At 65.6% G+C, this 57,671-nt stretch carries 45 protein-coding genes, 1 tRNA gene and 2 pseudogenes (1 of these 48 running past the window's edge); 14 read left to right on the top strand and 34 right to left on the bottom strand.

Features of this window, described 5'->3' with window-relative positions:
* Positions 1-78 precede the first annotated feature (78 nt).
* Together J7367_RS00005 and J7367_RS00010 are read right to left on the bottom strand one after the other, a co-directional pair.
* Positions 79-1,358, bottom strand: a pseudogene (locus tag J7367_RS00005) (TonB-dependent receptor plug domain-containing protein); the annotation flags it as partial.
* Between the two features lie 472 nt (positions 1,359-1,830).
* Positions 1,831-4,179, bottom strand: coding sequence for a Tat pathway signal protein (locus J7367_RS00010; RefSeq protein ID WP_150146486.1), 2,349 nt, complete (start codon positions 4,177-4,179; stop codon positions 1,831-1,833).
* A 455-nt stretch (positions 4,180-4,634) separates the two neighbouring features.
* Between J7367_RS00010 and J7367_RS00015 the strand changes: the two genes are divergently transcribed.
* From J7367_RS00015 to J7367_RS00025, 3 genes are all read left to right on the top strand, one after another.
* Positions 4,635-6,203: a S53 family peptidase gene (locus tag J7367_RS00015; protein ID WP_057661271.1), complete on the top strand. Its 1,569-nt coding sequence runs from the start codon at positions 4,635-4,637 to the stop codon at positions 6,201-6,203.
* 434 nt (positions 6,204-6,637) lie between these two features.
* On the top strand, positions 6,638-7,708 hold the full coding sequence (locus J7367_RS00020; RefSeq protein WP_057661268.1) for a DUF5694 domain-containing protein: 1,071 nt from the start codon (positions 6,638-6,640) through the stop codon (positions 7,706-7,708).
* Between the two features lie 24 nt (positions 7,709-7,732).
* Positions 7,733-8,212: a hypothetical protein gene (locus tag J7367_RS00025; RefSeq protein ID WP_176215023.1), complete on the top strand. Its 480-nt coding sequence runs from the start codon at positions 7,733-7,735 to the stop codon at positions 8,210-8,212.
* A 255-nt stretch (positions 8,213-8,467) separates the two neighbouring features.
* On the opposite strand, the gene J7367_RS00030 is transcribed toward J7367_RS00025, so the two are convergent.
* From J7367_RS00030 to J7367_RS00090, 13 genes are all read right to left on the bottom strand, one after another.
* Entirely contained in the window at positions 8,468-8,764 is a 297-nt protein-coding gene (locus tag J7367_RS00030) for a hypothetical protein (protein ID WP_057661267.1), read from the bottom strand.
* A 222-nt stretch (positions 8,765-8,986) separates the two neighbouring features.
* Complete coding sequence (locus J7367_RS00035) at positions 8,987-10,489, bottom strand: DUF5597 domain-containing protein (protein WP_057661265.1); 1,503 nt, start codon at positions 10,487-10,489, stop codon at positions 8,987-8,989.
* On the bottom strand, positions 10,489-12,825 hold the full coding sequence (locus J7367_RS00040) for a S9 family peptidase (RefSeq protein ID WP_057661263.1): 2,337 nt from the start codon (positions 12,823-12,825) through the stop codon (positions 10,489-10,491). Before J7367_RS00040 ends, J7367_RS00035 begins: the two co-directional genes overlap by 1 nt.
* On the bottom strand, positions 12,815-14,401 hold the full coding sequence (locus J7367_RS00045; protein ID WP_057661282.1) for an APC family permease: 1,587 nt from the start codon (positions 14,399-14,401) through the stop codon (positions 12,815-12,817). Before J7367_RS00045 ends, J7367_RS00040 begins: the two co-directional genes overlap by 11 nt.
* 63 nt (positions 14,402-14,464) lie before the next feature.
* Entirely contained in the window at positions 14,465-16,330 is a 1,866-nt protein-coding gene (locus J7367_RS00050; protein ID WP_057661279.1) for a DUF885 family protein, read from the bottom strand.
* Positions 16,327-18,144: a DUF885 family protein gene (locus J7367_RS00055; RefSeq protein ID WP_057661261.1), complete on the bottom strand. Its 1,818-nt coding sequence runs from the start codon at positions 18,142-18,144 to the stop codon at positions 16,327-16,329. Before J7367_RS00055 ends, J7367_RS00050 begins: the two co-directional genes overlap by 4 nt.
* A 117-nt stretch (positions 18,145-18,261) precedes the next feature.
* A complete protein-coding gene (locus J7367_RS00060; RefSeq protein WP_057661259.1) occupies positions 18,262-19,461 on the bottom strand; it encodes a Xaa-Pro peptidase family protein in 1,200 nt (399 codons plus the stop codon).
* Entirely contained in the window at positions 19,458-21,074 is a 1,617-nt protein-coding gene (locus J7367_RS00065) for an aldehyde dehydrogenase family protein (protein ID WP_057661257.1), read from the bottom strand. Before J7367_RS00065 ends, J7367_RS00060 begins: the two co-directional genes overlap by 4 nt.
* 210 nt (positions 21,075-21,284) lie before the next feature.
* Positions 21,285-22,193 (bottom strand): dihydrodipicolinate synthase family protein, encoded by a 909-nt coding sequence (locus J7367_RS00070; RefSeq protein ID WP_057661254.1) that lies wholly within the window; start codon positions 22,191-22,193, stop codon positions 21,285-21,287.
* Positions 22,190-23,503, bottom strand: coding sequence for an FAD/NAD(P)-binding oxidoreductase (locus J7367_RS00075; RefSeq protein WP_057661252.1), 1,314 nt, complete (start codon positions 23,501-23,503; stop codon positions 22,190-22,192). The genes J7367_RS00070 and J7367_RS00075 overlap by 4 nt, the downstream gene beginning before the upstream one ends.
* Complete coding sequence (locus tag J7367_RS00080; protein ID WP_057661250.1) at positions 23,496-23,741, bottom strand: 2Fe-2S iron-sulfur cluster-binding protein; 246 nt, start codon at positions 23,739-23,741, stop codon at positions 23,496-23,498. The genes J7367_RS00075 and J7367_RS00080 overlap by 8 nt, the downstream gene beginning before the upstream one ends.
* Complete coding sequence (locus tag J7367_RS00085) at positions 23,738-25,015, bottom strand: FAD-dependent oxidoreductase (RefSeq protein WP_057661248.1); 1,278 nt, start codon at positions 25,013-25,015, stop codon at positions 23,738-23,740. The genes J7367_RS00080 and J7367_RS00085 overlap by 4 nt, the downstream gene beginning before the upstream one ends.
* Positions 25,015-25,953: a proline racemase family protein gene (locus J7367_RS00090; RefSeq protein ID WP_057661246.1), complete on the bottom strand. Its 939-nt coding sequence runs from the start codon at positions 25,951-25,953 to the stop codon at positions 25,015-25,017. Before J7367_RS00090 ends, J7367_RS00085 begins: the two co-directional genes overlap by 1 nt.
* A 160-nt stretch (positions 25,954-26,113) precedes the next feature.
* Between J7367_RS00090 and J7367_RS00095 the strand changes: the two genes are divergently transcribed.
* From J7367_RS00095 to J7367_RS00110, 4 genes are all read left to right on the top strand, one after another.
* Positions 26,114-26,830 carry an AraC family transcriptional regulator gene (locus J7367_RS00095; RefSeq protein ID WP_007965956.1) on the top strand — a complete coding sequence of 239 codons (717 nt, stop codon included), beginning with the start codon at positions 26,114-26,116 and terminating at the stop codon, positions 26,828-26,830.
* A 205-nt stretch (positions 26,831-27,035) separates the two neighbouring features.
* Entirely contained in the window at positions 27,036-28,664 is a 1,629-nt protein-coding gene (gene ftsY, locus J7367_RS00100) for a signal recognition particle-docking protein FtsY (protein WP_057661244.1), read from the top strand.
* Positions 28,665-29,010: 346 nt separating this feature from the next.
* Positions 29,011-30,084, top strand: a complete 1,074-nt coding sequence (gene mutY / locus J7367_RS00105) for an A/G-specific adenine glycosylase (protein WP_057661242.1) — start codon at positions 29,011-29,013, stop codon at positions 30,082-30,084.
* Positions 30,085-30,107: 23 nt separating this feature from the next.
* A complete protein-coding gene (locus tag J7367_RS00110; protein ID WP_008571381.1) occupies positions 30,108-30,383 on the top strand; it encodes an oxidative damage protection protein in 276 nt (91 codons plus the stop codon).
* 375 nt (positions 30,384-30,758) lie between these two features.
* Here the strand turns inward: J7367_RS00110 and J7367_RS00115 are convergent, their stop codons facing one another.
* On the bottom strand, positions 30,759-32,381 hold the full coding sequence (locus tag J7367_RS00115; RefSeq protein WP_057661240.1) for a hybrid sensor histidine kinase/response regulator: 1,623 nt from the start codon (positions 32,379-32,381) through the stop codon (positions 30,759-30,761).
* Between the two features lie 331 nt (positions 32,382-32,712).
* Positions 32,713-33,296 (bottom strand): annotated as a pseudogene (locus J7367_RS00120) (hypothetical protein).
* Between the two features lie 307 nt (positions 33,297-33,603).
* Between J7367_RS00120 and J7367_RS00125 the strand changes: the two are divergent.
* Complete coding sequence (locus J7367_RS00125; RefSeq protein WP_005914053.1) at positions 33,604-33,804, top strand: KGG domain-containing protein; 201 nt, start codon at positions 33,604-33,606, stop codon at positions 33,802-33,804.
* A 237-nt stretch (positions 33,805-34,041) separates the two neighbouring features.
* Positions 34,042-34,896: an excinuclease Cho gene (gene cho / locus J7367_RS00130; protein WP_081027798.1), complete on the top strand. Its 855-nt coding sequence runs from the start codon at positions 34,042-34,044 to the stop codon at positions 34,894-34,896.
* A 154-nt stretch (positions 34,897-35,050) separates the two neighbouring features.
* On the opposite strand, the gene J7367_RS00135 is transcribed toward cho, so the two are convergent.
* Positions 35,051-35,326 (bottom strand): hypothetical protein, encoded by a 276-nt coding sequence (locus tag J7367_RS00135; protein WP_005914051.1) that lies wholly within the window; start codon positions 35,324-35,326, stop codon positions 35,051-35,053.
* A gap of 249 nt (positions 35,327-35,575) precedes the next feature.
* Positions 35,576-35,651 (bottom strand) — tRNA-Phe (locus tag J7367_RS00140).
* Between the two features lie 181 nt (positions 35,652-35,832).
* Here J7367_RS00140 and J7367_RS00145 point away from each other — a divergent pair.
* From J7367_RS00145 to dxs, 5 genes are all read left to right on the top strand, one after another.
* A complete protein-coding gene (locus J7367_RS00145) occupies positions 35,833-36,369 on the top strand; it encodes a lipocalin family protein (protein WP_039568800.1) in 537 nt (178 codons plus the stop codon).
* 113 nt (positions 36,370-36,482) lie between these two features.
* Positions 36,483-36,959 (top strand): LEA type 2 family protein, encoded by a 477-nt coding sequence (locus J7367_RS00150; RefSeq protein WP_007974695.1) that lies wholly within the window; start codon positions 36,483-36,485, stop codon positions 36,957-36,959.
* Positions 36,960-36,997: 38 nt separating this feature from the next.
* On the top strand, positions 36,998-38,791 hold the full coding sequence (locus tag J7367_RS00155; RefSeq protein WP_057661236.1) for an acyl-CoA dehydrogenase C-terminal domain-containing protein: 1,794 nt from the start codon (positions 36,998-37,000) through the stop codon (positions 38,789-38,791).
* Positions 38,792-39,332: 541 nt separating this feature from the next.
* Positions 39,333-39,989 (top strand): HNH endonuclease, encoded by a 657-nt coding sequence (locus J7367_RS00160; protein ID WP_007965971.1) that lies wholly within the window; start codon positions 39,333-39,335, stop codon positions 39,987-39,989.
* 433 nt (positions 39,990-40,422) lie between these two features.
* Complete coding sequence (gene dxs, locus J7367_RS00165; RefSeq protein ID WP_057661278.1) at positions 40,423-42,339, top strand: 1-deoxy-D-xylulose-5-phosphate synthase; 1,917 nt, start codon at positions 40,423-40,425, stop codon at positions 42,337-42,339.
* 35 nt (positions 42,340-42,374) lie between these two features.
* On the opposite strand, the gene J7367_RS00170 is transcribed toward dxs, so the two are convergent.
* The 15 genes from J7367_RS00170 to J7367_RS00240 form a co-directional block, all read right to left on the bottom strand.
* Positions 42,375-43,631, bottom strand: coding sequence for a glycosyltransferase (locus J7367_RS00170; RefSeq protein ID WP_057661234.1), 1,257 nt, complete (start codon positions 43,629-43,631; stop codon positions 42,375-42,377).
* Complete coding sequence (locus J7367_RS00175) at positions 43,621-44,232, bottom strand: hypothetical protein (protein WP_057661232.1); 612 nt, start codon at positions 44,230-44,232, stop codon at positions 43,621-43,623. Before J7367_RS00175 ends, J7367_RS00170 begins: the two co-directional genes overlap by 11 nt.
* On the bottom strand, positions 44,210-45,364 hold the full coding sequence (locus J7367_RS00180) for a glycosyltransferase (protein WP_042675674.1): 1,155 nt from the start codon (positions 45,362-45,364) through the stop codon (positions 44,210-44,212). The genes J7367_RS00175 and J7367_RS00180 overlap by 23 nt, the downstream gene beginning before the upstream one ends.
* Positions 45,355-46,314 (bottom strand): NAD(P)-dependent oxidoreductase, encoded by a 960-nt coding sequence (locus J7367_RS00185; RefSeq protein ID WP_057661230.1) that lies wholly within the window; start codon positions 46,312-46,314, stop codon positions 45,355-45,357. Before J7367_RS00185 ends, J7367_RS00180 begins: the two co-directional genes overlap by 10 nt.
* A complete protein-coding gene (locus tag J7367_RS00190) occupies positions 46,311-47,159 on the bottom strand; it encodes an MBL fold metallo-hydrolase (protein ID WP_022559455.1) in 849 nt (282 codons plus the stop codon). Before J7367_RS00190 ends, J7367_RS00185 begins: the two co-directional genes overlap by 4 nt.
* On the bottom strand, positions 47,159-48,157 hold the full coding sequence (locus tag J7367_RS00195) for a 3-oxoacyl-[acyl-carrier-protein] synthase III C-terminal domain-containing protein (RefSeq protein ID WP_042806212.1): 999 nt from the start codon (positions 48,155-48,157) through the stop codon (positions 47,159-47,161). Before J7367_RS00195 ends, J7367_RS00190 begins: the two co-directional genes overlap by 1 nt.
* Before the next feature lie 198 nt (positions 48,158-48,355).
* The gene (locus tag J7367_RS00200) at positions 48,356-49,372 is read right to left on the bottom strand and encodes a TraB/GumN family protein (protein WP_057661229.1); all 1,017 of its coding nucleotides are present in this window, start codon (positions 49,370-49,372) and stop codon (positions 48,356-48,358) included.
* Positions 49,373-49,463: 91 nt separating this feature from the next.
* Positions 49,464-49,925: a cupin domain-containing protein gene (locus tag J7367_RS00205; protein ID WP_057661227.1), complete on the bottom strand. Its 462-nt coding sequence runs from the start codon at positions 49,923-49,925 to the stop codon at positions 49,464-49,466.
* 34 nt (positions 49,926-49,959) lie between these two features.
* Positions 49,960-50,754: a WecB/TagA/CpsF family glycosyltransferase gene (locus J7367_RS00210; protein ID WP_057661225.1), complete on the bottom strand. Its 795-nt coding sequence runs from the start codon at positions 50,752-50,754 to the stop codon at positions 49,960-49,962.
* 4 nt (positions 50,755-50,758) lie between these two features.
* Entirely contained in the window at positions 50,759-51,553 is a 795-nt protein-coding gene (locus J7367_RS00215; protein ID WP_057661222.1) for a polysaccharide pyruvyl transferase family protein, read from the bottom strand.
* 37 nt (positions 51,554-51,590) lie between these two features.
* On the bottom strand, positions 51,591-52,787 hold the full coding sequence (locus tag J7367_RS00220) for a glycosyltransferase (protein WP_057661220.1): 1,197 nt from the start codon (positions 52,785-52,787) through the stop codon (positions 51,591-51,593).
* A 63-nt stretch (positions 52,788-52,850) separates the two neighbouring features.
* Positions 52,851-54,341, bottom strand: a complete 1,491-nt coding sequence (locus J7367_RS00225) for a lipopolysaccharide biosynthesis protein (protein WP_057661218.1) — start codon at positions 54,339-54,341, stop codon at positions 52,851-52,853.
* Positions 54,342-54,358: 17 nt separating this feature from the next.
* A complete protein-coding gene (locus J7367_RS00230) occupies positions 54,359-55,408 on the bottom strand; it encodes a glycosyltransferase (protein ID WP_057661216.1) in 1,050 nt (349 codons plus the stop codon).
* Positions 55,405-56,547: a GDP-mannose:cellobiosyl-diphosphopolyprenol alpha-mannosyltransferase gene (gene gumH / locus J7367_RS00235; RefSeq protein WP_005920309.1), complete on the bottom strand. Its 1,143-nt coding sequence runs from the start codon at positions 56,545-56,547 to the stop codon at positions 55,405-55,407. The genes J7367_RS00230 and gumH overlap by 4 nt, the downstream gene beginning before the upstream one ends.
* Positions 56,548-56,614: 67 nt before the next feature.
* Positions 56,615-57,671: the 3' portion of an acyltransferase family protein gene (locus J7367_RS00240; RefSeq protein WP_087942402.1), read on the bottom strand. 2 nt of this gene lie beyond the right edge of the window; the window shows 1,057 of its 1,059 coding nt (coding positions 3-1,059); its start codon straddles the right edge of the window (only 1 of its three bases is visible, at position 57,671); it ends in the stop codon at positions 56,615-56,617.

Raw genomic sequence — 57,671 nt, forward strand, 5'->3', positions numbered from 1 at the left:
CAGCGTCACCGAACGTCAGCTGCATGGATGAATCCTCTACATAAGGCGATAGTGTCGCGCATCTGCGGTGAGTTGATCAGACCTTCCCAAGGTGTCCTTGTAGCGTGCATGGCCGGCCGCCGCATCCCACTGCCAACTGGTGCCATCCACGCGCCCGCGCCAGCCAGCCAGCCAGCCACGATATTGGTCTGGAACATGGTGGAGGTGTAGACGCGCGTATTGGCCTGCGGAGAGCGCAGATAGTAGGCGTCCAGTTGATCGCCGAACGGGTTGTAGTAGTTGTCTACCGCGTCCGGCATTTCCAGCCCGTAGGCATCCAAGCGCGAGACCGTCTTGCTGCGCGTCCAGAACACGTCCATGTAGCCCTGCACGCTGGGGTTGAAGTCGAAACTGCCGTGCAGCGAGGCATTGGTGCGTTTGATCGGGGTGATCAGGTACTGCGCGTCGTAGACGTTGTAGCTGTCGGTGGCGCGATTGTAGGGGCGAAACGCCTCTTCGCCGACCGGCCCCGGCGCGACGCCATCCACCGGCGTCAGCACGCGCCCGTCGGTCAGGAAGGCGCGGGTGTTGGCTCCGCGAACCTCGCTGACCTGCCCATCGAGATATTCCACCTGCTTTGCCGCATAACTGCGGTCGCGATTGAACACCGGGTTCATCGAGTTTCGGCTGAGCCCTACGATCAGCCTACCGCGGTCCCAGGTCTTGCCCCATTCCAGCCCGTGCGTGCGTCGATTGGCATCGCCATGGGTGCTCTGCGCGTAGTCCGCGGTGGCAGCGAATCCGTCGTATTTGTCCTTGAGGATGACGTTGACCACCCCGCCGATCGCATCGGAGCCGTATACCGACGACGCACCGTCGGTGAGCACTTCCACGCGCTCCACCATCGCTGCGGGGATTGCATTGACGTCCACGCCGGGCGCCGACGCCACGCTGCTGGCAGGCCCTGCCATGCGATGGCCGTTGACCAACACCAAGGTGCGCTCGGGCCCGAGATTGCGTAGCGACACCAGCGCGCGGCCGTGACTGAAGTTGGAATTGAGCGCGGGCCCGGTCTGGAAGCCGGCCATCATCGGCAAGCGTTGCAGCAGCTGCCCCAGCGTGCTCTGCCCGCTGTCTTCGATACGCTGCCGGTCGATCACTACGACCGGGCTGGCGGTTTCGGCGTCGACGCGGCGCAGATGGGTGCCGGTGACGTTGATCTGATCCAAGGTCTGGGTGGCATCGTCTGCGCCATCGCCACGCTGTTGCGCGGCGGCCGGCACGGCGGCGACCGCCAGTGCAAACAACACAGCGTTGACGAGCCTGGTGGTCTGCAAGACGCGTCGTTGGGGAGCAACAGCAGTGCGGCTGGACGACATCGGAAATCCTCGTGCTGACGCAGGGTACGGGCCACCTTCCTGCACGACCGCGCACGGCCAAGCCGCACCGGCACAGCGCACAGATGGAGGGATCGATCACGACAGAAACTGCACCGGCCTGCCGTCTCAGCGGCAGGTCTCTACGCATGCAAGGACGGCACCTGCTACGGCACCGCTCTCCCCTGAGAGCACACGTTGTGACACACGCGTTACGTTAAAAAAAATCTTGCGACAACGGCACTGCGCCGTCTTGACGAATTTAGTCGGGGCGCATGCGGAAAATCGCGTGCTTGCGCCTGCTTTCGGGCATGCCTGGATTGCCCAAGCAGCGACATACCGACACGATCATCCGATGTGCCCTGGTCTCTACGATCGACCACAGCACCTGCATGCGATCAGCAAAGCGGCACTGTGGCACGCCATGTCCAGCAACACTGCAGCAAGGCGATGCTTGCGCATCGCGTCGCGGTTGTCAGACGTACCACGCCTGCACCTTCACCAGTGCAGCAGCACCGGGCAAGGCCACCCGATCCGCATGCGAGCCCTGCACTCGCGCCGGTTTTCCATCGACCAGCACGCGCTGCAGACGTGTGCCTGCGGGCGTGCGCAAGGTGAGCCAGGTGCGTGCAGGTGCGCGTTCCGGCAATTGCACATCGGCACTGATGCAACGCGCCGCAGTGTCGGTGCGCAGCGTCAAGGTGACCGTGCCCCAGCGCGTTGGCGCTGCGGTGATGCCAACAGGCGCACCGCTGCCCAGCCACGCGCGCGGTACCGCACGCGCGAGAAACAACTGCTCGCCGGCGCTGTCGTCGCTGACCAGCATCCAGCGCAGCAGCAAGGGAATGGTCATCTGCGCCGGGATGCAGAACAACGGCATGCCGCCGGTGATGCCGCTGACTTCCCCGGCGGTCCAACTACCGCGCGTGTGCACTTGATAGCGATGCGCGTAGACGAACAACAGGTATTCTTCGATGCGATCCAGCCGCAGCAGTTGTTGCGCGTAGCCGTAGGAAATGAAACCGAGCAGATCGCGGCTGCCCGGCTCCGGCGGTGCGATGTTGGCCACCACGCCAATGCTGGTGCCGCCGTGGCCACGCAGGCAATCGATCACCAGGTGGGCCAGATCGTCCGGCAACACATCGGCCTGCAGCAGTTCGGCATATGCACGATGCGGCCATTGCTGTTCGCTGGGCTTTTCCTGCAGCAGCGATTGGCGGAAGGTCAATGTGGTCCCGGGCAACGGACCCACGTACGGCGGCGAAAGGTCGCGACGCACGTTGGCACGCAGGCTGGCCTCCAGCCGCGTACGCAGCTGCTTGGCGCGGCGTTGCCATTGCGCGGCCTGGCCGGCATCGCCATCGAGCGTGCTCCACACCTGTGCGATGTCTTCCCAGCCGCGAATGGTCAGCGCGCTATTGGCGAAATACGGTTTCCACCATAGCGATGGATCGGGAAACAGGCAGGCATCGGATTCGTTCCAGCCGTGCAGCAACCCATGGCCATGCGCCGTGCGCGGCAGTGCCAGCGCCTGGTCGTGCAAGGCGCACAACAGCTGCGCGGTGGCGGCGATCTTGGTCAGCACGCGGCGCAGCCGTGGCGCATCGCCGGTGTAACGCAGGTACCGCGCCAGCAACGACAAGGTGAGCCCGAACTGCCCGACTTCCGGCCCGCGCATGTTCGGCAGGCCATCGTCCTGCACGAAGGCGTCGAAGTAGTTGTCGAGCACCGCCGCGGCTTGTGCAAAGCGTCCCCACTCCAGGTTGGCGTACAACGAGCTGGTAAAGGTGTCCTGAAAACCGTCGTATTCGTTGCCGTAGTAATCGCGTTCCACCGCGCCATACTTCGGGTAGTCGCCGCCAGGGCGCACCACCAGCTCGCGCGCGAACGCGAACTGCGCCATGTCGTTCCAGCTCGCATCGGGAAACTGCGCCTGCACGGTGCCCTGCAGCGCCTGCTGCCAATACGCAGCGAAATCGATCAGTGCGGCGTAGAACTGTTCGGCCGTGGCGGCGCTGCGCGAGGGGGCAAATTCGGGGTAGCTGTGCGTGTAGTGCACCGCGACGATGGCGCCGGCCTTGACCTTCATGGTGCGGTGCCAGGTCTGCACCACGAAGCGGTCGCTTGCCCGCACGTCGGCAAACACCAGCACGTCGTACCAGCTGTCGGGCTCGCCCTCACGGCGCATCACCTTGCGCACCGCCGGCATCCAGCCGCCGAGCATGCCTTCTTCGCGGCGCTTGATCAGCGCTTCCTCGCCCAGCTCGGCGAAGGCTTGTTCCGGACGCGAGGTGCGGCTGCGACCGTTGGGGAGGATGGGCATGGTGTCCAGGCTTTCGCGTGTGCCCACAAAGGTGGTCCACGGCCAGCGGCCGCCGTTGTCCTTGGGGTCGAGCAAGGAGGCAGGCGGCGGCGCGGCATCGCGCACCTGTGCCTCGTCCGGGTCGCCGTCGCGCAGCAGGCGGTCGGCCAGCAGGTCGGCTTCGGCCATTGCCACCTGCGCCAGCGGCAGCCCGAAATACGGCGTGCCCCCGGCCGGATAGGCCGGCTCGGTGCGTTTGTCCAGGCGCAACATGCCGCTGTCGGTGCACAACGTGAGCTGGCCTTGCGCGTCGTCCAGATGCTCGTAGACCGTCCAATGCCGCTGCAGGTGGGTGAAGCTGCACAGCGTGCTGCCGACATGCGCGGCCGAAGGCAGCGGTTCCAGACGGGGCAGCGTCGGCGCCGGCAGCGTGCTTGCAGCCGACGACGTGGCCAGCGTGGCACCTGCACCGACCGCCGCGGTGGCCGCCACGCCCCGACGCAGAAAAGTTCTACGGTCCATCGTTACTCCCTCGAATGATCGTGGCCCATCGTGCGCGCGTTGCTGCACGGCGTCTTGTGACGGCGGTCAGACACCGGTGCGGAAATCTGCACATCGCCCCGACGCGTGGACCGCTGACGGTTGGGCGCGCGGCGGCCCTGAGTGCGCCAGGACGCTGGCCTCGCAAACCACGCGGCATGCTGTCGCAGGATTTGAGGCGCACGCGGGCGATGCTGATCTTGCTGCAACCGCTTGCCATTGCGTGCCATTGGCCGGTGGCCCAGCGATCGATGCGTCCGTGCTTCGTATTGCAGTACATCGCACGCGGTACCCCGCTGCACGGACAACCCGCGCATGGCGTTGAATGCACACGCTGGCCGTCGTGCGCGCCGCGCTGGTCGCGCAGCACGCGGCGGCGACATTGGATCTGCACCAACCCACGTTGTCCCACCCACCTCGATGGAGTTCTCCCCCGCATGCACACGATCCTGGCCGGCAGTGAGCGCCGTACCGCCCCCTCCACCATCCAAGCCGGACAACCGCCGCAGGACGAACGCCTGCGCGTCCTGCTCGCGGTGCGGATGCCGGCATTGAATGCCGCTGCCGATGCGCTGCTGCAACTGCAGCCCGATACGCTACCGAGTGCGTGCACGCGCGCGGAGTTCAGCGAGCGCTTCGCTGCCAGTGCGACAGATCTGCAGGCCGTTGCCGACTTTGCCGCCAGCTATGGCTTGACGATCGAGCGCGCGCACGCAGACAGCGGCAATGTGATCGTGGAAGGCACCGTGCAGCAATGCGAGGCCGCATTCCAGGTCAGCTTGCGCGACTATATCGATGGTGCATTGCGCTATCGCGGACGCACCGGCCCGGTATCGATTCCACAGACCCTGGGCGGCATCGTCACCGCCGTGCTGGGGCTGGACGCACGCCCGCAGGCTCAGACGCTACCCAGCGTGCCCGAGGCGACTGCATCCTCGCCGCCCGCGGTGCGGCCCACAACGCTCGACAGTCAGGATGGTCCGATCATGCAATACACGCCACCGCAGCTGGCGCAGCTCTACGGCTTTCCCGAGCACGACGGGCACGGTCAATGCATCGGCATCATTGTATTGGGCGGCGGCTATGCACGCGAACAGGTGGCTGCCTATTTCGCGCAGCTGCGCGTGCCCATGCCGACACTGGTCGATGTGCTGTTGCCCGGGGCCACCAATACCGTCAGTCGCGGCAATGCTGATGCCGATGTCGAAGCGCAGATGGATATCCAGATCGCCGGGGCAATCGCGCCGGGCGCCAAACTGGTGGTGTATTTCGCGCCCAACACCGACAACGGTTTTCTGGAGGCGATCAACGCCGCCATCCACGATGCAGAGCATTCTCCTGGCGTCATCGGCATCAGCTGGGGCTTCACCGAATCGCAATGGACGCCGCAATCGCGGCAGGCGTACGACTGTGCGTTTCAGGCCGCTGCACTGATGGGCATCACCGTGTGCATTGCCGCTGGCGACGATGGCGCCAGCGACGGGCAGCCAGGATTGAATGTCTGCTTTCCGGCATCCAGCCCGTTCGTGCTTGCCTGCGGCGGCACTCGGCTCCAGGTAACGGCCGACAGCGCCAACGAACAAGCCTGGACGAACGGCGGCGGCGGAGAAAGCAGGTTCTTTGCCCGCCCTGCCTGGCAGATGGGTCTGCGCATCACCAATGCGCAGCATCAGTCACGCCAGTTGGGCATGCGTGGTGTCCCCGATGTGGCAGCCAATGCCGACGCGCAGACCGGTTACTACCTGTCGATCAACGGGCAGCCCGCCGTGATGGGCGGCACCAGCGCCGCTGCGCCATTATGGGCGGCCTTGCTGGCACGCATCTACGGCGCAAACCGCATGCAACCCCGCTTCGTGTTGCCGCGTCTGTACGGTCGGCCGGGTGCATTCCGCGACATCGTTGCCGGCGATAACGCCGGCTTCCGTGCATCCACCGGCTGGGACGCCAATACCGGGTTGGGCGTGCCCGACGGCGCACGCTTGGCCGAGGCGCTGCGACCGGACTGAGCGTGGCATGGGCGATGCTGCAAGCAGCCATCACCGCGCGCGGAATGCCCCGATATCAGCGTACAAGCGCGGTGGCTGCCGCTCGCCTCGCTGCGTCGCTCGAGCTCCCCTGCAGGTCTGCCGCCACGCACGCTCAGGCCATTTGCATGCGGCACGTGCAACCCACCGTGACCGACGTTTCACCACCAGGCAAAAACCTCGCAGGGTGGGCGCACTGCCGCCCCTGCCATTTGACCGCATGACTTTCCGGCCGGGCCCGCCGCCCGCTGCCTCGGCCACACTCGCCGCACGTCCACCGCCGCAGGGTGCGCTTGCGGTGGCGCGGACACGATCATTCCACAAGGAGCGTCATGCAGATCCCAGTCCCTTGCGAACCGAACGGCGTCAACGCTGCGGCATCCCGTTCGGCCGTGACCGCGCCATGGCGGCATCGCATGTTGTGCTCCGTCTTGCTGACGCTCATCACGCCCTGCGTAGCGCAGGCGCAAGTGGATCTGTCACAGCTGGATGCGGAGATGGCCGCGCCACGCACGCAGGTGCTGGTACTCGGCAGCGTGCATCTATCCCAGTTGCCCAAGGGCAGCGACATCAGTGCCGCGCGCCTGCAACCGCTGATAGACCGACTGGCTGTTTACCGCCCCACCATCATCACCGTCGAAAACCTGTCTGGCGAAAGCTGCGATCTGATGCGCCGGCATCCTGCGGTCTATCTGCCCGAAGACACCACTAACTATTGTCCGGACACCGCCGACGCTGCGCGTGCCACCGGACTGGATGTGCCAGCCGCCGTTGGCCAGGTACGCAGCGCATTGAAGACCTGGCCGCAGACGCCCATGCCGGCACAACGTCGCCATCTGGCAGCGCTGTTCCTGGCCTCCGGCGACCCGTCATCTGCGTTGGTGCAATGGCTACAGCTTGCACCCGCCGACCAACGTGCCGGCGACGGGCTGGATGCTGCGCTGGTGGCGCGCTTGCGCAAGGCACAGGAGCGCCCCAACGAGAGCAACCAGATCGCCGCGCGGCTGGCGGCACGGCTTGGTTTGCAGCGTGTGTATTCGGCCGACGATCACACCGGCGACAACATCGACATAGGCGATCCGGTGTCCTACGGCAAGGCGATTCAGGCGGCCTGGGACAAGGCCGCGCCGCGTGCACGTACCATGCGCGAACACGAAGACCAGTTGGCAAGCGAAGGCGAACTGCTGGAGTTGTACCGCGCGATCAATCTACCTGCCAGCCAGCAGCTGGCGATTGCAGTGGATTTTCGCGCTGCGTTGAGCGAGGACTCGCCGGAGCACTACGGCTATCGCTACGTGTCCGGGTGGGAAATCCGCAACCTGCGCATGGTGTCTAACGTGCGTGCCAGCTTTGCCGACCAACCCGGCGCACGGGTATTGGCGGTGGTCGGCGCGATGCACAAACCCTGGTTCGACAACTGGCTGGGACAGCTACAGGGCGTGGATATCATAAATGCGGCACAGGTGCTGGGCACTGACGGGCAATGAGGTTGTGAGTACAGCGATTTCAGTATGACGCTCCGGATCAACGCCTGTTTATTTGAATACGTGATGCCCTCACCGCGTCGGCGTTGCGAGGAGATCGACGCGTCGCGTGTGCGGTGCCCTCACCGCTCGCGGGACACGCCGTCAACCCGTCCATGGGGGCTCGATGGCGGCATCCATGCCGCCAACGGTCCCGCAATCGGCGGCGACACCGCACCAGACAGTTGGCGGGTGGTTTTGATGAAAGCGAAGGAAAAGGGCAAAGCCCTCTGCCGGTTGCTTTGCCGAACCATGCGCACCGACCATCTCGACTGGTCCTTGCCCGCCCACCGTCGCGGGACCCTTGGCGGCATGGATGCCGCCACGGAGCTTACATGGACGTACTTGCAGCGTGTCCGGCGATGGTGGGTGGGCAAGGGCCGTGCAGCAAAACGCGAAAACCTTGAGTGCGCGGTGCATTCACCGCACCAGAGAGTTGGCTGGTTATTTTCGACGGCGTCGCATTGATGGTTGCTTGTAGAAACGCTGCGCACCGACCAGGTTGGCCGGTCCTTGCCCGCTCACCGTCGCGGGACCCTTGGCGGCATGGATGCCGCCACGGAGCTTACAAGGACGTACTTGCAGCGTGTCCTGCGATGGTGGGCGGGCAAGCGCCCTGCAGAAAACACGAAGACCTTGAGTGCACGGCATCCTTGTCGTTCGCAGGACACGCCGTGCACACAATGCTACAGGTCGACGACCGTCGTCGTGTAGGCCAACCGATTAGGTCAACACATCCAACAAGCTACCCAGCATCTCGTCGGAGCGCCGCAACACGTTGGCATTTGCCTGGAAGTCATTGCGTGCCGATAGACCTTCCACCAGATCGGTGGCCGGTGCAGATGGATAGGCGCTGGCATCGACCACGCTGGCCGCCGCGCCGCCATTGGCCTGGGTGCTGGCGGCAACGGACTGACGCGGGCTGCCGTCCACGGGCTGACGGGCCACATTGCTGGCCGCGACCTGCTGACGCAGCGCGGCGACCTGCATTCCGGAACTGGCGATGCTGCTGATGCTCATGATGGCTCCGCTGTAGAAACTGAGAACTAACCGATGACGTTTGTTGACAACCCACCAACACACTCGCAGCTGGCAACCGCGTTCTACTGCTTTGGCACTCGCATCAACAAATATGTGTCAGTGGCACTGCTCGGAACACTAGAACCGGCGGACAGCAGCCGCAATGTCCTGCCCAGCTCGTCGATTCCCCCAACGCCCGCCTTACAGCCGCGTCACGCGCGCTCAGTAAGTACCCACCCGCACCCGCAACACCACGGGCACATTGCCAGCCGCATCCACACGCCCGAAGTTGAGGCCGTAGTCGGTCTGGTCGCCGTTGAGCTGCCTTTCCATCTGCCAGCGCCCATCGACATACCGCCCCTGCTCCACCCGCAACAGTTGTCCATGACGGGTATCGGCCGCGTCGCGGAAAAATTCAATGCGCGCCGCCATGCCCGTCACCAGAAATTCCTCCGGCCCCAGTTGCGCCACCAGTAGCCTGCCGGCGTGGTCGTCGTTGCCCGGCAGAATGGGCGGCGCATCGCCCCACATGGGCGCACCGAACGACACCTTGGCCTCCCAGTCGCCGAAGCGCAGCGTCCGCTGCGAGTTGCCATCCATGCCGAACACCGAAAAGCCAACCCCGCCCTGCCCCAGCACATGGAACAGATACGGCGCGGTGGCCGCTTCGAAGCCGGTTTCCGATACCCAGGCCGGGTTGTCGGGCCGCGCATACTGGCCGATGACCTTGGTGTATTCGTTGTAATCGTTGGTGTAGATGTCGGTGCCGATGAAATCGATCGACGGCGTGGCCGCGCGCCACAGCGCGAATACGTTCACCGTCGCACCGCCGGACGGATAGTCCATGCCCGGATAGCGCTTGCCCTTGTAGCGCAGCCAGGTGTTGACATAGAACGGCAGCGGATACACACGCTTGCCGGCGGCGGCCACCTGTTCGATATACGCGGCGGTGGCATACGCATTGAACGCTTCGGCTGCTTCGGCACCGAACAGTTGCTGCCAGCTGCCCTGCGGCTTGCCCAGCGCGCGCGCAATCTGGGCCGGCACCGGTTGTGCGAACGCGGCCTCCCCTGCGGGGCCGTGATCGCGCACGGTACCGATGGCGCCCGGCTCGTTTTCCACCTGCACCAGGATCACGGTATGGCGGTCGCCATCCACCTTGCGCAGGTGCCGCATCAACGCAGTGAACGCACGCGCATCGGCCTGCATATTGGCGGCCACATGCGGCGACAACACATCCACCGGCTCGCCATTGGCGTCGCGCATGCGCGGGTAGGTCGCTTCGTCGCGCTTGATCCATTCCGGCACGTAATGCATCTGGCCATTCTTCCAGCTGCCGAACCACAGCAGCGCGACACGCAAGCCGCGCTTGCGGGCGCCGGCAATCAGCGCGTCCACATTGCTCGTGTCGAAGCGGCCCTGTGCCGGCTCGAATTGCTCCCAGTACACCGGCGCTTCCACCGTGTTGGCATGCAGGGCAACCACCTCGTCCAACGCCTTGGGCAATACCGCCGGCCATGCGCTGGAGTTGTGCAATTGCGCGGCCAGGATCGTATACGGCGCACCATCGACAAACAGCGCATGGCGGCCATTCTGGGTGACCAAGCGCGGCAGTTCTTCGGCACTGGCCAGCAGCGGGGCGCTAGCGGCCAACATCACCAACGACCACAGCAGCGCCGCGAGGCGGCAGCGCCGCTGCGGCTTGAATCGAACAAACAAACCCATCATTGCGCCTCCGATGGCAGGGAATTCCAGTGCGGCGTGGATTCGTTGCGCAGATGGCGCACGAAGAAGTCGTACTGGCGACGTTGCACGTAATCGATCGGCCCGCTGGAGCGGCCAACCGAATGCTCGCCACCCGGTACGGTGAGCAGGTCGAATTCCTTGCCGGCCTTGATCAGTGCGTCGACGACTTGTGCGGTGGACGCCGGATCCACATTGCTGTCCTGCTCGCCGACGATCAGCAGCAGGTCGCCCTGCACCTTGCTTGCATTGGCCACGCCAGACGCCTGCGCATAGTGCGCATCCACCGGCCAGCCCATCCACTGCTCGTTCCAGCTGATCTTGTCCATGCGGTTGTCGTAGCACCCGGCAAACGCAACGCCCACCTTGTAGAACTCCGGATGACGCTCGAGCGCTCCCAGCGTGCTCTGCCCGCCGGCCGATGCACCGTAGATACCGACGCGGCTGATGTCGTAAGACGGGTCCTTGGCCGCCAGCGCACGATGCCAGGCAATGCGGTCGGCAAACCCGGAATCGCCCAGATTTTTCCACGCCACATCATGAAACGCCTTGGAGCGATTGGCGGTCCCCATGCCGTCGATCATCACCACGATGAAACCCAGATCGGCCTGCGCCTGCATGCCGATCTGCTTGTCGCCGCCGGAGTGATAACCGAACGGCCAGAACGTCTTGGGGACGAAGGAATCGTGTGGCCCGGCATAGATGTTCTCGATCACCGGATAGGTCTTGCGCGGATCGTAGTCGCGCGGACGCACCACCATGCCCCAGATATCGGTGGTGCCATCGCGGCCCTTGGCCACGAAGGTCTCCGGCGCGCGCCAGCCGGCGGCCTGCAGCTTGTCGATCGTGCCACGCTCCACGGTGTGCAGCAGCCGGCCATCGATGGCGTGCAGCTCCATCACCGGCGGCAGGTCCGGCCGCGAATAGACATCGACGTAATGCAGGCCGTCATCGGCTATCGCCACATCGTGGTCGGCCTCGGCGTGGGTCAAGCGGGTCAACCGGCGGCCGTCGAAATCCACGCTGTAGAGCTGGCGGTCGTACGGATCCTTGCCCGCATCCATCCCGCTGGCCGTGAACCAGATGCGGCGTTGCGCATCGTCCACGCGCAGCACATCGCGCACCACCCACGGCCCGCGGGTGAGCTGGCGTTTGACCTTGCCGCTGCGTCCATCGAACAGATACAGGTGCCGCCAGCCGTCACGTTCGGAAATCCACAGCACCTCAGCGCCACGCCCGTCTACGTCGTGGCGAAAGCTGCGGTCGGCATACACGAAGGTGCGCGCGTCTTCACCGACTGCCACGCGCGCGCGCCCACTGATTGCATCCACCGAAATCACGCGCATGCGTTGAAAACCACGCTGCACATACTCGAACGCCACGCTGCGCCCATCGCTGCGCCACTGCAGCGGCGACAACGAATACGGGTTGTCGAACAACGCGGTGTCCACGTCGCGGCGTGTGCCGTCCAGCGCAAATAGCACCGGCCGCTCCACATCCACCGCATCGCCCGGCTTGGGATACAACTGGGTATGCACCACCGGTTGCCCGCCGCCGGCAGGCGCGGCTTCGACGCGGGTGACACGGCGAGCCAGCCCCGGACGCACGCGGTACACCGCCAGCTGCCGCGAATCCGGCGACCAGGCAACACTCTCCAGATCGAAATAGTCATCGGCACGGCCGTCGCTGCTGAGCCGGGTGACCTGCCCGTCGGCGACATGGCGCAACACCAGGTTCCAACCATCGGCCAGCACCTCCCACGTGGCATCGGGCGAGCGACGCGGCGTGGTGTCGGCGGGCACCAGCGGGTCGCGCACCACGCCGAAACCGCGTGGGCGTGCCGACTGCAGCCGAGCATCGGGTGCGCAGTGGTAGGTGGTCAGCGTGCAACGCCAGGGCGCATCGTCCAGTGCGAAGACAATGGCGCCATTGCTGCGTTCGCCCTCGGTTGAAAACGAGAACTGCTCGAACGGCAGGCGCAGCGGCGCGTAGGCTTGTCCGGTTGCCGCACTCAAGCCCTGCGCCACGCGCGCCTGATCGAAGGCCGGCTGCTTCTGCAACGTGGCCACATCGGTACTGACGAACGCAAAACCACCCGGCACCGTCTTGCGGTAATGGAACCTGCCATTGTCCTGCCATTGCGCCGGCCAGGCGACATTCTCCGTCAGCGTGATCCACTGCTCGCGCAACCCCAGCGAGCGTTGGTAATCGGCAACGCTGGGCGCAGCCTGCACAGCACCGGACAACAGCATCACCGAGGCGGCCAGCGCACACCATCGACGCAAACCAAGTGCGCTGCGGCGCGCCTCACTCACCATCGTCCTCCTCCAGCGCAAGCTCGTCGCTGCGCAAACCGCTGCGCGCGCCCCAGTGATAAATGAAGAACGCAATGGCCGCCACAGCCAGCGTATCGAACGGATGCGCAATCCAGCCATGTCCGCCGAACGTCCCCGCCCACGACACCAGCATCACCAGCACGAAGAACACGATCAGCCACAACGATGCGTGCACCTGCCGCACCAGGCGCGCGCGGCCTTCGCGCGAAGGCAGGCGGTACGGCACATACAGCACGAACGCGAGCACCTGCAAGCCGAGCAACCACGACAAGGTCGGCCAGGTGGACCAGTACACGATCAACGCCGCCACCATGAACGAAAGCGGCCCCAGCACCGGCAGGCCACGCACGAAAAATGGGCGCGGTAAGTCCGGTGCTCTGCGGCGCAGGGCCGCCACCGTGATCGGCGCCACCGCATAGCTCAGCACCAAGGCGGCCGACACCACGCCGATCAGCGTTTCCCACGAGGGAAACGGCAGCGTCCAGAAGATCGACAAGCCCAGACTCAACCACAGTGCCGGACGCGGGATGCCCGACGCCGGATCCACCCGCGTCAGCACCGGCAAGAATCCACCGCTACGCGCCCAGCCATACACCACGCGCGGCGTGGCATTCATGTAGATATTGCCGGTGCCGCTGGGCGAGACCATCGCATCGCAGATCACCAGTGCCGCCAGCCACGCCATGCCCAGCGCTAAGGCGATGTCGTGGTACGGCAGCGAGAAGGCCTTGTCGATACCCGCCCAGCCGTGTGCGAGCTGCGCGGCCGGGATGCTGCCCAGGAACGCCAGCTGCAGCAGCACGTAAATCACCGTGGACAGCGCCACCGACAGGATCAGCGCAATCGGAATATTGCGCTGCGGGTCGCGCACTTCGCTGGCCACCGACACGATCGGGGTCAGTCCCAGGTACGCGAAGATGATGCCGCCGGCCGAGATCGCCGCTTCCACGCCTGCCATGCCCGATGGCGCGAACCCATGCACGCTCAGATTGCCGGCATCGAAGTGCTGCATCAGCAGCACGATCACCAGGATCGGCACCAGAAACTTGAAGATGCTGACGATGTTGTTGGCCAGCGCAAAGGTCTTGACGCTGAAATAGTTGAGCACGAAGAACAGCACCAGCAACGCCAGCTGCACCAGCCAACCCACGATGCTGGGATGGGTGCTGTTCGGCTGGCTCAACCACGGGAACCACGCCGCTGCGTATTGCCGCGCCGCCTCCACTTCGATCGCGATCAGGCTGGAGAACGCAATCAAGGTGATGAAGCCGGTCAGCGAGCCGAGCAAGGCGCCATGCGAATACTCCGGGTAGCGCACCACTCCGCCGGCGCGCGGCAATGCCGCACCGAGTTCGCAATACACCAGCCCAAGCAACAGCACCGCGATGCCGCCGAGGATCCACGACACGATGCCGGCCGGCCCCGCGATCGAAGAGACGTGGCTGGCCGAAAACAACCACCCGGAACCGAAGATCGAACCCAGCCCGATGAAGGTCAGGTCGGTCAGGCTCAACCGCTTGTGGAACTTGCCTTGCGTGGTCGCAGCGTGGGTGGTCATACGTCGCCCCGAAATGTGGAAAGCGCGGTTACTGCACTTAAGGCCTTCACGTGCGCGCACGTGTCAGTCGCTGGCGGAGGCCTTCGCCTCTGCCGATTCCCCTGCCTGGTCATCCTGTGGGTACGGCGACACGCCGCCATCGGTGATGAAGCGGTCGATGCGCGCTTCCAGCACCGGCAATGGCACCGAGCCGGTCTGCAGCACCGCATCGTGGAAGTTGCGCAGGTCGAACTTTTCGCCCAGCGCGGCTTCTGCCTTGTGGCGTAGCTCCAGTATTTTCAGCTCGCCCAGGTAGTACGACAGCGCCTGCCCCGGCCAGGCGATATAGCGGTCCACCTCGGTGGTGACCTCGTGCTCGCTTAGCGCAGTATTGTCGCGCAGGTAGGCCTGCGCCTGCTCGCGCGTCCAGCCCTTGTGGTGGATGCCGGTATCGATCACCAGGCGGCAGGCGCGCCACATCTGGTAGGTCAGGTAGCCGAAACGGTCATAGGGCGTGTCGTACATGCCCATCTCCTGACCCAGATACTCCGAATACAGCGCCCAACCTTCACCGTAGGCGGAGATGAAGCCGTAACGGCGGAACGCCGGCAAGCCTTGCGCCTCTGCCGCGAGCGGCATCTGCAGTGCGTGGCCGGGCGAGGATTCGTGCAAGGTCAGCGCGGTCAGGTTGTACAGCGGCCGCGACGGCAGGTTGTAGGTGTTGACCAGATAGATGCCCGGCCCACCGCGACCACCGGTGTAAAACGGCGCCAGCTCCGGCGGCACCGGTTCGATGGCGAAGCGACGGCGCGGCAGCCGGCCGATGTAATCGCCCACATTGGCGTCCACGCGCTTGGCGATCCACGCCGCCTGCTTGAGCAACTCTTCCGGCGTCCTGGCGTAGAACTGCGGGTCGGTACGCAGGAAATGCAGAAACGCCGGGAACACTGCCTGCCCGGCCGGCGGCTTGAAGCCGCTGGCCGCGATGGTCTGGTCCATCTGCGTGCGCAGCTTGGCCACCTCCTGCAAGCCGATCTGATGGATCTGATCCGGGCTCAAGTCCAGCGTGGTGAACTCACGAATCTGCGCACGGTAATACGCCTGCCCGTCCGGCAATGCCTCGCCGGCCAGCGTGGTGCGCGCGCGCGGCTGGTAGTCATTGCGGATGAAGTCCAGCAGCCTGGCGTACGCCGGCACCACCTGCGTATCGATGGCCTTGACTGCCTGCTGGCGCAGTTGCGCCTGCACATCGGCAGGCAGCGTCGCCGGCATTTGCTTGAACGGCGCGTAGAACGGGTTGGCCTCGCCTTTGGCCTGCGCCACGTCGGCGATGGATTGGTCGCGCCCGGTCATCGTGACCCGCGGCTGGGTGAAACCGCGCGCCAGCCCGGCGCGCATATTGTCGGTGTGCTCGGCGAAATAGCGCGGGATGTCAGCCAGCATCTTGAGATAACGCTGGTAATCCTCGCGCGTGCGCAGCGTGGCCTCGGCGCTGAAGCCCAGATCGCTCCAGAACGCCGAGTCGCTGTTGAACGGCATTTCCCAGGCGCGAAAGCGCTGCTGGTCCAGCAATACCTGCAACTGTTGCCGGTACACCTGGTAGCTCACCTGATCTTCGGCCGACAACTGCGCCTGCGGGATGGCATCCAGTTCCTTCAACACCTGTTGCCAATACGCCGTGCGCTGGTTCTGCGTCGCGACATCGACCTTGGGCAGATGGTCGGCCTGTTGCTCCTGCGTGGCCTGGTTGTCTTCATCCACCGCGCCCGACGCCTGCGCCTGGCGCCAGCGCCACTCGCGCGTGTACAAGGCCTTGAAGCGTGCGGCCGCGGTATTCTGCGTGGCCACAGCAGCGACCTCGGCTGCGTGCACGGGCAAGGCCAGGCCGCCCAGGCTGGCTGCAATCAACACGGTCAATGTGCTCGCGCGTAACGCGCTGATGGTGCTCATCGACGTGCCTCCGGCGCCGCCTTGGCCTGCGCGATCCACTGCCGCACGCGTCGCTGCAAGAGTGCCAGCGGCATCGCGCCGCCGCCCAGCACCGCATCGTGGAAGGCGCGCACATCGAAGCGATCACCGAGTTCTTTCTCGGCTTCCGCACGCAACGCCAGGATCTGCAGCTGGCCGAGCTTGTACCCCAGCGCCTGGCCCGGCCAGACGATGTAGCGATCGGTTTCGGACTGGATGCTGGGCTCGTCGTCGGATGGATGTGCGTGGAAGAAATCCACCATCTGCTGGCGATTCCAGTGCTTGTAGTGCACGCCGGTGTCGAGCACCAACCGGTTGGCGCGCAGCAATTCGCCGGACAGGCGCCCATAGTCGTTATACGGGTCCTTGAAGAAACCGATCTCCTTGCCCAGGCGCTCGGCATACAGCGCCCAACCTTCGATATAGGCGTTGTAGCCGGCCTGCTGGCGGAACGGCGGCAGCGGCAATGTCTGCGCGAGCGAAATCTGCAGGTGATGCCCGGGCACGCCTTCGTGATAGGCGGTGGTTTCGATATTGATCAACGTGCGGCTGGCGAAGTCGCTGGTGTTGACCTTCACGATCGCCGGCTTGGTGCCTTCCGGATTGCTCTGCCAGTATTCGGCGCCCGGTGCGGTCCGCCGGAACGCCGGCATCGCCTGCACTTCCAGCGGGGTCTTGGGCAGATGGCCGAACAACTTCGGCAGCTCCAGTTCCATCGCTGCGATGTACTGGCGGTACTGCTGCAAGATCTGCTCGCCCGAGGTGGCGAAGTGACGCTTGTCGGTCTCCACGGCCTTGCGGAAGCTCGCCAGATCGGCAAAACCCTGCGCCTTGGCGATCTGCGTCATCTCGCCTTCGATGCGCGCCACTTCCTTCAGGCCGATCTGGTGGATTTCTTCCGGCGCCATGTCGGTGGTGGTCTGGGTATGGATGGCATAGCGATAACGGCGCTCGCCATCGGGCAGCGACCAGACGCCTTCCTGCGTGCGTCCCTGCGCGGCATATTCGTCGCGGACGAACGCGGCCAGCTTTCCGTAAGCCGGGCGCACCTGTTGGTCGATCGCTGCGAACAGCTGTTTGCGCAGCACATCGCGTTGGTCGGCCGGTACGGCGGCGTCGAGCTTTTTCAATGGCGAGGCGAACGGGCTCTGCTCGCCGGTCAAGGCCGCAATCTTGTCGATCTGCTCGGGCAAGCGCTCCAGCAGATAACGCGGCTGTGTGAGGCCGTCCTTCGCGCCCTGACGCGACACCGCGATCACCTGGTCGATCACCGTCGGAATCGTCTGTAGCCGCTTGATGTAGTCCTGGTAATCCTTGGCGTTTTCGAACGGAAAGGCATCGCCGTACCCGGCCAACGCCAACTGTATGCCGCCGATCGGCTCCAGCGGCATTGCATAGGTCTTCAGGTCGATGCCTTCCAGTTTGTCGCGCAACTGGCCCAGCATCATCTGCAGGCTGAGCTGGCGTTGCTCGTCCAGCGTCCTGGCATCCACCGCTTCGAACTGCTTGAGCAGGTCGGCCGTTGCGGCGCGCTCTGCTTGCACGGCCGCCAGCGAGTAATCGCTCCAGCGGTCGTTGTAGCGCTTGTCGCCGATGATGCTGGCGAACTCCGGGTTGTGCTGCAGCTGGGACTGCCACTGCTTGTCCAGCAGCGCATCGAAGGCCTTGGCAGCCTGCGCGCCGGTCGAGGCGGAGCCAGGCGTTGCCGCCTGCTCGGCTGCGGGCGGCGCCGGCTTGCAGGCGGTGAACAAGGCGGCGGCGAGTAGACCGATGGCGACGGGACGCAGGTGTTTCATGCATTCACTCCAAGATGCAAGGACAGCGGTAGGAGCGCGCCTGAGCGCGAATGGCTTTACTCGGGAATGCCCGTCGCGCCCGGATGCGCTCCTACGCGCGCGTGAGCCTTCGCAGACTCACGCAAACGGTTGATCGATCGCCACCGACGGCGGCGTGAACCACTGCGCACCATCGTCGGTCACGTAGAAATGGTCTTCCAGGCGCACGCCGAACTGCTCCGGCACCACGATCATCGGCTCGTTGCTGGCACACATGCCCGGCTGCAGCGGCAGCGCATTGCCGCGCACCAGGTAAGGCGCCTCGTGAATGGCCAGGCCGCAACCGTGACCGGTGCGATGCGGCAACCCGGGCAGCCGATAGTCGGGCCCGAGCCCGGCTGCTTCCAGCACCTTGCGTGCAGCCTGATCCACCGCCTCGCATGCCACGCCCGGGCGGATCGCTGCGAATGCAGCCGCCTGCGCGGCCTGCTCCAGGTCCCAGATGCGCTGCTGCGCGTTGTTGGCCGCACCATAGATCCAGGTGCGGGTGATGTCGGAGTGGTAGCCCTGCACGGTGCAGCCGGTGTCGATCAACACCAGTTCGCCTTCGCGCAGGTGCTGCACACCCGGGATGCCATGCGGAAACGCAGTGGCGTGACCGTACTGCACGATACAGAAGGTCGATCCGTTGTCGGCGCCCAGCGCGCGATGCGCCTCGTCGATGAAGCGCACCAGTTCATCGGTCCCGATCCCTTCGTGCGCGATACCGGCCGCCAGCCGCTGTACCAGCAAGGTCATATCGCAAGCCTGCTGCATCAATGCCAGCTCGGCCTTCGACTTGCACATGCGGCAGCCATCGATGATCGCGCCGGCATCACGAATCGCCTTGCCCAGATGCGCACGCAGACCGGTGTGCACGGCGAACGCGATGCCGGGGTCCAGCGCCAGGGCATGCGCATGGCGCTCATCCATGGCCTGTACCACCAGTGCGTACGGGTCGTCGTGCTCTTCCCACAGGTATTTGGTCGCCGGGATCTTCAGCACCGCATCCAGCGATCCTTCTTCGAACACGGGGCAGATCAACACCGGGTCGCCATCCAGCGTCAGCAGCAGTGCCACCAGACGCTCGCTCGCCCCCCACGGCACGCCGGTGAAATAGCGCAGCGACGTGCCGGCGCCGATCAACAGCGCATCCACGCCATGCGTACGCATGAGGCTGCGTGCACGCTCGATGCGGCGCTCGTATTCGTCCGCGGCGATCGGCGCGGCGCGTTGTGTCCACGGCGCGAGTTGCGTACGCGTTTGCTCCAGCGACAGCCCGCCGATCTGGCGATTCATGCCCCGGCTCCAAGATCGGCCGTGCTCCATTGCCCGTCGACCAAACGTGCCACGCCGCCCGGATTGCACTGGCGCAGTTCGGCCGGCAGCAGTGCATCGGGCACCGCGTCGTAACTGTGCAAGGCGGCAAAACGGCGGATGGCGCCGGGCATGCCCACTGCCGTGAAGCCCGGATGCCCGGTGCTCGGGAACGGGCCACCGTGGTTTTGCGCGGCGCTCACGGCCACGCCGGTCGGCATCTTGCTGTTGATCAAGCGCCCGACCCGCGCGCGCAGCACCGGGGCGATGGTCTGCCACGCGGCATCGTCGCGGCCGTCGGCCGCGCGGTACAACGTGCCGGTCAGGTTGCCTTCGAACGCAGCAGCCACCTGTGCCATCTGCGCCACATCGGCTGCGCGCACCAGCAGGCTCACAGGCCCGAAGGCTTCGACCTGCAGGGCGTGCGGGTTGGCGAGGAAGGCTTGTGCATCCACACTCAACAAGGTCGGCGCATAGCGGTAGCCATCCTCGCCGGTGTGCCCGCCGGCCAGCATGCCGGCGCCGGCGGCACGCAGGCTCGCCACACCACGTTGCACGCCTTCTACACCAGAGGCGGAGAACAGCACCATCGGCATGGCCGCTTCGAAATGCGCCTTGGTGGCCGCAACGAACGCATCGCCAGCCGCGCCATGCGGCACCACCACCACACCGGGATTGGTGCAGAACTGCCCGCTACCCAGCGTGCAGGAGGCGAAGAAGTCCTGCGCAAGCGCATCGCCGCGCTCGGCCAGCGCGCCCGGCAACAGGAAGACCGGGTTGACGCTGGAAAGTTCGGCATAAAACGGTACGCCCGCCGCGTCTGCGGCGGCCTTCAGTGCCAGCCCACCGGCACGGCTGCCAGTGAATGCGATCGCGCCCAGCCGCGCGTCGCCCGCCAATCGCAGGCCGATGGCATTGTCGAAGTGATACAGCAGTTGCACCGCCGCCGCAGGCAGACCGGCCGCGACCAAGGCCCGATGCGCGAGCTGCGCCATGCGCTGGCTGGTGGCCGGATGCAACGGATGCGCCTTGGCGATGACCGGGTTGCGCGCGGCAATCGCCGAGGCGAAATCGCTGCCGGCAATTGCATTGAACGCGAACGGAAAGTTGTTCGGGCCGAACACCAGCACCGGCTTGCCCAGCGGCGCCAGGTGCGAACGCAGATCGGCCGCGCTGTCGATGATGGGCTGGGTCCAGCTGTAGCTGCGCACGGCCCGTGCGGCCTGCCGCAGTTGGCCGCTGGTGCGCGGCAGTTCGTTACCGCGCAAGCGTGTGGGCGCCGGTAACGCCGTCTCGGCATGCGCCAGCGCGACCAGGGTATCGGCATCGGCATCCAGCGCATCGGCATAGCCTTCCAGAAAGGCCGCGATCCGCTCCACCGGTGCGGCCGCCAACTCCGCCGCCACTGCCTGCGCCGCAACCACGGCCGCTTCCACATCGTCCGCGCCACTGACCGGAAAGTAGGGCCCGATCGGTTCGCCGGTGGCCGGGTCGGCAGCACGGAAGCTGCCGGTGGCGGCGCGGCTGGCTTGCCATCGGCCTGCCAGCAGGATCTCGGCTGCTGCCGCGGAAATGGAGTGGTTCGTATCGTTCATTGCGGCACCTTCGGTGACAGGGAGTCAGGGCCTGCGCTCGGTGCGCTGGCGGCCGACCAGAAAGACGATGAGGATGCGGCACTGGATGCCACATCCGCATCGGCCGACGCATCGCCCCGCGCGCAGGCACGGCGCATGGCACGAACCCGCACGACTCGCACCCTGCGCTCACCCGCAGGCGCAACAGACGATGGCAGCATCATGGCGCCATCAAGCCAACTTGGGCGCGGTGGCGATGGCATGGTAGATGACCTTCAACGCGGCATCGCGCTCGGCGCCGGCCACCACCAGGCGCGGCGCACGCACCTGCTCGCTGCCCATGCCTACCTTGGCCTGCACCAGTTTGATCAGCTGCACGAAGGTGGGCACCGTATCCAGGCGCAGCAGCGGCAGGAACCAGTGGTAAAGCTCCCTGGCGGCGGGGTAACCGCCATCGCGGGCGAGTTCGAACAGGCGTACCGATTCTTTCGGATATGCATTGACCAGGCCGGCGATCCAGCCCTTGGCGCCCATGCTCAGGCCCTCGACGATGGCATCGTCCATGCCCACCAGCAGCGCCAGGCGATCGCCCAGCAATTCCTGCAGCGCAGCGAAGCGGCGCACGTCGCCGGAGGATTCCTTCACTGCCTGCAGGTTCGGGAATTCGGCGGCCAGCTCGGCGATCTGCGCCGGGCCGAAATCGGTCTTGTAGGCGACCGGGTTGTTGTACAGGATTACCGGCAGATCGGTTGCGCCGATCACCGCGCGCACATGCGCGCCCATCTCGCGCCAGTCGGTGGAATACACGTACGGCGGCAGCACCATCAAGCCGCCGCAGCCGATGTCCTTGGCCGCCTTGGCCAGCGCGACCGCTTCGCCGGTGGCCAGGCTGGCGATGCCCGGCACCACCGGCACACGGCCGTTCAAGGCGGTGACCAGCGTGCGCAGGATCGCCAGCTTGTCTTCCACGCTCAAGGTCGCGGCCTCACCCAACGACCCCAGCGGCACGATCGCGGTGCAACCGGCATCCACCAGTTGATTGGCGTGCTTGCCGAGGAAGTCGTGGTCGATGTCGCCGTTGGCGGTGAACGGAGTGGTGATGGCCGGCAGCACGCCGTGCCAGAACGCAGCATTGCTCATGGATGTTTCCCTTGCGAGTCGGAAGTGAACGAGTCGGCCAGCGCCGCGAGGCGGACCGGGAACAACGGCGGCCGGCGGCCGGCGTCGGTGGAAAGATCGGGCGGGCAACGCCCCAGTTCGGCCAGCGCAGCGCCGCAGATGCGGCCCTGGCAGGCGCCCATGCCGCAGCGCGAGACGAGCTTGGCGTCGCGTGCATCGTTGAAGCTGTCCAGGGCGGCCAGCGGTACGTCTTCGCAGCGGCAGATCAACGTGTCCGCCTGCGCCAGCGTGCGGATACGCGGATCAAGCGCGAAGTGCTGCTGCAGCAGATCGGCAAACGCACGCGCGGCGTGACGGCGTGGCTGCAGACGCAGCGCCGCCTCCGGTGCATCGGCCGCCATGTGTCCGGCCATCGCCCCTTCGATCAATGCGCAGTCGCGCCCGCCGATGCCGCAGACTTCGCCGGCGGCAAAGATCTGGTTAACGCTGGTACGCAACAGCGCATCCACCTGCACCTGCTGGTGCGCGCCACAGGCTTGCAGCTGGCAACCCAGCAATTGCGCAAGCTCGGTGTTGGGCACCAGGCCATAGCCCACCGCCAGTTGATCGCAGGCAAGACGCGTGCGGCCGCCGGGCCCGGCGAGTTCCACTTCGCGCAGCTGCGTGTCGCCATGCGCGGCGATCACCATGCTGCCGGCGCGATATGCCACTGCACGCAACTGCAGGCGCAAGGCCACCGCCTGCGCGGCCTTGCCCGGCCAGCGCCACAACTGCAGTGCGAACTGGCGCAAGGCGGCCGGCGAGGTTTGTTCAAGAATGCCGAGCACGCACGCGCCATGTCGTTGCAACGTGGCTGCACTGGCCAGCAACAACGGGCCACTGCCGGCCACCAGCACGCGCTTGCCGGCCAGCGGCCAGCCCTGCTTGGCCAGCGCCTGCGCCGCGCCGGCACCGGTGACACCGGGCAGGGTCCAGCCCGGAAATGGCAGCAGCAATTCGCGCGCGCCGGTGGTCAGCACCAGGGCGGCGTAATGCAGTTGCAGCGTGCCATCGGGCCCGTCGGCCAGCAGCCAGCCCGGTTGCGCCAGCAGGATCTGCGTGCGCGTCAGCACGGTGATCGATGCATTGCCCGCCACCTGCTGCCGCAATGCGCGCGCATCGGCCGGCGCGCCGTGTTGCACATCGGCGCGCCACACCTGACCGCCGGTACGTGGCTGCATGTCGACCACGCCCACGCGCACGCCTTGGCTGGCCGCCGCCTGCGCCGCCGCCAGCCCGGCCGGGCCGGCGCCGATCACCAACACATCGAAATGCAGCACGCGCTCAGCCATCGGTGCGCACCTGCATGCCATCGCATGCGTCCACCAGGCAGGCGCGTTGCTGTCCCACGCCATCGATGCGCACGCGGCATTCGAAACACACGCCCATGCCGCACAGGGCCGCGCGCGCTTGCCCACTGCTCGATTGCCGAAACTGCAAGGTCGCCTGCGCCACTGCCGCCGCCACGCTGGCACCGGCCGGCACCTCGACCATGCGCCCGTCCACGTGCAGACGCACCGTCGCGCTCATGCGGGCGCTCCTTGCGCGGCACGCGCCGGTGCGTAGGGCGCCGGGTCGATGGCCGGGGTGCGCCCGAGCAGGCTGTCCACGATCACCCGTGCGCTCCCCAGCGCCGTGGTGACCCCAAGCCCCTCGTGACCGGCGGCAACCCACACATCGCGCCGGCCGGGCACCATCCCCAAATACGGGCGCCCGTCCGGCGTGGCCGGACGCAAACCGGTCCACACGCGGATCGCCTGCAGTTCGCGCAGCACCGGCAGGTACGCGAAGGCGCGCTGCAGCATCTGCTGCAGCACCGGCATCGACAATGCGCGGTCGTGCTCGCCGAACTGGCGCGAGGAGCCGATCAGAATCTGCCCGGTGGGCCGCGGCTGCACATTGAAGGCCACGCTGGTGTCGTCGGCCCCATGCGCCGAATCCGCATAGCCCAGTTCCAGCAGCTGATGCCGGATCAGCCCCGGGTGCCGGTCGGTAATCACCAAATGGCCCTTGCGCGGGCGCAGTGCCAGCTCGGGCAGCAACTGCGGCAAGGCCACACCGCTGGCCACCAGCACCGGCCCGGCGAGCGTCTGCCCATCGTCCAGACGCACCGCATGCTCCTGCAGCTGCACCACGCGGCGGCCGGCGAACAAGCGCGCACCGGACGTGCATGCGGCGCCCACCAAGTGCCGCGCGACCCGCGGCGGATACACCACGGCTTCATCGGGCACGCGCATACCGCCAGCCAGCCCGGGCACCAGCTGTGGCTCCAGCGCATACAGCTGCGCGGCATCGATCGCTTCGGCATGCAGGCCGGCCGTTGCCAGGCGCGCGATCTTGGCAGGCACCGCCGCCAGTTCGCGCGCATCGCGGGCCACCCACAGCGTGCCGCAGCGGCTGAATTCGGCTTCGCTGAGCGTGGCGAAGCGCTCCCACAGGCGCAGCGAATACGCCGACAACGCCAGCTCGGCCGGGTCGTCGTCCATCGCCACCAAGTGCCCCATCGCCGCCGCGGTGGAGCCGCCGCCGATCGGTCCCGGCTCGACGATCGCCACGCGAAGGCCCTCGCCCGCCACCGCTTCCGCGCACGCGGCGCCCACAATGCCGGCGCCGATCACGATCAGGTCGTAACTGCGTCGCGTGCCTGCGGCAGACGCGGCGGACCCGGATTCGGTCACCGCATCCAAGCCAGGCGCCGACACCGACGCAGGCGTTGCAGCGGCTGTCCCTGTCATCGCAGCAGACACTGCTGCGCCAGACGGCGTGACCGACGCAAGCACCGGCGCGGGCCGCTGGGGTTCCATCAGGCCACGATGCCCCAGGCGAACGGGTCCGCCGGGTCGATCACCAATTGCGAGCGCGCAGTGATGAAGGCCTGCCCGCTGATGCGCGGCGCAATGCCGCGCCCGCTCAGCCGATAATTGCCTTCGAAGGCGCTGCCCAGGATGCCTTGCTGCACCCAGCGCTCGCCTTCGGCCAACTTGCCGTCCGCCGCCAGACACGCCAGCTTGGCGCTGGTCCCGGTGCCGCACGGCGAGCGGTCATAGGCCAGTCCCGGGCACAGCACGAAATTGCGCGCCACGCCGCTACCGTCGGGCGCAGCGCCGTTGACTTCGATATGGTCGATCTCGCCACCGGCCTCGCCCGTGATCCCGGCCGCTTCCAGGGCCAGCCGAATCGCCTCGGTATACGCGGTCAGCTCGCGCTGGTGCGCCAGGTCCAGCGCGCACGGCGCATGCTCGGTGATGAAAAACCAGTTGCCGCCCCAGGCCACGTCGCCGCACACCCGGCCATGCCCCGGCACCTCCACCTCAACCCCGCTGGCAAGGCGATAGCTCTCGACATTGTCCACCGACACCGTGCCGTCGTCGGCCAGCTCCACGCCCACCGTGCCGACCGGGGTCTCGATCCGGTGCTGGCCCGGCGCGATGCGTCCCAGTTCGGCCAGCGTGCGCACCACGCCAATCGTGCCGTGCCCGCACATGCCCAGGTAGCCGACGTTGTTGAAGAAGATCACCCCGGTGCAGGCGCTCGGATCGCGCGGCGGCAGCAACAAGGCGCCCACCATGGTGTCCGACCCACGCGGCTCGCAGGCGATGGCGCTGCGCCAGTGGTCGAATTCGCTGCGAAAGCGTTCGCGGCACTGCGCCAGATCGTCATCGCCCAGATCTGGAAAACCGGAAAGGACCACGCGGGTAGGCTCGCCCGCCGTGTGGGAGTCGATGACGTCGATGGTGTGCATGGCTCATGCTCCCACTGCCAACCCGCAGGCGACTAGCGTTCAATGCCAAGTGAAAATGCGGAAATCCGCACAATCACCCACGCGAATCACAACGACGCGTTTGCGCTAGGATCATTGCTGGGCTGCACCGTCGTGCAACCGTCTAATCGTGACCGATACCATGACCCTGATGGACCTCAACCTGCCCGCCCTGGAAATGCAGACGCTGTTCGATGCACTGCCGGATGTGGTGTTCTTCATCAAGGACAGCGAGGGCCGCTACACCCATTGCAACCTGACCCTGGTGCGCCGGTTGGGACGCAAGCTGCGCAGCGAGATCATCGGCCGCTCGCCGCTGGAAGTGTTCCCGTTGCCGCTGGGCGGCAGCTACATGATGCAGGACCGCCGCGTGCTGTGTGGCGAGCTCATCGACAACCAGCTCGAAGTGCATCTATACCCCAACCGCCTGCCGGGCTGGTGCCTGACCTTCAAACGCCCGCTGTGCGAGGCCAATGAGGTGATCGGTGTGGTCGGCATCTCGCGCGATCTGGGACAGCCCGACAGCCGTCATTCCGCCTACGAACGCTTGAGCCAGGTGATGGAACACATGCAGGCCAACTTCGGAGACAACCTGCGCGTGCAAAGCCTGGCCGACCTGGCCGGGCTGTCGGTGGCGCAGCTGGAACGTCACTTCCGCCGCGTGTTTCAGGTCACCCCGCAGCAATTGCTGACCAAGTTGCGCATCGAATCGGCGATGCGGCTGCTGTACGGCGACGACAGCATCGCCAGCATCGGGCAACGCTGCGGCTTCGCCGACCAGAGTGCCTTCGCGCGTCAGTTCAAGGCCACCGTCGGCATGACGCCGCGTGATTACCGCGCGCTCAAAGGTCAGTTATAAAGACACAACTTCGCGTTGACACATCGCTGGCAAAAATGCCGAATTCGGCAGGATTTGCCACGCGCTAGCGCCCCCAGCTGAGTCGCCATGCCGACGGCAGTGCGATGCATGGGAGACGCCCGGGCGCGGAGCTGCGCTAAAGGCGGCGTCAAGGTGTCAGGAGGCCCGGATGATAGACTTTCGGGTTTCCCCTACTGCGTTGCCAATGGCCAGCTTTTTTCGCCGTAACAAGCCAACCACGCCCGACAGCTCGCGTACCTCGCGCTACAGCCTGGAAGAACTGGCAGCCGCATTCCCCACCGCGCCGTCTGCCGCCCCCCCGGCATCGCCGGTCGAGGCGATGCCGAATGCCGAGCCAGAACGCGAGGCGGCCGCAACGCCGGTTGTCGCGCCTGTCACTCCTGCGCCGGCAGACGGCGAACCTGCAGCACCCGCGGCGCCGACACCGCCGCAGACCGCCGCCGCGCCAGCCGACCAGCTGGCGCAGGAGATCGCTGCACGCACTGGCCAGGCGCAGAGTATTGCCGCCGTCCCGAGCGCGCCCGCAGCTCCTGCGACGCCCGCGCCGACCGCATTGCAGGCACTGCCAGACCCCATACCCGCCAGCGCACCCAGCGCGCCGGTCGTGGTGCCGCCGCCGGTCGTGGCGCAGCCGCAGCCCGTCCCGACGCCGCCTCCTGCCGTGCCTGCACAGCCGGTGTCACCATCGCAAAGCGCAGCCCCTGCCGTGGTCGCCCCCCCGGTCGCCGCTCCGCCGGCCTCGACGCCTGCACCGGCTGCTGCAGCTCCAGCCGGCGCGCCGCCCATCAGTGCCGCGCCGACGGTCACCGCGCCGGCGGTTGTCAGCGCACCGCTGTCGAGCCCGCAGGACGACAGCATCGTCGGCCAGCGCGACGCCCTCCCCGCCGCGTCGGCGGGAAAACCCGGCTGGCGCGAGCGGCTGCGCAACAGCACCTTCGCTCGCAGCTTCGGCGGCCTGTTCTCGCGCAATCCCAAGCTCGATGACGACCTGCTCGACGAGATCGAAACCGCGTTGATCACCGCCGACGTCGGCATCGGCGCCACCACGGCGCTGATCGACGGCCTGCGCAAGCGGATGAAGTCGCGCGAATTCGTCGACGCCCAGGCGATGTTCAAGGCCTTGCGTGCCGATCTCATCGCGCTGCTGCAACCGGTCTCCAAACCGCTGGTGATCGACCGCTCGCTCAAACCGTTCGTGGTGCTCACCGTTGGCGTCAACGGCGTCGGCAAGACCACCACCATCGGCAAGCTCGCCAAGCGCTTCAAGGACGAAGGCAACAGCCTGATGCTCGCAGCCGGCGATACCTTCCGTGCTGCCGCCGTGGCGCAATTGCAGGCCTGGGGCGATCGCAATGGCGTGGCCGTGATCGCGCAGGGGCAAAACGCCGATGCCGCGTCGGTGGCGTTCGACGCGCTGCAGGCCGCCAAGGCGCGCGGCACCGATGTGTTGATCGCCGACACCGCCGGCCGCCTGCATACCCAGACCGGGCTGATGAACGAGCTCGGCAAGATCCGCCGCGTGCTCGGCAAGATCGATGCCGCCGCGCCGCACGAAGTCTTGATGGTCATCGACGGCACCACCGGCCAGAACGCCATCTCGCAGCTGCGCCAGTTCCACGCTGCCGTGGGCGTCACCGGCCTGGTCGTGACCAAGCTCGATGGCACTGCCAAGGGCGGCGTGGTGTTCGCGCTGGCGCGCGAGTTCAATATTCCGATCCGCTTTGCCGGGATCGGCGAGCGCCCGGAGGATCTGCGCGTCTTCGACCCGGTTGCCTTCGTCGACGCACTGTTGCCAGACGCGTTGGGCGGTTGATCGGGAGATGCCTGCCCGCATCTGCAACCGCTGCGCGCGCAGGCGCGACAGGCAGGTTGCAGCGTGCGGCAGGTGTCACGCGATTGGTCCCAGGCAAGACGCATACCGGAGTTTGCCCAGCCCTCGCCCGCAGCACTCAGAAAGCAATGTCGCGCCGAGGCATCAGTGGCCGACGCCCATGCGCCGGCAACACCGCAGTGACCTGGCGATGAAGGATGGTTCTGCGAACGGTGCCTGGCCGGAATGACGTTTCCGCTGCGGTGAATGGACGCGCCGCACAACGTACGCAGCAGATCCGCTTCGCGTCCCGCCACCCTCGCCTCGCCCTCCATCGCCAGCAGAGCTCATGCCAGCCGACCACGCCACTCCCTCCGCTGATGCCTTTGTCGACCGCCTGTTGCACTGGTTCGACGGCCACGGTCGCCATGATCTGCCCTGGCAGCATCCACGCGCGCCCTATCGGGTGTGGCTGTCGGAAATCATGCTGCAGCAGACCCAGGTCGCGGTGGTCATTCCGTATTTCCACACGTTCATGGCGCGCTTCCCTGCGCTGGCCGATCTGGCTGCGGCCGACAACGACACGGTGATGGCGCAGTGGGCCGGACTGGGCTACTACGCCCGCGCGCGCAATCTGCATGCCGCCGCCAAGCAATGCGTCGCGCTGCACGGCGGGCAATTGCCGCGCGACTTCGATGCACTGCTTGCGTTGCCGGGCATCGGCCGCAGCACGGCAGGCGCGATCCTGAGCCAGGCCTGGAACGATCGCTTCGCGATCATGGACGGCAACGTCAAACGCGTGCTCACGCGCTTCCACGGCATCGCCGGGTATCCGGGCCTGCCGGCGATCGAAAAACAGTTATGGCAACTCGCCATCACCCATGTTGCGCACGTCCCCGCTGGCCGCCTGGCCGACTACACCCAGGCGCAGATGGATTTCGGCGCCACGCTGTGCACGCGCGCCAAGCCCGCCTGCGTGCTGTGCCCGCTGCAGACCGATTGCATCGCACGCCGCAATGGCCTGGTCGACGCGTTGCCCACCCCCAAACCCGGCAAGCAGCTACCCGAACGCGAGGCCACTGCGCTGCTGCTGCACAATGCCGAGGGCCACATCCTGCTGCAGCGACGCCCGCCAACCGGCATCTGGGCCTCGCTGTGGACGCTGCCGCAGGCCGATACCGAAAGCGGCATGCGCGCCTGGTTTGCGGCGCATATCGACGGCAACTACGAGCGCGCCGACGAGATGCCGCCGATCGTGCACACCTTCAGCCATTACCGCCTGCATTTGCAGCCATTGCGCCTGCGCAAGGTCGCGCTACGTCCGGCGGTGCGCGACAATGAAGACCTACGCTGGGTAGCACCTGCCGATCTTGCATCGCTAGGCCTGCCGGCGCCGATCCGCAAGTTGCTCGACGCGTTGTAAGCGCGTCTTCCAAAGGAATCCGCATGTCCCGCACCGTGTTCTGCCACTACCAGCAAAGCGACGCCGAAGGCCTGGATTTCGTGCCGTATCCGGGCGAGCTCGGCCAGCGCATTTTCGCGCAGATCGGCAAGACCGCCTGGCAAGCGTGGCTGGCGCACCAGACCATGCTGATCAACGAAAACCGGCTGTCGCCACGCGACCCCAAGCACCGCGCCTTTCTCGAAGCCGAGCTGCAGAAGTTCCTGTTCGAGCGCAATGCCGACAAACCCGAAGGCTATGTGGCGCCGGTGGGTGACTGAGCGCGCGGATGTGGGATTGCGGAGTTGTGAGTTGCACCAGTCGTGGCAGCCTTTGCTGCATCCAATGCGTCTGAGAAGTCATGGGGTGGCTGCATCTGCCGAAGAGAGCGAGTGCCGGAACGGCCAGGCCCTTCACCGACGTGGCGTGGTGTTCCTGTCGCAAAACAAGCTGGGCGATCTGGCCCATATCCGGCGCGCAGGACGTGGATGATCTGGCGGGCGCGCCATGCGCCGAGCTTCGCGGGCCTCATGGTTGCCAGCTGCGCCCGATGCCTGCTGCTCCGGGCGCTGCGCTAGCGGGCTGCCGCAATCTTGAAGCGCAACGGCGGTTGCACCGCGATGCCTCAGCGGCATCGCAGTGGCGATCTGTCGGCCTCAGCCAACCCCGGTCGGCCCATCCAGCAGCATGCGGATGCGCTTGAGCAGTTCCTTCTGCGTGTAGGGTTTGTTGACCACATCGAACTCGGCGCCACCCACATCGGTGCGCTGGATGCTGGCATCGGCGTAGCCGGTGGTGAGCAGGATCTTGACCTTTGGCAGCATACGGCGCGCCTCACGGGCGAGCATCACCCCATTCATACCGCCGGGCATGATCAGGTCGGTGAATAGCGCATCCACGTCCGGGTTCTTCCCCAAGATCTCCATCGCCTCGCGTCCGCTGGACGCAGACAGGATGCGGTAACCGGCATTTTCCAGAAACATCCGCGCCACCACCGCCACATCCTGCTTGTCTTCCACCACCAGGATGGTTTCGTTGCCACCCTTGTCGATGGCGCGGCTCTTGGCTATCTGCAAATCGTTTTCGAATTCGCTGGAGGCGGGGAAATACAGTCGCACCGTGGTGCCTTCGCCCACCTCGCTGTAGATGCGTACGGTGCCGCCGGACTGCTTGACGAATCCATACACCATCGACAGGCCCAGGCCGGTGCCCTGCCCTTCCTCCTTGGTGGTGAAGAACGGTTCCATCACCCGGCCGACCACCTCCGGCGGCATGCCCGAGCCGGTGTCGGTCACGGCAATGCTGACGTAGCGGCCCGGTGCCAGCTGGTGGTACATCGCCAGATCGTGGCCGGTGATCTCCACGTTCTGGGTCTGCACCGTCACTTCCTTGCGTTCGGCCTGGGCCATCGCGTCGCGCGCATTGATCAACACGTTCAACAGCGCCACCTCTGCCTGGGTGGTGTCGATCTGGCAGTTCCACAGCCCTTCTTCCAGCGACTGGCGCAGAGTGACCCCGCCTCCCAGCGCGCGCTCGGCCATGTTGGTCATGCCGGCCACCAGTCCGTTGAGATTGACCACCCGCCCGCGTAATTTCTGCTTGCGCGAAAACGCCAGCAGCTGCTGGGTCAAGGTGGCCGCCTTGGCAGCCGCGGCCGCCGCGTGTTCGGCACTGAAGGCAATGCGCTCGGCACTACCGCCGCCGGCGCTGGCCATCATCTGGATCACTTCCAGATGTCCAGACATCACCTGCAGCAGATTGTTGAAATCGTGCGCGATGCCGCCGGTCAGCTGGCCCAGCGCTTCCATCTTCTGCGCCTGGCGCAGCGCATCTTCGGCATCGCGGCGCCGGCTCACATCCAGCTGCGAGCCGAAGAAATACACCAGGTTGCCCTTGTCGTCGAACACCGGCGAGATGAACAGCGCATTCCAGAACGAGGAGCCGTCCTTGCGGTAATTCAGCACCTCGGTGGCAAACTCGCTGCGGCTTTCGATGGATTCGCGCACATCGCTGATGCTGGCCGGATCGGTGTCCGGCCCCTGCAGGAAACGGCAGTTGTTGCCGATGACTTCGTCGGCGGCATAGCCGGTCATCTCCAGGAATGCGCGGTTGGCGAACACGATGGGATTATCCGGAAGGTGGGGGTCAGTCACCGTCATCGGCATGCGCGTGGTTTCCACTGCAGCAAAGAAGATGTCCGAGCGGCGCTTCTCGACGGGCAGGCTGCGAGATTCGCTGATGTGAGGCGCCCGCAGCTCTCCGTGACCGGGATCGTTCAAGTGATGTTCTCCGCGGGGCCATTCCCGTGGTCATAGTCTAGTTGGGTCCGGTGAGGCGATTCGTCACATCCATGAGCATTTCCCGTACGGCAGCGCCTGCCGCTGAACCCGTGCACTGCGACTGCAGCTGCGCACCCGAGTACGCCGGGTGTCGCTCCTCTCGTTTGGCGGCGTTCCCAGCCCGACGGCGCTGCGCCCATTGCGCTGACTCGGTGCGATACCGCCGGCTCGACCGGGACACCGGCGCGCCGCGCGCTGACACGTTCGCCGTGAACCCGGCACTACACGCAGAGCGGCGACGCGCGGGCGAATGAACGCACAGCTACGCCCATCACGGTGCAGGCGTATAGGCAGATAGCAGGACCGGCTTCCCCGGGTCGGCGGCACTTTCTGTGTGCTGGCTCAGGCGCAGCGCATCGGCATCGGGCGTGTCCTGGGTGTTCATTTCCCATACGTCGGTCACGCGCTTGTGGAACACGACAGCGCAGCGGTGGCGGTCGTAACGAAAGGTGATGCAGTCGGTCCAGTGTTGTCCGCACGCCACTCCGTTTTGCACAGTGAAATAGGCGCCCTTCGCGACCCGGCCCTGGGCGCTGTCCGGAAACGGATCGCACTGCCCGCCTTCGTCGGCTTTGAAGATCACCCGCGTGTTGCGCACGGCTTGGACAAACCCAACGTCCGCATTTGCAACCAGCGCCAGCACCAGCACCAGCACCAGCAAGGTACACGGCGGTGGCGCATGTCCATTGTCACGCAGCGTCTGTTCTGCGGATGCACGCAACGCAACCACGTCATCCAGCCGGCCATTTCCGTGAGATCTGCGCTAGCGACACCCATCACCGACGGTAGGTACGATTCGGCAGCGCCTGCGGGGAGCGCTGCGACGCCGGCTGGCATGGCGAGCGTCGCCGTCATTGCCAGCACTGTTGTCCACCATCCGCATGGTGCCGTCATCGCTGTGTCCTGGTCTGCGTCGAGGCTGCCTGCATCGTCGGCCGTCGCTGTCGCGCGCGTATGGTTGAGTCGACATACTGTCGAGCGTCTGCAGCATTGCTTCGCCACACCGCGTTTTTCGCCAGTGAAGATCGCTCGTCAAGCCCGCTTGCCGGCTCACGCCTAGCTGTCGAAACGCCCACGTCCGATTGATGCCTCCACCGCGATGCTGGCCTCGCACCACGGCGTCCAGTGGTGCATTCCCCAACTGACGAAACGAGAATCTGCAATGGCAAATCAGAACGACAACAAGGGTGGCACCAGCAACCGCGGCTTTGCTTCGATGGACGAAGACAAGCAGCGCGAAATCGCATCCAAGGGCGGTAAGGCGGCCCATGAAAGTGGCAATGCCCACGAGTTCACCTCGGAAGAAGCGCGCGAGGCCGGCAAGAAGGGCGGCCAGGCAAGCGGTGGCGGCAACAACCGCTGAGCTGCGCAACACTGCAGGTACCACGGCGCTTCCGGAAGAGCTGAAGCTCTTTCGGAAGCGCGTCCTTTTCAAGGATCATGCCGCGTCTCAGCTGATGCGACAGCACATCGGCATGCTGCCGCCCGATGACAACGATTTTACATGCACTCTCACACGCCACCGTGCATACAGCAGCACCGCGCCATCTGGGAGGTTGCGCACGAGTCGATGCGCTGACGCAGCAGACCAAGGTCCGCCGTGGCCCGCAGTGAACGCGTTCGCCGCGGGCTCGGCGCGGTCGAATACGCCTACCCCGACCATTTGCGCAGCACGCTCGCAACCTTGCCAACGACTGCCGGGGTGTATCTGTTCCACGGCAAGGACAGCGGACTCCCCTTGTACATCGGCAAGAGCATCAACCTGCGGATGCGGGTGATGGATCACTTCCGCACGCCACGCGAAGCCTCGTTATTGCGCCAGACCCGGCGCATCAGCGTGTTCGAAATGGCCGGCGATCTCGGTGCGCAGCTGCTGGAATCCCAGCTCATCAAATCGATGCGCCCGCTGTACAACCAGAAGCTGCGTCGCGTACCGCGTCAGTTTTCGATCCGCCTGTATTGCGGCGCCGTGTCCATCGTGCATTCAGCCGAGCGCGATCCGGCGGTAACACCATGGCTGTATGGGCTCTATTCCAGCCCACGCGCCGCCAAGGAAGCGTTGCGGCGGCTGGCCGATCGCGACCGCCTTTGCTACGGGCTGCTCGGCCTGGAACGCGCTACCGATGGCCGCCCGTGTTTCCGCGCCATGTTGAAGCGCTGTGCCGGTGCCTGCCATGGCGCCGAGTCGCTGGGCGACCACGAGACGCGTCTACGCGCTGCCCTCCAGCACCTGGAACAGGTCGTATGGCCGTTTCCTGGCGCGATCGCATGCATGGAAGAAGGTAAGCAATTGCGCCAGTTTCACGTGCTGCGCAACTGGCACTATCTGGGCAGCGCCACCTCGCTGGCCGCTGCCCGCAAACTGCAGTCCGCACCCGGCGACTTCGATCGCGATTGCTACCGGATTTTGCGCAAGGGCCTGCAAACGCATCTGCACAACGTGGTGTTGCTATAAGCACGACATGCGCGGGCGCGCCCACTTCGGCACTCGCAGTACGCGCCGAGTTCATGCAAGGCATCGCGCGACTTGCCGCCGGTCTGTCCTGTTCCCCGCCAACCACGATCCGGACGCCTACACGCTCGAAGCGCAGGCAAGAGTCCGCGATTCTTCAGCCGCTCTGCCTTTCGCAGCTGCGGTATTCCTTGGGGTCCAAAAACTCCGCCAGACAAGACCCTACGCGCAGCGCCTGCTCGCGCGCGTCGCCCCGGTACTCGCCCTGCCCTGCGCCCTCGATCGTGGCCACGGGCGCGGCGCGGTCGCGGTGATAAACGAACGCAGTCGAAAGCCACAGCGTCGCGCCTGGCGCCTGGCTTTCCAGGGTCTCCACGCGGAATTCACCGCAGTAACCGTGGATCAGGGTGCGTCGAAGTGTCTTGTGCGTCATGCGCGCAGTATCGCCATGCACATTTGAAGATCACGTAGAAATCGATTGCATCGGACGCACGTAGCGCCTAAGCGCACGATCGGGAAGCCGAACCAACGCGCAAGCCTGTGTCCATGCTGGATCACATCAGAATTAACGCGCGCGCCTGCAACACGCACCACTGCCCACCGCATATGCAATCGAGTAAAGTACCGGGAGAGCGACAGATCCGGTGAGAACCGGGAAGCCTTGCGAACGAAGGCTTGGATATGGTGGCCGAGGACGGAATCGAACCGCCGACACGGGGATTTTCAATCCCCTGCTCTACCAACTGAGCTACTCGGCCACTTAACCTGCAACACGATGCCTGCGTTGCGAGGACGCGCACTATAGCGAGCAGGCGCAGTTTGGGCAAGCGTTGCGAGCAACTTTATTGCCGGCCGCCGTGGGGGACGCGTTTCTTGCACCGCTTCACGCCGCGCGGCCGGGGACATGGCCTAGCCTGCGCGCGTCCACCGGAGATTGTCATGCGCCTGCCCCGCCTGCTGCTGTCGTTCGTCGCCCTGCTGCCGCTGGCCGCGTTTGCGCAACAGCCGGTGCGCGCGGTGCCGCAGCTGGACATCTCGCGCTATGCCGGCCAGTGGCATGAGATTGCACACCTGCCGGTGTCGTTCCAGAAAAAGTGCCGTAGCGACATTACCGCCATCTACACCTTGCGCGACGATGGCTTGATCGGCGTGCGCAATGGCTGCCGCACCGCCGATGGCAGCCTGACCCAGGCCGACGGCGTGGCGCGCCCGGTCGCCGGCCAGCCCGGGCAGTTGCAGGTGCGCTTCGCTCCCGAGTGGCTGGGTTGGTTGCCGCTGGTGTGGGCCGACTATTGGGTGATCGCGCTCGACCCGGATTACCAATGGGCGGTGGTCGGCGAGCCGGATCGCAAGTACCTGTGGATCCTGTCGCGCTCGCCGCAGATGCAGCGCGCGCAACTGGAACGGCTCAAGGCGCAGGCCACCGCGATGGGCTACGACCTGTCGCCATTGATTGTGGCCGCGCCGGTGTTGTGAGGCCTGCCCGCGCCCCGGCCTAGGATCGCCACCTCCGCTGCGCGCGCTGGGGAGCGGCGACCGTACTGCGTAGTATTCTTGGCGCCGCCTCATTCCGCCAAGGACCCGAGTCCATGCGTCGTGCCTCTCGCCTTCTTCTTGTATCGCTGGCCTGCGGGCTGCTGCTGAGCGCCTGCGGCGGCGCAGTCCGCCGGGTGTCCGAGCCGGCCGCCAGCATCCAGCAACTGACCGTGCGTGCCGATGGCTCCTGGTCGGTGGATCTGCGCCTGCAGAACTACAGCAGCATCCCGATGCAGTTCGAACGCGTGGCACTGGAGATCTCTGCCGGCGACCAATTGGCCGGCAAGCTCGACCAGGCAGTGGGCATGTCGATCGGCCCGGAAACCGCCGATGTGGTCACCGTCGCCGTGCAACCCACCTCGCTCGGTCGCATCACCGTGGCCGACGTGCTGGCCGGCGGCCGCTCGTTCCCGTACGCGCTCAAGGGCACCGTCTGGGCGACCCCGCAGGACAAGAAACAGCGCCAGTTCAGTGTGGAATCGCGCAATACGCTCAGCCCGGCCCCCGGCCTCAACGGCGTGCTGCGCTAGCGCGCACGCCCCCCTACCCGCGCTTCCAAGGATTCCGCATGAGCAGCTATACCGCCCCGCTGACCGATTTCCGCTTCGCCCTGCACGATGTGCTCGGCGCGCACGCCCTGTTCGCCCGGCTCGGCTATACCGAGGCCAGCACCGACATCATCGACGCCGTGCTCGAAGAGGCCGGCCGCTTCACCTCGCAGGTGCTGGCGCCGCTCAACAGTGTGGGCGACGAGATCGGTTGCGCGTTCGACAAGAGCACGCACACGGTGACCACTCCGCCCGGCTTCCGCGCCGCCTACGATCAATTCGTGGAAGGCGGCTGGAACGGGCTCACCGCCGAACCGCAATTCGGCGGCCAGGGCATGCCGCACACGCTGGGCGTGCCGCTGAGCGAAATGATCAACGCCGCCAACCTGGCCTGGGGCAACTTTCCGCTGCTGTCGCATGGCGCGATGGAAGCGCTGCGCCAGCACGGCGAGACCTGGCAGCAGGACGTCTTCCTCAAACCCCTGATCGACGGCCGCTGGACCGGCACCATGTGCCTGACCGAACCGCATTGCGGCACCGACCTGGGCCTGCTCAAGACCCGTGCCGAACCCAATGCCGATGGCAGCTACGCCATCACCGGCACCAAGATCTTCATCACCGCCGGCGAGCACGACCTCACCGACAACATCGTGCACCTGGTGCTGGCCAAGCTGCCGGACGCCCCGGCCGGCGCCAAGGGCATCTCGCTGTTCGTCACCCCCAAGTTCAAGGTGGACCGCGACGGCACCGTGGGCGAGCGCAACGCGCTGCATTGCGGCTCCATCGAGCACAAGATGGGCATCAAGGGTTCGGTGACCTGCGTGATGAACTTCGAAGGCGCGCAAGGCTACCTGGTCGGCCAGCCGCACAAGGGCCTGCAGGCGATGTTTACGATGATGAATACCGCACGCCTGAGCGTGGGCCTGCAAGGCATCGGGTTGTCCGAGCGCGCCTACCAGAACGCCCTGCGCTATAGCCGCGAGCGGTTGCAATCGCGGGCGCTCAGCGGCGCCAAATTCCCGGACAAACCGGCCGACCCGATCATCGTGCACCCGGACGTGCGCCGCATGCTGCTGACCATCAAGTCGCTGACCGAAGGCAGCCGCCTGCTCGCGTTGCATGCGGCCAGCCTGGTCGACGTCGCCCATCGCGGCGAGAGCGAACGCGAACGCGCCGACGCCGAGACCCTGGTGAGCTTCCTCACCCCGATCTCCAAGGCCTGCCAGACCGAATGGTCGATCGAGAATACCTACCACGCGCTGCAGTGCTTCGGCGGCCACGGCTACATCCGCGAATACGGCATGGAGCAACTGGCCCGCGACGCGCGTATCACCACCATCTACGAAGGCACCACCGGCATCCAGGCGCTGGACCTGATCGGCCGCAAGACCGCTGCCAGCCAGGCTGCCGGGCTGAAGCTGTTCCTGGCCGATGTGGAAACCTTCGCCAACGCGCAGGACGGCAACGCCGCGCTGGCCGAGTTCATCAAGCCGCTGCGCGACAAGTGCAGCGAATGGGCGATGCTGACCCGCGATGTGCTCGATCGCGCCGCGCGCAACCCCGACGAACTGGGCGCGGCCAGCCATGACTACCTGTTTTATTCGGGTTACGTGGTGCTGGCGTACTGGTGGGCGCGCAGCGTGGCCGCTGCCGACGCATCGGCGCACGGCGAGGACTTCAGGCGCGCCAAGCGGGAGACGGCGCGGTTCTACTTCGCCCGCATCCTGCCACGCACCATGACCCATTCCGCCGCCATCCGCAGTGGCGCCGCACCGCTGATGACGCTGGACGCGGAACTGTTCGGCGAAGGCTGAGCGCCATCATCACGGCGCTGCCGTAGGAGCGGACCTGGCCGCGACGGGGTGGAGTCGCTCGGCAAGGCGCCGCGCCCGGGTGCGCTCCTACGGATAACGACGCGAGATTCCGCCGCTGCTGTAGGAGCGGACCTGGCCGTGACGGGTGGTATCGCTCGGCAAGGCGTCGCGCCCGGGTGCGCTCCTACGGGCAACGACGCGAGATTCCGCCGCCGTAGGAGCGGACCTGGCCGCGGCGGGGTGGAGTCGCTAGGCAAGGCGTCGCGCCCGGGTGCGCTCCTACGGATAACGACGCGAGATTCCACCGCTGCTGTAGGAGCGGACCTGGCCGCGACGGGTGGAGTCGCTCGACAAGGCGTCGCGCCCGGGTGCGTTCCGACGCTCACCAACGCCATCACTGCGTTTGACGAGTGATCCCGCAGCGCGGCGGCACGGAATCGCGGCCAACAGTACTTACTGAGCCAGTATTTTGGAGACACCTGCCAACGCCGTTCGCTGTGATACACAAACTGTCAACGATCGGGTATAAGCTGTTTTCCCGATGGAGACAGACACGCACGTTCGTGATGTGATCGTCCCCGGAGGCAGCTATGCCCCGGACGCGGGCAGCGCTGTCGCTGCAATCCACCAACTCCCCACGCTTCGCCTGTTGTCGCTCGATGCGCACGGCCGCGTGCTGGATTGGATCAACTGGCAAGACGCCGCCTGCCTATACGCCCGCGATGCGGTGTCGTGGACGCTGGGCGAGCCTTGCATGCAGATCCACGGCGGCATCTCGCGGCTGACCGGCGAGCGCAGCACGCTGGAACTGCACCCCATCATCGCCGCGCGCGGGCACGCCCGTTCGCGCGCGCTGGACCCGACCCCGACCCTCAGCAACACCGCGCTGTTCGCGCGCGATTCGCAGCTGTGCATGTACTGCGGCCAGCATTTCAGCCGCCCGCACCTGACCCGCGACCACGTCATGCCGGTGTCCAAAGGCGGTCGCGACAGTTGGGAAAACGTGGTGACCGCCTGTTTCCAGTGCAATTCGCGCAAGGCCAACCGCACGCCGCAACAGGCGCATATGCCGCTGCTGGCGGTGCCCTACCGGCCGAGCTGGATCGAGCACCTGATCCTGTCCAACCGCAACATCCTGTCCGATCAGATGGCCTTTTTGCGCGCGCAGCTGCCCAAGCGCTCCAAACTGTCGCTGTAAGCCGACTGTCCATTTGTTGCGGCTGCTGGCTGGTCAGTGGCACGCAAGCTTGCAAGGCGTGCCAAGACAGCCGCGGGTGGTTGAGCCTGGACGCGCGTGCCGTTGTCCCACTCGCGCAGCGGCGTTGGCGGCTTCACCGGCGCACCGGGTGTCCGACGTGACATCGAACCCGGCCACCGCGATCCAATGCATGAGACGCCTTGAGGCGCAGTGTCCGCCCCTTACGCAGAGGCGCGGAGCCAAGGGATCGCGGAGACACGGCGCAACCAGCACATCGCCAGGTGCGGCAGATTGCCGCAGGTGTCGGGTGAGCGTCGCGCGCGCCAGGCGTCACGGTGCGCGCGCCCATCACTTCCCGCTGACAGCTGAACCGGTTTGCTTGCCGGGCCTTCGCATGGGGAGGACAATACGGCTTCAGAAGATTGACACGATGATGATCGACACCACCCGCTATCCGCGCCTGTCCCGCATCCAGACCCCCGACGATCTGCGCCGCTTCGACGAAGCCGAGCTGACCGCGATCGCCGAAGAACTGCGCTCCTATCTGATCGAATCGGTGGGCAAGAGCGGCGGGCACTTCGCGGCCGGCCTGGGCGTGATCGAGCTCACCGTCGCCCTGCACTACCTGTATCAGACGCCGGTCGATCAGCTGGTCTGGGACGTCGGGCATCAGACCTACCCGCACAAGATCCTCACCGGCCGGCGCGACCAGATCCACACGGTCAAGCAGAAGGACGGCGTGGCGCCGTTTCCCAAGCGCGAGGAAAGCATCTACGACACCTTTGGCGTTGGCCATTCGTCGACCTCGATTTCGGCCGCGCTCGGCATGGCCATCGCTGCGCAGCGCAACGGCGACGACCGCAAGGTGGTGGCGGTGATCGGCGACGGCGCGATGACCGCCGGCATGGTCTACGAAGCGCTCAACCACGCCGGCGGCATGGACCCGGAACCGAATCTGCTGGTGATCCTCAACGACAACCGCATGTCGATCTCCGAAGCAGTGGGCGGGCTGACCAAGATGCTGGGGCGCGCCAGCGGCAGCCGCACGCTCAATGCGATCCGCGAAGGCGGCAAGAAGATCCTCGGCGACAAGAAGAACAACCCCACCGCGCGTTTCGTGCGGCGTTGGGAAGAACACTGGAAAGGCATGTTCGTGCCATCCACGCTGTTCGAGGAAATGGGCTTCCATTACACCGGCCCGATCGATGGCCACGACCTGCCCAGCCTGGTCGGCGCACTGAAGACCCTGCAGACGCTCAAGGGCCCGCAACTGCTGCACGTCATCACCACCAAGGGCAAGGGCTACGAACTGGCCGAAGGCGATCAGATCGGCTACCACGCCGTTGGCCCGTTCGATCCAAGCAAGGGCCTGGTCGCCAAGACCGGCGCCAAGAAGCCGACCTACACCGACGTCTTCAGTGACTGGGTGTGCGACATGGCCGCCGCCGAACCCAAGTTGCTGGTGATCACGCCGGCGATGCGCGAGGGCTCGGGCCTGGTGCGTTTCAGCAAGGAATATCCGCAGCGCTATTTCGATGTAGCCATTGCCGAGCAGCACGCGGTCACGCTGGCCGCCGGCATGGCGACCCAGGGCGCCAAGCCGGTGGTCGCGATCTATTCCACGTTCCTGCAGCGCGGCTACGACCAACTGGTGCACGACGTGGCGGTGCAGCAACTGGATGTGCTGTTCGCGATCGATCGCGGCGGCGTGGTCGGCCCGGATGGCGCCACCCATGCCGGCAATCTGGATCTGAGCTTTCTGCGCTGCGTGCCGCACATGGTGGTGATGGCGCCTGCCGACGAGGCCGAATGCCGTCAGATGCTGAGCACCGGCGTGCAATACCAGGGCCCGGCGGCGGTGCGCTACCCGCGTGGCACCGGTCCCGGCGCAGCACTGGACACCTCGCTTGCCACGTTGCCGATCGGCAAGGCGCAGCTGCGCCACAGCGGCACCCGCATCGCCCTGCTCGGCTTCGGCGCGATGGTGGATGCGGCCGAGGCGGTCGGGCGCGAACTGGGGCTGACGGTGGTGAACATGCGCTTCGTCAAGCCGCTCGACAAGGCGCTGCTGCTGGAGCTGGCAAAAACCCATGATGGCTTCGTCACGATCGAAGACAACGTGGTTGCCGGCGGCGCAGGTTCTGGCGTGTCAGAACTGCTCAACGCCGAAGCCGTTACCATGCCGATGCTGCACCTGGGCCTGCCGGACAGCTTCCAGCATCACGCCAGCCGCGAAGACCTGCTTGCGGAAGCCGGCATCGACCAAGCCGGCATTCGCGCCGCCGTGCTCAAGCGCTGGCCGCAGCTGACGATCAGCCTGCCGCCTGCGTTGAACGCTGCGGCAGGCTGATCGCGCCTGCCAGGCTCCTTGTGGCGCGTGCCGCCTTACATCGGCGGCACCGCGCCAGTCCGCGCGAAGCCCTCCACCAGGTGCACGATGCGCGCCTGCGATTGAATCAGTTGTAGCTCCGCCTGCAGCCGGTGCACGCCGTGTGTTACCTCGTCAGCACCGAGCGCCTCACGCAGCAACGCCGGCAACCCATCCAGATCGCGCAACCACCAGGCAGCACCAGCCACCTGCAGGCGGGCGGCGTGGTCGAACTGGTCGTAATCCAGCGGATAGACGATCGCCGGCAGTCCGGCGGCAAGGCAGGCGTAGAGAATGCCGGCACCGCCGTGGTGGATCACCAATGCGTAGCGGTGCAGATGCTGCGCGTAATCCACGTACGGCAGCCGCTGATAGTTGCCCTGCCCCGGCTGCAGCGGAGCGCCGGTGTCGCCGTCGCTGAAATGGAAGACCACCTCCGGGAACTGCGGCGCCAGCGCACGCAACACGCCCTCCATGCGCTGCTTGACCCATTGCAGATGCGTGCCCAGCGTCACCAGCACATGCCGGCGACCGTCGACGAAGGGGGGCGCCGTCACCGACGACGGCGGCGTGCATAACTGCGGCCCGACAAAGCGCACTGCCGTCGGCCAACGTTGCGCCAGCTCGAACGACGGGACTCCCAGGGCCAGGATGCACTGCGGCGAATACACCGCCTCGCTGCGATCGCTGCGATAGATCGCCGGCAACCCGCAAGCGCGCATCCGGCGCCGATAGCAACGGTGCAGAGTCCGCTTGAAACCACGCGTGAGCCGGCGCGCCGCTGCATGCCAGACACGCTGCAAGGGCGTGGTCGCAGGCAGCAACCCACCAAAGTAGGCGGGCGGCCCATCCGTGGTTTCGATCACGCACGGCGACGGCATGCTGGTCCACCAGGCAATGTCCATCGTCTGGGCGGCCAGTCCTGCGCTGGGCAGGGTGAAGTCGACGATCACCAGATCCGGCCGCCGCTTGGCGAAGCGCTGCTGTAGCGCTTCGCCAAGCTGTGCCATGAGCCCGAGTGCGCTGTGCAGCTGCCGACGCAGGCGCACCGGGTTGTGGCCCACTGCATGCGGCGGGTTTGCGATGGAAAGCAGCACGCGATCGGCATGCGCATCCAGCACGCTGGCAGCGGTGAGCCCACATGCCTCGATGCGCGCCTGCGCGGCAGGCGTGCTGATGACGCATACCTCGTGCTGCGCCGCGAGTTGTTGCGCGATCGCCAGGATGGGATGCAGATGGCCGCTGTATGGCGGTGCGATCAGATCAATGCGCATGCGCTACGCCCTGTCGCTTCCGTTCGATCTGCGCGACAAAGCGCTGGCACTCGGCAAGCACCTCGGCGTTATGCAGGTACGCCATGTGTCCGCACGCAGGCCTGGCATCGACCTGCCCATCGAACAGTGCGCGAGAGATCCAGTCGCTGCGGCCCTGTACCACGCACAGCTGGCCGAACACGGCGGGCGCATCACACACCGGGCCGTACGCAAAAACCGCCAGACGTGCGCGCAGCGCATCCGGCAACCGCAATGCGGTCAATAGCTGCAGCCCGCAGCTGCCGGCAAGAAGCAGCGTCATCGGCCTCTGATCCAGCAGTGCATGCACACGCTTGCGGTCGGCCTCGGCAAGGCGGGCATGTCGGGCCGCAAGATACTGCCGCGCATTGGACAGGCTGGCACGCCACAACGGCGTGCGCCGGTGCGGCGCGCTATTGCGGCGGTACGGATAATTGCAATCCACCAACTGCCGGCCTGTGCCCTGCAGCTGTCGCAGAAATGCGCCCTGTTCCGTACTCAAGGCGCAGCTTGCCGGATCGCTTTGCCCGGTGAGAAAGGCGATCTGCAGCGGGCCCGACTCACTCCGCACGAAAGCACCCATCGGGAAACACACGGTAACGCCGCGTGCGCCAGCGGATGGTACGCACCAGCGCTGCGTGCAGCAGATGCAGCGGCTGCAGACATTCGGCGCATAGCGACAGCAGCAGGCGATGGCGAACGGCGCCGGTGACGCGCCATTGCACACCGCACAGCAGCAGCGCGCGTGCCAGCAAAACGATCAGCACGCAGAGTGCAGCCGGCCAGGTGTGCTGCACGCAAGCGCAGACCAGCATGGCCAGCAGCAGCACCGGCGGCAGCCCCTGCAACACGCCGATGGCGCTGCGTACGCGCAGGCGTTGACGGCCTAGCAGGATCGATGCGAACAGCATCCAGCGATGCATCTGGCGCACATATCCACGCAGGTCGGGCATGGCGGTACGCATCGCCACCGGCGCAATGGATTGCCAGAGCCGCCCGCCGCGGTCGCGCACCAGGGTCGCGAAGGCCAGATCGTCGGTCAGTTGCTCCAGCAATGCAGTAAAGCCACCCCAGCGGCGCAGTTGTTCGGTGCGCGCGGCATAGCACATGCCGTTGATGGTCAACGGCGCTGCGAATGGCAGCCAGCCCAGGTACGTGAGCGCGGCATTGTTGTTGACGAACTGCGCCAACAGGCGCCCGGCCAGCGTGGCGCCGTCGCGGTAATACGGCAGTGCGGTGACCACATCGGCATGCGCGAGGTCCAGCAACAGTTGCGACAGCGCACGGTCGCCAAGGTGCGCATCGTCGTCGAGAATCAGGCTCACAGGCGCATCGATGTGCGGCAGCGCGTAATCGAGTTTCCAGGCCTTGGGGTTGATGCCAGGTGGCGCCGGGGGCACCAGCATGCGCGCGATACGCAGCTGCGGATATAGCGCAACGACTGCATCGGCAGCGGCGTTTCCCGGGCCATCGTCGGCATCCAGCAACCAGACGAACTGCGCCTGCGGCAATGCCTGCACGTTGGCGGCAAGCACCTCTTGCAAATGCGCATCGCCACCAAGAATGGGCTGCAGGATCGCCACCTCGGCCGGTGTTGCAACGGCACTGTGCGCTGACCTCACCCGTTCGCCGCGCACGACCCACAGCGCGGCCGCCGTCTTGACCAGCAGCACGGCCAGATACAGCGCTGCCAGGATTGGGACGATCAGGTCCACTGTGCTGCCTGCCAGCGCACGAAGGCGTCCACACCCGCGTCCAGGCCAACACTGGGCGGGCCAAGATCGGCAAGCGTGCGGCGCGGATCGAAGGTCTTGGAATACGCGAACACGCCAACGCCGAAGCGCGTGATCGGCGGCTCGCCCCGCAGCCGCAGCCCGCGATATACCGCCTCCACCACGCTGGCCATGCGCAACGCGGTGCCGATGCGTACCTCGCGCCGTGGCAACGGCAGCTGCAGGCGCGCCAGCACCTCCAACAACACGTGCTGCAGGTCCACCGGTTGTGCGTTGGTGAGATTGTAGGCAGCCTGCAACTGCGGCGCGGTGGCCGCGCGGTACAGGTAATCGCACAGCGTATCGATATAGATCAGGTCGCCGATCACCGGCCGGGTCTGGCCGACGAAACGTGGCAACGCGCCCTTGCGCGCGGCGGCGATCACGCGTGGAAACAGCACCGTGTCGCCGGGCCCGAACACCGCACGCGGGCGCAGGACGCACTTCTGCCCCGGATAGGCATCGAGCAGGGTTTCGCCAAGATATTTGGTTTCTGCGTAAGTATTGACGAACGCCGGGCCGATCGGGCTGTCTTCGTCCAGATCGTATTGATGCGCTTCGCGATAGAACACCGAACTGGAGGAGACATACAGCAGGCGTGGGCAGCCGTTGCGTTTGCAGAAGTCGATGACATTGGCGGTGGCCTGGACGTTGTGCAGCTGGAACTGCGCACGCGTGCCCCATGGCGAGGCCAACGCAGCTGCATGAATCACCACATCCGGTTGCCAGTCCAGCGCAAACGCCCGGCTCAGGTCGATGCGATGGTAGTTGGGAAGATCGCTGGCGCGACGACCGATGCCTCGAATCTCGACACCTGGCTGCTCCTGAAAGCGCCGCAGGAACGCACCACCGACAAAACCGGACGCACCGGTCACAAGAATGCGCAGGCTCATCGCCACTCCGGTTGATAACGGTCAAGACTCGGCTGGCAATGCGAGGGCAGGATCGCCAGCTCCGGATGGGCGTGCGACAAGGCGTGCAAGCGATGCACGGTGCGCTGGAATGCGTACCAGTCGTGCATCAGCAGGCGCGTGGGCCAGGCCGGCCATTGCAGCGTGGCCCAGGTGGCCGAGGACCATACCGCGTCCGCACACAGCAACACCTCGCGGTCGTGCTGGTCGCGTACCCGTAGCCCCATCTGGCCGGGCACGTGTCCGGGTAGCGATACCGCGAGCACGCTGCCGTCCTCGAACAGATCGTAAGCCGGGCCGAGCCCCTGCCAGGCTCCAGTCAACGCGCGCTGCGGAGCCTGGTCGGCAAACTGCAGCCGCTGGTCGAAGTCGTCGGGCAGCAGCTGCGGCAGCAAGGCCCGGCGCAACCCGCCCACGCGCGAGCAGCTACGCAACTGCTGGTAGTCCGCGCGCAGGCACATGAAGCGCGCATTCGGCAGATCGCGCAGACCGCCGACATGGTCGGCGTGGAAATGCGAAATCAGACACCAGGCGATGTCATCCAGCGACACGCCGCGTTTACTCAACTGCGCGCCCAGGGTTTCGTCGACGGGCAAGTTTACTGGCGTGGTCCAGCGGTACAGGCGCTCCGGCCAGGGATCGGTGGCGCGGAAAAAATGCGCCGCGTAGCCGGTGTCGTACAACAGCGCGCCGCGCTGCGGATGCCGGATCAGCACGCTCAATGCGGGGAATTCCACCGCGTGCCAGTGACCATCGGCGCGCACCATGCGTTCGCAATGGCGACAGTGGCCCACGCGCAGCAGCTCGAGCGACACGCGTACCGGCATCAGTAGCGCAACACCATGCCGCCGATGGCAAGCCCTGCCCCGGTGCCAAGCAGCGCGAACAGATCGTCGCGCTGCAGGCCCAGCTCGACGCGTGCATGATGCAGCGCATGCGGCAACGACGCGGCAACCTGATTGCCGGTGGTTTGCAGGATGCGTACCACCTGATCGGGGCGCAGTCCCAAGGTCTGCACCACATGATCCAGGCCGCCGCCGGAGGCCTGGTGCGGCACCAGGCAGCGCAAGGCAGCAGTCGTGGTGCCGGCCTCGTGCAGCAGTTGTTCCCAGAACGCCGGCAGATGCCGCGCGGCGAAACGGTAGGCGCCGCGTCCGTCCATGCAGAACACGCGCGAAGCATCGGGCGCGCTGTCTTCGCCGTGCGGATAACGCGTGCCGCCGCCGCGAATGCGGCACAGCTCCGCGCCATTGCCATAACTGGACAGCCGGCTGGAGAGCAGCGCCGAGCCCTGCCCTGCGTCGCTGCGGCCAACGACCACTGCGGCTGCGCCATCGCCGAACAAGCCGGCCGTGGCCGGCGTCGCTGCATCCAGCCCGGCCGATGCGACTTCGCTGGAGACGATCAGCACGCGCTCGTACCGGCCTAGCGCCAGTGCGTTGGCCGCCATGTCCAGGGCCACCAGAAAACTCAGGCAGGTGGCATTGACGTCGAATGCGGGTACGCCCGAATCGCCGAGGCCGAGCGCGCGCTGGATCAGCACTGCCTGGCAGGGAATCGGCTGCTCCATGACGCTGCAGGCGGAGATCAGGCAATCGATCCGACTGGCATCGAGCCCGGCGCTGGCCAAGGCCTGTTGCGCAGCGGCTGCCCCCATCGACGCTGCGGTCTCGCCCTCGCCCACGTAATGGCGCGTCTGCACGCCCAGACGCGCGAACGTTGTTCCGGCCGGCAACTGCCAGCGCTCGTCCAACTGGTGCGATGTCACTTCCGTCGCCGGAACATGGCGCCCGGTGCCCAGAATGCGCAGCGGCAATGCGTTCAACGCGCAGCTCTCAAAACGTGAAGGCGCGCAGCATACCCTGGCCACATCGGCAGGCCCACCGCCATGCATGCCGATACACATCTAAGCGCAAGCACCGCGACGCACGCCGCGCAACAGCCGCCTGCCGCATCCATTGGATCGATGCCAGCTCCTGTGCTCGTGCTGCATGACACCCCTGGCGCACGCGGCGACATCGGCTCAAGGCGCTTCCACGGCATAGCCCAACGCCTGCAGGCGTGCCAGATAGCCGTCCGGCGCGGTCAGCCGGCTGATCGGCAGCACCGCAAAAGTGCTGCGATTGCGTTGCAACGCGGCGGTGGCGATGCCCAGCCAATGCTCGCGCATGCGCCGCTCCAGATCGTCGATGCCGCGTTTTTTTGCGGCACCAGAGCTGGCCATTGCGCCCATGCAGGCGGCCTGCGGGTCTTCGCGCGGCAGCTGACGCAAGGCCTCGATATCGCCCACCGACCAGGCATTGGCGCGCTCCACCATCGTCGGCAGATCGCGTTCCACCGTGACCAGAATGCTGCGGAAACACGCGGTATCGTCCATTCCTCCCGCACGGAATTCCCTGAGCGCCTGACGTGGATCCTTGATCTTGTAATCGAGCGCGGTCGGGGTCGGCTTGATCCCCGCGCGCTTGGCCGCGCGTTCCACCACCGGCCAAACCACCGGCGAACGGGCCAGGCCGGAGCGCTTGATTGCCGCCTGATACAACTCGCCGGCGGCCAGCATCGGGCGCTTGCGCTCCACGCCGCGGTCGCTGCCGAGATAGCGCGCCTTGGACACGCTCCAGCGCGCATACAGGTCGGCCGGCAAAATGTCGCGCAGCTCGCGTCCGTCTTCATTCTTCATCGCTTTCATGGCCGACGGCAGCAAGGTCAGCTTGCCGAAAAATCCCATGTCCGCATCCACCTGCACGGTTGGCGCCTCCAGCACCTGCTGGGACTGGCCGATGATGGTCTCCACTTCGGTCGACTGCCACTGCAGTCGCTTCGGCAACGGCGACAAGGTGCCCAGGATCCACAACACATGATCGCCCTTGCTGACCTTCCACAAGCCCGGCCCGGGCTGCACGCCGCGCACGACCATGGCCTCCAGATCCACCACTGCTGGTGCCGGCGCCGCCACCTTGGGCGGCGCAGCTTCACTGGCGGTCGCCAGCAGCGACACCAGCGTCAAACCCATTCCCCATCCTGCGACCTTGCATTGCATGGTGTGTCGCCCCCTGTCTGAGGCGGACAGTACGCCAAGCCGGCAGCAGCCGCGTTAGGGAAGCGTTCGGAACCGCAAGCGCCGTCGATGATTAGCGTGGCAGCAGCGTCGCCAGGTGTGCGGCCAACGGCGAGGCCTTGTCGAGCAGCGCAAATCCTTCCCAGACAAATCCCGGCGATACCGTGCATCCCACCAGGGTGAAATCGCCGAGCGAGCGTGCCGCCTGCCAGCAGCCTGCCGGCACCACATGCATCGGCTCGCCGCGTTCGGCGGCATCCACGATCACATGCTGCACTTGCTCGGTGCAGGTGTCGTAGATCAGCAGTTCCAACGCATCGCCGAGCTGCCAATGCCAGGTTTCTTCCGCATCCACGCGGTGCCATGCACTGCATTCGTCCGCACTCAGCAGGAAACGGATGGCGGTCATTGCCGGACGGGTCTGGCCGTTGTCGGTCACCTGACGTGCAGAGGCGTAGACGCGGCGATAGTGCCCGCCTTCCGGATGCGGGGCGAGGTCCAGCGAGCGGATCAGGGCGGCGGCGGTCGGATGCATGCGTGCATGCTAGGCCAGACGCATTCCCCCTGCATCAGGGTAGCTGCTTTCCTGCGCGCAGACAGGTGCGGAAGAACACCAGCAGATCCCAGCTATAGCGCTTGAGCAAACGGCGTGGCTCGTTGAGCAGCCGATACATCCATTCCATATGCAGGCCTCGCACCCACTCGGGCGCACGCTTGGCGGTGCCGGACAGGAAATCGAGCAACGCGCCCACGCCAAACACCAGCGGCACGCTCAGCGCATGGCTGTGGTCCAGGATCCAGCGCTCCTGCAGCGGGTTGCCGAACGCCACCAGCAGCACATCGGCACCGGAGCGATTGATGCGCTCGGCCAGGCCCTCGCCCGCGGCCGCAAATTCGCCATAACCGTCGCACATGCCGACCACCTGCTGCCCCAAGGTCCCGGTCAGCGTCGCCGCAGCGGTCTTGCCCACACCCGGACGGCCGCCCAGCAGAAAGAACTTCAGCGGCTGCGCGCTCTCGCGGCACAGATACGGAATCAGGTCGGTGCCATTGAGGTTGCCGGCAAAGCGGCGGCCGTGGATCAGCCGCGCAGCCAGATCCATGCCGATCCCGTCGTTGACGATACGCACGCTGGGCTCGCGCATGCGCATCCGTAGCGCCTGGCACTGCACGATGAAATTGGTATTGGCAAAGAACACCCGCCGCGGCTGGCGGGCGGCCAGCGCATGAAATAGATCCAGCGCGAAGGCTTCCTGCGTAGTGGACAACACCGGAAAGCCGCCTAACGGAATCACCACACCCGGCGGCGTGGCCCCGCTGGCAATCCCCGTTGTTTCCACATCCACGCGCTGGCCCTGCATCATCGAATCACCAAAGGTCGTAAGGGAAGGCAGCCAACAGTCCAGCCTGCAGCCTTTCCAGATCGAAATCGCCGTTGCCGCCCAGCTGCAGACACTCTTCCACGCTGTTGCCGGAATGCCATTGCATACGCCCGGTGCCGTTGTAGTAGTCGTCGTACTTGAAGCGATCTTCGCCGTTGCCCCAGTCCAGATACACCGCCGGGATTCCATAGGCTTCGGCAAGGATCAGGCCGTGCAGCGAGCTACTGATCACCAACTCGGCGCCAAGCAACGCGCTCATGAAGGTTGCGGGCTTGACGTTGGGAAATACCAGGTGGTCCTTGTACGCGCTGTACTTTTCGACCGGCTCGTTGAAGTGCGGAACGATGGCGAACGGGCGCTTGTTGATCGCGCCGAGCGCATCGGCCGGGAAGAACATCGGCGTCAGCAGCCCGGGATCGCCATACACTTCCGGCACTGCGATGCCGCGGTCAAGCAGAAACTTGCGCGTCTTCGGCCCACGCACCGCACGGACATCGAGCGTACGGAAGGTGTTGCGCTCGCCAGGAATCTTGCCGTTGATGCCACTACCCCAGACGGTGTCGCCGTCTTTGGCGAAGTGCAGTACCGAGCCGATCGCGATCAGCTTCTTGCTCAGATCCCGCTTCTCGATCAGCGTTTTGTCCTGCAACGACAGCACGCAGGAGACGATCACCTTGGACAGGTGATCTCCCATATTCACGCCAGCGTTCTTGGGCTGCCACCAGAACAGCGCACGACGTTCTGCATGTTCTATCCATTTCTGCAGCAAGGCGTTGGCCATAACGTATGAGTCTCCTAAAGAAAAAATGTGCGCCGCATCAGTGCGAAAACGCAGCCTCCGACGAGGTATGCACCGCTGCGCTTTGCCGTGGATACAACCGGGTTTCCGGATACGCACTGGGATCCAGCACGCGATCGGTGGTGTCGGACCAATTCAGGCACTGGCGATAACGCACGCGCGGTGCTTCCAGGGCGCGGCCGATTGCTGCAACGACAGAATCGGCGTTGCCCGGAGTGTAGCCGAAACGCGACTGATACGGCCCCACCACGGCATTCGGACACACAGCAGGCAAGCCGAAAAAGTCGTATTGCAACAACTTCATCGAACTGTCGGCCAGGTAGACCGGCACCTGCTCGGAGGCATACGGCGCAATCCCGAACCGCGCGTGTTTGATGTAGCCAATGGTCTCGGCGTGTTTCATCTCGCCATAGACCACCACGTTATCGCCATAGCCTGGATGCCGGCCCATGCCCGAGCCGATCACATGAAACGTCACCTGCGGGAAGGCCTTGCTGGCAACCACGAAGAATTCCGGATCGAACAACATCGAACCGACGGCCACTGCGTGGATGCCCTCGCCGTACGGCGACGGGTCGCCGAGTTGATCCAGGTTGTGATCTACACCATGGCCAACGTGATAGACATTGTCGCGGCTGGCGATTTCTTCTGCCATTGCCGGCGATACCAGTGCAATCACATCGAGCTTGGGTGCCACGCGGTCGAACTCGCGTTCGATATACGACGCAACATTGATCGTGCTCAGTCCGTCTGACGCGCGGTACACCAGTTTGGCTGCAGGATTGACGCGCTTGGCCAGTTCGATGAAAGCGACCGCAATGCCGCTTTCGAACACGATCACATCCGCCTCGCGCATCCAGTCGAGTAACTGGCGCGGCGGATGCGCGGCATACCAGCGGAACATCGCATCCTCGACCGGCCGCAGCCACGGACGGCGCGTATTGAACGGATGCACGGTCGTGCGCCACAGATAACAGTCGACGCCCTTGTGCGAGACGACCGTGTTTGCGGTCTCGTCCAGCGGCAGCCGCATATCGCCCTTCATGCGCGACAACCGGCTGTAACGTAGCGAGAAGAACCGCGTGGTCCCGCGCAATGCCAGTTGATCGGTGATGAAGTGGATATTGGCGCGCCGGGGCGTGCGGTAATCGTGGGCGGACAAGACCAGATAGCAGGGCCGGCGGATGCCGGAAGCGGCGGCGGGTGTGTCGCTCATGGGCCGTGTCCTATGAATGAGTGAGAAAAAGCATGACCGACTGCAGGCGAAGACAACGTCGACTCATCGAGGTGCCTTGGCCTGCGTCAGCAGCTTGCGGATGTTGACGATGGCAACCACATCGCGGCGGAATGCAGGCCAGATCGCCAAGGCAAGCAGGCAAACGGCAAGCATCGTCACTGCGCCGACAGCCAGTTGCTCCCACAGCGGGCCGCCAACCGTGATGGAGGCGTAATACGCACTGCCACCCGCCACGCCGTAGGCGACCATGGCGCGCAGCGCATTGGTGAAGAGAGCTCCGACCGGCGCGTCTGAAATCTTGCCAATCCATAGCAGCGACAGCGGCCAGGTCACCAACAGACCGAACGAATAGCCGATCGCCACCCCCATCGCGCCCCAGCGCGAACCGACGAAAATGCAGGCAATCAGCAGCACGCGGCTGACCAGCGAATACACCAGTTGCGCGCGCATCAGTCCCCGCGCAAGGAATACCCAATACGTTGCATAGGCCGCCGTCTGGAAGATGCCGCCCAGTGTCAGCACCTGGAACAGCGGCACCGCCTCACGCCACTGCTCGCCCAGTACCAGCACGATCAGCGGCATCGCCAGTGCGCAGGCGAACGCGAACAGCGCGAAGATCAGGTGCACCATCACGGTCTGCCCGCGCAGCAGGAACGCGCTGAAGCGCTCGCGGTCGTCCTGCAGCTGCGACAACACCGGCAGCGCCACGCTGGTGGCAGGCGCATTGATCTGGTTCAACGGCATCATCAGCAACTGGAATGCGCGGTTGTACAAGCCCAGCGCGTCCGGTCCTGTCCGCCAACCGATGATCACCTGGCCCACGTTGCGACTGGCATACCCGAGCAACTGCGCCGCCATCAGGTTCCAGCCGAAACTCATGAAATCGCGCATCGGCGCCGAACGCTGGTAGCCACCCGGCAACCAACGCGCGCAGCTCGCGGCGATGATGAAATTGACACCGGCCTGCACCACCTGCTGTACCACCAGCGCCCAATAGCCCCAGCCCAGTAGCGCAGCAGCAACCGCTGCGCCAAGACCGAGCACCTGCGAGCCCACATCGCTTAGCGCCACCTGCCCGAAGCGCAGCCCGCGACTCAGGTGCGCGCGGTATTGCGTGGTCATGCCATTGATCAGGAAGGTCACCGCCAGCGCCTGGGAAATCGTCACCAGGGCCGGCTCTTTGTAGAAGTTCGCAATCAGATGCGCCGAGGCGAACACCACCAGCGACAGCGCCAGACCAATGCCGCTATTGATCCAGAACAGGTTGTCGCGTTGCTCGCGACTCACTTGCTTGGCTTGCACCGCTGCGGCCGACAGGCCGAAATCGCGCAGGATCTCGGCGGCGCCGACGATGGCAGTGACCATTGCCATCAGACCGTAGTCGTAGGGCGTCAACAAGCGCGCCAACAGAATGATGCCGCCGAACTGCACCACCATCTTGGCCGACTGGCCAAGCATGGTCACCGCTGCGCCGCCGGCGGCGCGCGACCCCAGACTGCGCTGTGGCGGTGGCGGCGGCGTGGAAGATGTCATCGTAGGTGTCTCTGCGGTCACAGCGCGGCGTCTCCATCCTTGCCCAGCGCTTCCAGATAGGTGCGGTAATGCAACTGCCCGATCCGCGGCCAGTCGCGCTGCGAGAGATCCGGCGCCGGGCCGCGCGGCGCAGCACGCACCTTGTCCAGCACGCCCGTCAGCAGCGCGGCATCGAACTCGCCTTCGTACAGGAACACCCAACCGGGGCCGACTTCCTTGGCGATGGCCGCATTGGATTCGCTCCACGGCGCCAGCACCGGACGCGCCAGCGACAACGCCAGCAGCAACGTGCCGGAGTTATGCATCTGCCGATACGGCAATACCACCAGTTCGGCCGCGCTGACTTCGCGCGCCAGCACCGGCTCTTCCACATAGGCCAGCAAAGCGCTGATCCGCGGATCCTGCGCGCAGGCGTCCTCCACCAAGGTGCGCATCTGCGGCGTGGCCGGATTGCCGACGATACGCAGGCTGAGACGCGCATCGTTCATCCCGCGCATGACCTCCAGCAAGGTTTCGACACCTTTGTAGGGGCGAATCAGACCAAAGTGCAGCAGCCGCCCGGGCACCGTGCTGCCCTGCTCCATGCTCGCGAACCAGTCGCGATAATGGCCGTGCAGAATCGTATCGGTGAACGGCGGACGTGGCGGCGTGGTGGCATTGATGCGAATCCAGCGCCGCGTCAGCCGGTCGATCCAGCGCAGCAGGCTACGTTCGCGCCAGCCGCGGTCCTCATGCGGCGCAAGATTGTGCAGGGTGCGCACCACCGGCGTGCCGGTCAGCTGCAGCTTGAGCAACAACAGCGCAGCGCAGACCTGCTTGGCCAAGGTGCCGGCAGTGGTCGGATGGCGCAGCAGGTATTCGGGCCAGTGCAGATGCAACACGTCGTAACGCGACAGCAATGCATCGCGCATCGAAAAGAAACGCGGGTGCACTGCGGCAGGCAGCGCGTCGTAGAGCTGGGTCAGGTACGGGTTGGTGTTGGCATTGGGCTTTTCAGTGGAAAACAGCACCGTCACCTGCGGCTGTGTTGCCGCACGCGTCATTGACGCAGAAGCTGGCGCGCTCATCGCACAGCCTCCTGCACGCGCGGAATGCCCAACGCGTCGTGGTATTCGTCGACGTAGCGCCCGACCACGTGCTTCCAGTCATAGCGGCTCACATAGGCCATGGACGCCGAGCGACGGGTATCGAAATCGCTGTCGGACTGCAACGCAAGCGCCTGTACCTGATCTGCTGCCGCTTCGATCCTGTCGCGGTTGACGATCACGCCCTGGCCCGATTCGCTGGCAAGCCGCACGAATGGCGGAATATCGCTGAGGATTGGAATCAGGCCCGCGCTCATCGCTTCCACCGCCGCAATACCAAAGCCTTCATGCCGCGACAGGCACACGAAGAACTGCGCCTGCTGCATCAATGCGCGCAACTGCTCCTGCGAGGGCGACATGCTCAGCTGCACCTTGTCCTGCAGCCCGCGCTCGGCGATCGCCTTGCGCAGATCCGCCTCGTTCAGATCGTATTCGCGGCCGGCAATGATCAACCGCCATTGCGGGTCGCGCTTGAGCGCCGCCTGCAACAACTCCAGGGTTTCGATCAGCCCCTTGTTGACCGACCAGCGCCCGAAATACAGCATGGTCCGGCCGGGCGTGGTCGCCCCCTGCCCTGCATATTTTTCTACGTCCACACCGTTTTCGATCACCCGTAGCCGCGCCGGTGCCACCACCTTGGCGAACAGATCGCCATCGTTTTCGCTGGTGGCGATCACCCGTGCATAAGCCAGTGCCGAGGTGCGCGTGAGCGTTTGAAACCACAGCTGCTTCATGCGCGATGCGTAGGCGGTATGGAAAAACCCGCCGTGCGTGGACACCACCATCGGCTTGCCGTGCAGCGGCTTGGTCAATGCCAGATAGTCGTAAAAAAAGTCGATGCCATGCAGATGCACGACATCGGCCGAACGAATCGCACCAAGCACCGAGGGCGCCAGCGGGTAGCGCGACGAGCCGCGATAGCCAATCCGCCGGATCGACAGCCCTTGATGCGTGTCCTGCGCCGCAAGCTGCGCACCCGGATCGGTGAACACACGATCCAGCGTCACGACCTCGACCGTATCGGCGCTCGTGGCTTGGTGTTGGCGGGCAACATTGAGAACGACCTCTTCCATGCCCCCGATCGAAGGATGGAATTGGCGGACGACATGCACCACTTTCATTACGCCACTCTCCTTTGCCAGCGGCGCGCACTCAGTTGCTGCGACGGCTGATGATTCTGAAAATTCGTCATTTGCGTTTCAACCCCAGCATCCACGGCGCCATCGGCACCAGGACCGCGCGCATCGGCACGCTTGCAGCAATCGCGAACGCGCTCAGCCCCAACGCCCAGGCAGGTGTGCCGATTGCGCTGCGTGCGATCAGGCCCGTACGCGCAACCACGCTGGTGGTCACCAAGAAAACCAGGGTATGCGTGCACAGAATCAGCAAGGTGTTGGTACCGATCCATTGCACCCAGCGCAGACGCCGAATGAAATGGGCGAGGCAAAACGTCATCGCCGTTCCGAGCAGACTGACCAGCAGGAAGACGGCAGCCGACTGCCCGAACTGCAGGTTGTTCACGTCCACCTGCCCGTTCCACCGGGCCAACCACCACCACAGTGCGGCCAGCGGCAACAAGGCAAGTGCCCACACCTGCGCGCGCAGCGATCGCAACGCATCGGCGAACCGCGATAGCCAACCGCCAAAGGCAATGAAGAACAGCGCGACCGGCAGCACATCCAGCGCGAGCGGCAAACGCTGCTGCAGCGAAGGGAACCACCCCGCCCACGCCAGTGCTAGTGGCAGACTGATCGCCGCCACCGCGGCCGCACTCAATCGCGCACGCAACGCGATGTAAGCCAGCGTTGTGACAAATAGCGCGGGCAAAAACCACAGCGCGGGAAGCACATACAGGCGTGACCCATTGGCCCACAGCAATCCCGTGAGCGGGTGCCACCACGGGCGCGTCTGCGGATGCCCCGCATGCCCGTCGATCGCAGCAGTCAACAGCCACAGCGCATAGGCGACCATGAAAAAAGCGAGGTACGGCACGAGCAATGTGCGCGCCAGCTTCGCGACGGATGCCGCCGTCAACGCCCGATGTCCAAAACGCTCGCCAACCCAGCCCGACAACACGAAAAACAGCGGCACATGGAAGCTGTAAGCGAACAGCTTGTACGCTGGCGGCATGCCGCTGGCATGGCCCAGCACCACCAGCGCGATGGCCAGCGCTTTGGCGGCGTCGATCTGCCAATCGCGCGTCAGCGCAGGCGCCGCGTTGGCGTCCGCGAGGTCATGCGCACGC

This window comes from Xanthomonas sp. D-36-1, from assembly GCF_017746155.1.
Classification (GTDB): Bacteria; Pseudomonadota; Gammaproteobacteria; order Xanthomonadales; family Xanthomonadaceae; genus Xanthomonas; species Xanthomonas cissicola.

Excerpts from the sequence above, each read along its gene's own strand:
- J7367_RS00010 (WP_150146486.1), bottom strand. The coding sequence starts at position 4,179 with ATGGACCGTAGAACTTTTCTGCGTCGGGGCGTGGCGGCCACCGCGGCG.
- J7367_RS00015 (WP_057661271.1), top strand. The coding sequence starts at position 4,635 with ATGCACACGATCCTGGCCGGCAGTGAGCGCCGTACCGCCCCCTCCACC.
- J7367_RS00020 (WP_057661268.1), top strand. The coding sequence starts at position 6,638 with ATGTTGTGCTCCGTCTTGCTGACGCTCATCACGCCCTGCGTAGCGCAG.
- J7367_RS00025 (WP_176215023.1), top strand. The coding sequence starts at position 7,733 with ATGACGCTCCGGATCAACGCCTGTTTATTTGAATACGTGATGCCCTCA.
- J7367_RS00030 (WP_057661267.1), bottom strand. The coding sequence starts at position 8,764 with ATGAGCATCAGCAGCATCGCCAGTTCCGGAATGCAGGTCGCCGCGCTG.
- J7367_RS00035 (WP_057661265.1), bottom strand. The coding sequence starts at position 10,489 with ATGGGTTTGTTTGTTCGATTCAAGCCGCAGCGGCGCTGCCGCCTCGCG.
- J7367_RS00040 (WP_057661263.1), bottom strand. The coding sequence starts at position 12,825 with ATGGTGAGTGAGGCGCGCCGCAGCGCACTTGGTTTGCGTCGATGGTGT.
- J7367_RS00045 (WP_057661282.1), bottom strand. The coding sequence starts at position 14,401 with ATGACCACCCACGCTGCGACCACGCAAGGCAAGTTCCACAAGCGGTTG.
- J7367_RS00050 (WP_057661279.1), bottom strand. The coding sequence starts at position 16,330 with ATGAGCACCATCAGCGCGTTACGCGCGAGCACATTGACCGTGTTGATT.
- J7367_RS00055 (WP_057661261.1), bottom strand. The coding sequence starts at position 18,144 with ATGAAACACCTGCGTCCCGTCGCCATCGGTCTACTCGCCGCCGCCTTG.
- J7367_RS00060 (WP_057661259.1), bottom strand. The coding sequence starts at position 19,461 with ATGAATCGCCAGATCGGCGGGCTGTCGCTGGAGCAAACGCGTACGCAA.
- J7367_RS00065 (WP_057661257.1), bottom strand. The coding sequence starts at position 21,074 with ATGAACGATACGAACCACTCCATTTCCGCGGCAGCAGCCGAGATCCTG.
- J7367_RS00070 (WP_057661254.1), bottom strand. The coding sequence starts at position 22,193 with ATGAGCAATGCTGCGTTCTGGCACGGCGTGCTGCCGGCCATCACCACT.
- J7367_RS00075 (WP_057661252.1), bottom strand. The coding sequence starts at position 23,503 with ATGGCTGAGCGCGTGCTGCATTTCGATGTGTTGGTGATCGGCGCCGGC.
- J7367_RS00080 (WP_057661250.1), bottom strand. The coding sequence starts at position 23,741 with ATGAGCGCGACGGTGCGTCTGCACGTGGACGGGCGCATGGTCGAGGTG.
- J7367_RS00085 (WP_057661248.1), bottom strand. The coding sequence starts at position 25,015 with ATGGAACCCCAGCGGCCCGCGCCGGTGCTTGCGTCGGTCACGCCGTCT.
- J7367_RS00090 (WP_057661246.1), bottom strand. The coding sequence starts at position 25,953 with ATGCACACCATCGACGTCATCGACTCCCACACGGCGGGCGAGCCTACC.
- J7367_RS00095 (WP_007965956.1), top strand. The coding sequence starts at position 26,114 with ATGACCCTGATGGACCTCAACCTGCCCGCCCTGGAAATGCAGACGCTG.
- ftsY (WP_057661244.1), top strand. The coding sequence starts at position 27,036 with ATGGCCAGCTTTTTTCGCCGTAACAAGCCAACCACGCCCGACAGCTCG.
- mutY (WP_057661242.1), top strand. The coding sequence starts at position 29,011 with ATGCCAGCCGACCACGCCACTCCCTCCGCTGATGCCTTTGTCGACCGC.
- J7367_RS00110 (WP_008571381.1), top strand. The coding sequence starts at position 30,108 with ATGTCCCGCACCGTGTTCTGCCACTACCAGCAAAGCGACGCCGAAGGC.
- J7367_RS00125 (WP_005914053.1), top strand. The coding sequence starts at position 33,604 with ATGGCAAATCAGAACGACAACAAGGGTGGCACCAGCAACCGCGGCTTT.
- J7367_RS00135 (WP_005914051.1), bottom strand. The coding sequence starts at position 35,326 with ATGACGCACAAGACACTTCGACGCACCCTGATCCACGGTTACTGCGGT.
- J7367_RS00145 (WP_039568800.1), top strand. The coding sequence starts at position 35,833 with ATGCGCCTGCCCCGCCTGCTGCTGTCGTTCGTCGCCCTGCTGCCGCTG.
- J7367_RS00150 (WP_007974695.1), top strand. The coding sequence starts at position 36,483 with ATGCGTCGTGCCTCTCGCCTTCTTCTTGTATCGCTGGCCTGCGGGCTG.
- J7367_RS00155 (WP_057661236.1), top strand. The coding sequence starts at position 36,998 with ATGAGCAGCTATACCGCCCCGCTGACCGATTTCCGCTTCGCCCTGCAC.
- J7367_RS00160 (WP_007965971.1), top strand. The coding sequence starts at position 39,333 with ATGGAGACAGACACGCACGTTCGTGATGTGATCGTCCCCGGAGGCAGC.
- dxs (WP_057661278.1), top strand. The coding sequence starts at position 40,423 with ATGATCGACACCACCCGCTATCCGCGCCTGTCCCGCATCCAGACCCCC.
- J7367_RS00170 (WP_057661234.1), bottom strand. The coding sequence starts at position 43,631 with ATGCGCATTGATCTGATCGCACCGCCATACAGCGGCCATCTGCATCCC.
- J7367_RS00175 (WP_057661232.1), bottom strand. The coding sequence starts at position 44,232 with ATGGGTGCTTTCGTGCGGAGTGAGTCGGGCCCGCTGCAGATCGCCTTT.
- J7367_RS00185 (WP_057661230.1), bottom strand. The coding sequence starts at position 46,314 with ATGAGCCTGCGCATTCTTGTGACCGGTGCGTCCGGTTTTGTCGGTGGT.
- J7367_RS00190 (WP_022559455.1), bottom strand. The coding sequence starts at position 47,159 with ATGCCGGTACGCGTGTCGCTCGAGCTGCTGCGCGTGGGCCACTGTCGC.
- J7367_RS00200 (WP_057661229.1), bottom strand. The coding sequence starts at position 49,372 with ATGCAATGCAAGGTCGCAGGATGGGGAATGGGTTTGACGCTGGTGTCG.
- J7367_RS00205 (WP_057661227.1), bottom strand. The coding sequence starts at position 49,925 with ATGCATCCGACCGCCGCCGCCCTGATCCGCTCGCTGGACCTCGCCCCG.
- J7367_RS00210 (WP_057661225.1), bottom strand. The coding sequence starts at position 50,754 with ATGATGCAGGGCCAGCGCGTGGATGTGGAAACAACGGGGATTGCCAGC.
- J7367_RS00215 (WP_057661222.1), bottom strand. The coding sequence starts at position 51,553 with ATGGCCAACGCCTTGCTGCAGAAATGGATAGAACATGCAGAACGTCGT.
- J7367_RS00220 (WP_057661220.1), bottom strand. The coding sequence starts at position 52,787 with ATGAGCGACACACCCGCCGCCGCTTCCGGCATCCGCCGGCCCTGCTAT.
- J7367_RS00225 (WP_057661218.1), bottom strand. The coding sequence starts at position 54,341 with ATGACATCTTCCACGCCGCCGCCACCGCCACAGCGCAGTCTGGGGTCG.
- J7367_RS00230 (WP_057661216.1), bottom strand. The coding sequence starts at position 55,408 with ATGAGCGCGCCAGCTTCTGCGTCAATGACGCGTGCGGCAACACAGCCG.
- gumH (WP_005920309.1), bottom strand. The coding sequence starts at position 56,547 with ATGAAAGTGGTGCATGTCGTCCGCCAATTCCATCCTTCGATCGGGGGC.